Annotated in this window: 43 protein-coding genes (2 of these 43 only partly in view); 33 read left to right on the plus strand and 10 right to left on the minus strand. The window is 74.1% G+C overall.

Annotated elements, in window-relative coordinates:
* Window positions 1-885: the 5' portion of a YeeE/YedE family protein gene (locus tag AC3D3D_RS14455; RefSeq protein WP_463662494.1), read on the minus strand. 180 nt of this gene lie to the left of the window's left edge; only the first 885 of its 1,065 coding nucleotides appear in the window; the start codon lies at window positions 883-885; its stop codon lies beyond the left edge, outside the window.
* Window positions 886-1,137: 252 nt separating this feature from the next.
* Between AC3D3D_RS14455 and lepA the strand changes: the two genes are divergently transcribed.
* Genes lepA through hemW form a run of 4 tightly spaced genes read left to right on the plus strand, consistent with a single transcriptional unit; the run spans window position 1,138 to window position 5,907 of the window.
* The gene (gene lepA, locus AC3D3D_RS14460; RefSeq protein ID WP_463662493.1) at window positions 1,138-3,000 is read left to right on the plus strand and encodes a translation elongation factor 4; all 1,863 of its coding nucleotides are present in this window, start codon (window positions 1,138-1,140) and stop codon (window positions 2,998-3,000) included.
* A gap of 3 nt (window positions 3,001-3,003) precedes the next feature.
* Window positions 3,004-3,873 carry an MOSC domain-containing protein gene (locus tag AC3D3D_RS14465; protein WP_463662492.1) on the plus strand — a complete coding sequence of 290 codons (870 nt, stop codon included), beginning with the start codon at window positions 3,004-3,006 and terminating at the stop codon, window positions 3,871-3,873.
* Window positions 3,870-4,634 carry a tRNA (guanosine(46)-N7)-methyltransferase TrmB gene (gene trmB, locus AC3D3D_RS14470; RefSeq protein WP_463662491.1) on the plus strand — a complete coding sequence of 255 codons (765 nt, stop codon included), beginning with the start codon at window positions 3,870-3,872 and terminating at the stop codon, window positions 4,632-4,634. Before AC3D3D_RS14465 ends, trmB begins: the two co-directional genes overlap by 4 nt.
* A complete protein-coding gene (gene hemW / locus AC3D3D_RS14475) occupies window positions 4,627-5,907 on the plus strand; it encodes a radical SAM family heme chaperone HemW (RefSeq protein ID WP_463662490.1) in 1,281 nt (426 codons plus the stop codon). Before trmB ends, hemW begins: the two co-directional genes overlap by 8 nt.
* 228 nt (window positions 5,908-6,135) lie before the next feature.
* Here the strand turns inward: hemW and AC3D3D_RS14480 are convergent, their stop codons facing one another.
* The 3 genes from AC3D3D_RS14480 to AC3D3D_RS14490 all read right to left on the minus strand — a co-directional run bounded on the left by AC3D3D_RS14480 (window position 6,136) and on the right by AC3D3D_RS14490 (window position 10,125).
* Window positions 6,136-7,776 carry an HNH endonuclease gene (locus AC3D3D_RS14480; protein ID WP_463662489.1) on the minus strand — a complete coding sequence of 547 codons (1,641 nt, stop codon included), beginning with the start codon at window positions 7,774-7,776 and terminating at the stop codon, window positions 6,136-6,138.
* A 381-nt stretch (window positions 7,777-8,157) separates the two neighbouring features.
* Window positions 8,158-9,054: a DUF3097 family protein gene (locus AC3D3D_RS14485; RefSeq protein WP_463662488.1), complete on the minus strand. Its 897-nt coding sequence runs from the start codon at window positions 9,052-9,054 to the stop codon at window positions 8,158-8,160.
* 123 nt (window positions 9,055-9,177) lie between these two features.
* Window positions 9,178-10,125, minus strand: a complete 948-nt coding sequence (locus tag AC3D3D_RS14490) for a hypothetical protein (RefSeq protein ID WP_463662487.1) — start codon at window positions 10,123-10,125, stop codon at window positions 9,178-9,180.
* A gap of 262 nt (window positions 10,126-10,387) precedes the next feature.
* Between AC3D3D_RS14490 and hrcA the strand changes: the two genes are divergently transcribed.
* The 7 genes from hrcA (at window position 10,388) to era (ending at window position 17,607) form a co-directional block, all read left to right on the plus strand.
* Window positions 10,388-11,404 carry a heat-inducible transcriptional repressor HrcA gene (gene hrcA / locus AC3D3D_RS14495; protein WP_463662486.1) on the plus strand — a complete coding sequence of 339 codons (1,017 nt, stop codon included), beginning with the start codon at window positions 10,388-10,390 and terminating at the stop codon, window positions 11,402-11,404.
* Window positions 11,405-11,514: 110 nt separating this feature from the next.
* Window positions 11,515-12,651, plus strand: coding sequence for a molecular chaperone DnaJ (dnaJ, locus tag AC3D3D_RS14500; RefSeq protein WP_463662485.1), 1,137 nt, complete (start codon window positions 11,515-11,517; stop codon window positions 12,649-12,651).
* A 37-nt stretch (window positions 12,652-12,688) separates the two neighbouring features.
* A complete protein-coding gene (locus AC3D3D_RS14505; protein ID WP_463662484.1) occupies window positions 12,689-13,543 on the plus strand; it encodes a 16S rRNA (uracil(1498)-N(3))-methyltransferase in 855 nt (284 codons plus the stop codon).
* A 71-nt stretch (window positions 13,544-13,614) separates the two neighbouring features.
* On the plus strand, window positions 13,615-14,694 hold the full coding sequence (locus tag AC3D3D_RS14510; RefSeq protein ID WP_463662483.1) for a PhoH family protein: 1,080 nt from the start codon (window positions 13,615-13,617) through the stop codon (window positions 14,692-14,694).
* On the plus strand, window positions 14,691-15,143 hold the full coding sequence (gene ybeY, locus AC3D3D_RS14515; RefSeq protein WP_463662482.1) for an rRNA maturation RNase YbeY: 453 nt from the start codon (window positions 14,691-14,693) through the stop codon (window positions 15,141-15,143). Before AC3D3D_RS14510 ends, ybeY begins: the two co-directional genes overlap by 4 nt.
* 10 nt (window positions 15,144-15,153) lie before the next feature.
* Window positions 15,154-16,500 (plus strand): hemolysin family protein, encoded by a 1,347-nt coding sequence (locus AC3D3D_RS14520; RefSeq protein ID WP_463662481.1) that lies wholly within the window; start codon window positions 15,154-15,156, stop codon window positions 16,498-16,500.
* 93 nt (window positions 16,501-16,593) lie between these two features.
* Window positions 16,594-17,607: a GTPase Era gene (gene era, locus AC3D3D_RS14525; RefSeq protein ID WP_463662480.1), complete on the plus strand. Its 1,014-nt coding sequence runs from the start codon at window positions 16,594-16,596 to the stop codon at window positions 17,605-17,607.
* A 142-nt stretch (window positions 17,608-17,749) separates the two neighbouring features.
* Here era and AC3D3D_RS14530 read toward each other — a convergent pair whose 3' ends face one another.
* The gene (locus AC3D3D_RS14530; protein WP_463662479.1) at window positions 17,750-19,315 is read right to left on the minus strand and encodes an FGGY-family carbohydrate kinase; all 1,566 of its coding nucleotides are present in this window, start codon (window positions 19,313-19,315) and stop codon (window positions 17,750-17,752) included.
* 257 nt (window positions 19,316-19,572) lie between these two features.
* On the opposite strand from AC3D3D_RS14530, the gene AC3D3D_RS14535 reads away from it, so the two are divergent.
* On the plus strand, window positions 19,573-20,400 hold the full coding sequence (locus AC3D3D_RS14535) for an aldo/keto reductase (RefSeq protein ID WP_463662478.1): 828 nt from the start codon (window positions 19,573-19,575) through the stop codon (window positions 20,398-20,400).
* A 190-nt stretch (window positions 20,401-20,590) separates the two neighbouring features.
* Window positions 20,591-21,628 carry a zinc-dependent dehydrogenase gene (locus AC3D3D_RS14540; protein ID WP_463662477.1) on the plus strand — a complete coding sequence of 346 codons (1,038 nt, stop codon included), beginning with the start codon at window positions 20,591-20,593 and terminating at the stop codon, window positions 21,626-21,628.
* 39 nt (window positions 21,629-21,667) lie between these two features.
* On the opposite strand, the gene AC3D3D_RS14545 is transcribed toward AC3D3D_RS14540, so the two are convergent.
* A complete protein-coding gene (locus tag AC3D3D_RS14545) occupies window positions 21,668-22,483 on the minus strand; it encodes a DeoR/GlpR family DNA-binding transcription regulator (protein WP_463662476.1) in 816 nt (271 codons plus the stop codon).
* 137 nt (window positions 22,484-22,620) lie between these two features.
* Here AC3D3D_RS14545 and AC3D3D_RS14550 point away from each other — a divergent pair, with 137 nt between their 5' ends.
* The 11 genes from AC3D3D_RS14550 (at window position 22,621) to AC3D3D_RS14600 (ending at window position 45,552) form a co-directional block, all read left to right on the plus strand.
* A complete protein-coding gene (locus tag AC3D3D_RS14550) occupies window positions 22,621-24,270 on the plus strand; it encodes a glycerol-3-phosphate dehydrogenase/oxidase (RefSeq protein ID WP_463662475.1) in 1,650 nt (549 codons plus the stop codon).
* Window positions 24,267-25,778 carry an FGGY-family carbohydrate kinase gene (locus tag AC3D3D_RS14555; RefSeq protein ID WP_463662474.1) on the plus strand — a complete coding sequence of 504 codons (1,512 nt, stop codon included), beginning with the start codon at window positions 24,267-24,269 and terminating at the stop codon, window positions 25,776-25,778. Before AC3D3D_RS14550 ends, AC3D3D_RS14555 begins: the two co-directional genes overlap by 4 nt.
* A 251-nt stretch (window positions 25,779-26,029) precedes the next feature.
* Window positions 26,030-26,968 carry a PP2C family protein-serine/threonine phosphatase gene (locus AC3D3D_RS14560; protein ID WP_463662473.1) on the plus strand — a complete coding sequence of 313 codons (939 nt, stop codon included), beginning with the start codon at window positions 26,030-26,032 and terminating at the stop codon, window positions 26,966-26,968.
* Window position 26,969: 1 nt separating this feature from the next.
* Window positions 26,970-29,078: an FHA domain-containing protein gene (locus tag AC3D3D_RS14565; RefSeq protein WP_463662472.1), complete on the plus strand. Its 2,109-nt coding sequence runs from the start codon at window positions 26,970-26,972 to the stop codon at window positions 29,076-29,078.
* A complete protein-coding gene (locus AC3D3D_RS14570) occupies window positions 29,075-31,051 on the plus strand; it encodes a serine/threonine-protein kinase (protein ID WP_463662471.1) in 1,977 nt (658 codons plus the stop codon). The genes AC3D3D_RS14565 and AC3D3D_RS14570 overlap by 4 nt, the downstream gene beginning before the upstream one ends.
* Before the next feature lie 3 nt (window positions 31,052-31,054).
* Window positions 31,055-31,762 carry a hypothetical protein gene (locus tag AC3D3D_RS14575; protein ID WP_463662470.1) on the plus strand — a complete coding sequence of 236 codons (708 nt, stop codon included), beginning with the start codon at window positions 31,055-31,057 and terminating at the stop codon, window positions 31,760-31,762.
* 180 nt (window positions 31,763-31,942) lie between these two features.
* Window positions 31,943-38,500 carry an Ig-like domain-containing protein gene (locus tag AC3D3D_RS14580; RefSeq protein ID WP_463662469.1) on the plus strand — a complete coding sequence of 2,186 codons (6,558 nt, stop codon included), beginning with the start codon at window positions 31,943-31,945 and terminating at the stop codon, window positions 38,498-38,500.
* 51 nt (window positions 38,501-38,551) lie between these two features.
* Window positions 38,552-39,562 (plus strand): AAA family ATPase, encoded by a 1,011-nt coding sequence (locus AC3D3D_RS14585; RefSeq protein WP_463662468.1) that lies wholly within the window; start codon window positions 38,552-38,554, stop codon window positions 39,560-39,562.
* The gene (locus tag AC3D3D_RS14590) at window positions 39,559-40,992 is read left to right on the plus strand and encodes a DUF58 domain-containing protein (protein ID WP_463662467.1); all 1,434 of its coding nucleotides are present in this window, start codon (window positions 39,559-39,561) and stop codon (window positions 40,990-40,992) included. The genes AC3D3D_RS14585 and AC3D3D_RS14590 overlap by 4 nt, the downstream gene beginning before the upstream one ends.
* Window positions 40,989-43,511 carry a transglutaminase-like domain-containing protein gene (locus AC3D3D_RS14595; RefSeq protein WP_463662466.1) on the plus strand — a complete coding sequence of 841 codons (2,523 nt, stop codon included), beginning with the start codon at window positions 40,989-40,991 and terminating at the stop codon, window positions 43,509-43,511. The genes AC3D3D_RS14590 and AC3D3D_RS14595 overlap by 4 nt, the downstream gene beginning before the upstream one ends.
* A 76-nt stretch (window positions 43,512-43,587) precedes the next feature.
* Window positions 43,588-45,552, plus strand: coding sequence for an FHA domain-containing protein (locus AC3D3D_RS14600; RefSeq protein WP_463662465.1), 1,965 nt, complete (start codon window positions 43,588-43,590; stop codon window positions 45,550-45,552).
* Between the two features lie 7 nt (window positions 45,553-45,559).
* Here the strand turns inward: AC3D3D_RS14600 and AC3D3D_RS14605 are convergent, their stop codons facing one another.
* Window positions 45,560-47,002: a dihydrolipoyl dehydrogenase family protein gene (locus AC3D3D_RS14605; protein ID WP_488512205.1), complete on the minus strand. Its 1,443-nt coding sequence runs from the start codon at window positions 47,000-47,002 to the stop codon at window positions 45,560-45,562.
* 75 nt (window positions 47,003-47,077) lie between these two features.
* On the opposite strand from AC3D3D_RS14605, the gene AC3D3D_RS14610 reads away from it, so the two are divergent.
* Genes AC3D3D_RS14610 through AC3D3D_RS14630 form a run of 5 tightly spaced genes read left to right on the plus strand, consistent with a single transcriptional unit; the run spans window position 47,078 to window position 51,003 of the window.
* On the plus strand, window positions 47,078-48,043 hold the full coding sequence (locus tag AC3D3D_RS14610; RefSeq protein WP_463662463.1) for an ABC transporter ATP-binding protein: 966 nt from the start codon (window positions 47,078-47,080) through the stop codon (window positions 48,041-48,043).
* A complete protein-coding gene (locus AC3D3D_RS14615) occupies window positions 48,040-48,798 on the plus strand; it encodes an ABC transporter permease (RefSeq protein WP_463662462.1) in 759 nt (252 codons plus the stop codon). The genes AC3D3D_RS14610 and AC3D3D_RS14615 overlap by 4 nt, the downstream gene beginning before the upstream one ends.
* On the plus strand, window positions 48,795-49,502 hold the full coding sequence (locus AC3D3D_RS14620) for an ABC transporter permease (protein ID WP_463662461.1): 708 nt from the start codon (window positions 48,795-48,797) through the stop codon (window positions 49,500-49,502). Before AC3D3D_RS14615 ends, AC3D3D_RS14620 begins: the two co-directional genes overlap by 4 nt.
* Entirely contained in the window at window positions 49,499-50,497 is a 999-nt protein-coding gene (locus AC3D3D_RS14625) for an ABC transporter substrate-binding protein (protein WP_463662460.1), read from the plus strand. The genes AC3D3D_RS14620 and AC3D3D_RS14625 overlap by 4 nt, the downstream gene beginning before the upstream one ends.
* Window positions 50,497-51,003, plus strand: a complete 507-nt coding sequence (locus tag AC3D3D_RS14630) for a mycothiol transferase (protein WP_463662459.1) — start codon at window positions 50,497-50,499, stop codon at window positions 51,001-51,003. Before AC3D3D_RS14625 ends, AC3D3D_RS14630 begins: the two co-directional genes overlap by 1 nt.
* Window positions 51,004-51,030: 27 nt before the next feature.
* Here the strand turns inward: AC3D3D_RS14630 and AC3D3D_RS14635 are convergent, their stop codons facing one another.
* Window positions 51,031-51,840: an SGNH/GDSL hydrolase family protein gene (locus AC3D3D_RS14635; RefSeq protein ID WP_463662458.1), complete on the minus strand. Its 810-nt coding sequence runs from the start codon at window positions 51,838-51,840 to the stop codon at window positions 51,031-51,033.
* 675 nt (window positions 51,841-52,515) lie between these two features.
* On the opposite strand from AC3D3D_RS14635, the gene leuA reads away from it, so the two are divergent.
* Both leuA and AC3D3D_RS14645 read left to right on the plus strand, forming a co-directional pair.
* The gene (gene leuA / locus AC3D3D_RS14640; RefSeq protein ID WP_463662457.1) at window positions 52,516-54,285 is read left to right on the plus strand and encodes a 2-isopropylmalate synthase; all 1,770 of its coding nucleotides are present in this window, start codon (window positions 52,516-52,518) and stop codon (window positions 54,283-54,285) included.
* A 39-nt stretch (window positions 54,286-54,324) separates the two neighbouring features.
* Window positions 54,325-54,639, plus strand: coding sequence for a putative quinol monooxygenase (locus AC3D3D_RS14645; RefSeq protein WP_463662456.1), 315 nt, complete (start codon window positions 54,325-54,327; stop codon window positions 54,637-54,639).
* 290 nt (window positions 54,640-54,929) lie between these two features.
* Here the strand turns inward: AC3D3D_RS14645 and AC3D3D_RS14650 are convergent, their stop codons facing one another.
* Entirely contained in the window at window positions 54,930-55,220 is a 291-nt protein-coding gene (locus AC3D3D_RS14650; protein ID WP_463662455.1) for a hypothetical protein, read from the minus strand.
* 180 nt (window positions 55,221-55,400) lie between these two features.
* Complete coding sequence (locus AC3D3D_RS14655; protein WP_463662454.1) at window positions 55,401-55,766, minus strand: MerR family transcriptional regulator; 366 nt, start codon at window positions 55,764-55,766, stop codon at window positions 55,401-55,403.
* Between the two features lie 89 nt (window positions 55,767-55,855).
* Between AC3D3D_RS14655 and AC3D3D_RS14660 the strand changes: the two genes are divergently transcribed.
* Complete coding sequence (locus AC3D3D_RS14660; protein ID WP_463662453.1) at window positions 55,856-57,115, plus strand: MFS transporter; 1,260 nt, start codon at window positions 55,856-55,858, stop codon at window positions 57,113-57,115.
* A gap of 35 nt (window positions 57,116-57,150) precedes the next feature.
* Window positions 57,151-57,671 carry the 5' portion of a DNA repair protein RecO gene (recO, locus tag AC3D3D_RS14665; RefSeq protein ID WP_463662452.1) on the plus strand. Its footprint extends 211 nt past the window's final position, so only the first 521 of its 732 coding nucleotides appear in the window; it begins with the start codon at window positions 57,151-57,153; its stop codon lies off the right edge, out of view.

A 57,671-nucleotide genomic window follows, 5' to 3' on the forward strand; every position in this document is an offset into this window, starting at 1 on the left:
GGAGGCGCCGACGCCCATGAGCGCGCCGCCGGAGATCGAGCGGACCACGGTCGTGGCGTCGGGCACCCGCAGGCGGAACTCGCCCGAGCCCTTGGCCGCGATAAAGGCGCCGACGAGGATGCCAAGGACGAGGAAGACGCCCCAGTCGACGAGCTCGGCGTCGCCGGTGACGAGGTAGGTCACCAGGTTCGCCGACGGCGTGGTGATGCCCAGGCCCGAGGGGCGGCCCGCCATCGTGCTCAGCGGCCAGGCCACCGTGGCGATGACGCCGATGACGACCGCGGTGGCGAAGGCGTGCCAGGGCTTCTCGAACAGCACCCGGGCCAGTCCGCGTCGACGCGGGGGCAGCGAGGCCATCCGCACCTGCGGCTCGACGGCGAGGTGCCGGTAGGTCGCGTACCCCACGGCGGCGACGAGGATGCCGACCAACCACCAGGGCGAGATGCCCAGGGACTCGTGGATCGTCGTCGCGGGGATGGTCTGGGCGCGGGCGGCCTCGGTGACGTCGGCCAGGACGCCGTACTTCATGATCGCGCTGAAGCCCGCGTAGAACAGCAGCGCGAACCAGGAGCCGACGAGGCCCTCGCCCGAGCGGTAGAAGGTGCCGGTCGCGCAGCCGCCGGCGAGGACGATGGCGAAGCCGAAGATGAAGGCGCCCACGATGGTGGCGACCGGGGCGAGCTCGCCCGCGCCGAGGGAGATGACGCCCAGTGCGTCGAGGGCGAAGATCCCCACGCTCTGGACGGCGATGACGATGAGGAAGGCGGTGAGCCAGCGGGTCTTCCCGCCGATCCACACGTCGCGGAAGGCGCCGGTCACGCAGAAGCGCCCACGCTGCATGGCGAATCCGAGCGCCACGCCGATGAGCAGGCCGGTCAGGATCATGTGGTTCCCCCCTGGGTGATGGTCAGGACGTCCTGGACGCTAGGAGGGGCGGTCTGGCGGCCGCTCGGCGTTCGGGGCCGGGTCCAGGATCCGAGACCGCGGGGGTGCCGAGGGCGAGGGGGCGACGTCGTCGCCCGTCGCCTCGGCCGCGGGGGTGACCACGACCTCCCCGCCCAGGGCCGCTGCGACCCCGGCCGCGCAGGGGCCGTGTGCGACCATGTGCACAACCGTCCGACCCCGCAAAGGTGTTCAGTGCCCCCGATCCCCGACGAGTCGCGCGCCGCGACGATCCAGCCGGCCGCGACCCCGCCCGCGCAGCTGCGCAACTTCTGCATCATCGCCCACATCGACCACGGCAAGTCGACACTGGCGGACCGCATGCTCGGCATCACCGGCGTCGTCGCCGACCGGGACATGCGCGCCCAGTACCTCGACCGCATGGACATCGAGCGCGAGCGCGGCATCACCATCAAGTCCCAGGCCGTGCGCATGCCCTGGCAGGTCGGGGACACCGCCTACGGGCTCAACATGATCGACACCCCCGGGCACGTGGACTTCTCCTACGAGGTCAGCCGGTCCCTGGCCGCCTGCGAGGGCGCGGTCCTGCTCGTCGACGCCGCCCAGGGCATCGAGGCCCAGACGCTGGCGAACCTGTACATGGCGCTGGAGAACGACCTCGCCATCATCCCGGTGCTCAACAAGATCGACCTGCCCGCGGCGCAGCCGGAGAAGTTCGCCGAGGAGCTGGCCAACCTCATCGGCGGTGACCCCGAGGACTGCCTCAAGGTCTCCGGCAAGACCGGCGAGGGCGTGGTCGACCTGCTCGACGCCATCGTCCGTGACGTGCCCGCGCCGGTGGGGGAGGAGGACGCCCCGGCCCGCGCGATGATCTTCGACTCCGTCTACGACACCTACCGCGGCGTCGTGACCTACGTGCGCGTCGTCGACGGCCGGCTGGACCCGCGCGAGCGGATCGAGATGATGTCCACCGGCACCGCCCACGAGCTCCTCGAGATCGGCATCCACTCGCCCGACGCGAAGCCGACCCGTGGGCTCGGCGTCGGCGAGGTCGGTTACCTCATCACCGGCGTGAAGGATGTGCGCCAGTCGAAGGTCGGCGACACCGTCACCACCCAGACCCGGGGGGCCGAGGAGGCGCTCGGCGGGTATCGCGAGCCCCTGCCGATGGTGTTCTCGGGTCTGTACCCGGTGGACGGCTCGGACTACCCCGACCTGCGCGACGCGCTCGACAAGCTCAAGCTCAACGACGCCGCGCTGACCTACGAGCCGGAGACCTCCGTGGCGCTCGGCTTCGGGTTCCGCTGCGGCTTCCTCGGGCTGCTGCACCTGGAGATCGTCCGGGAGCGGCTCGAGCGCGAGTTCAACCTCGACCTCATCTCGACGGCGCCGAACGTCGTCTACGAGGTCACCCTCGAGAACGGCGACGAGGTTCAGGTCACGAACCCGAGCGAGTTCCCCTCGGGGGAGAAGTTCCGCCAGATCACCGAGCCGATGGTGCGGGCTACGGTGCTCACGCCCAACGACTTCGTCGGGGCGGTGATGGAGCTGTGCCAGGGCAAGCGCGGGGACCTGCTCGGGATGGACTACCTCTCCGAGGACCGCGTCGAGCTGCGCTACCGGCTCCCGCTGGCCGAGATCGTCTTCGACTTCTTCGACCAGCTCAAGTCGCGGACCAAGGGCTACGCGTCGCTCGACTACGACGAGGACGGTCATGCGCCGTCGGACCTGGTCAAGGTCGACATCCTGCTCAACCACGACCCGGTGGACGCCTTCTCCGCCGTCGTGCACAAGGACAAGGCCTACAGCTACGGCGTGGCCATGGTGGGCAAGCTCAAGGAGCTCATCCCGCGCCAGCAGTTCGAGGTGCCGATCCAGGCCGCCGTCGGCTCGCGGATCATCGCGCGCGAGACCGTGCGTGCGCTGCGCAAGGACATGCTCGCCAAGTGCTACGGCGGTGACATCTCGCGGAAGCGCAAGCTGCTCGAGAAGCAGAAGGAGGGCAAGAAGCGGATGAAGTCGATCGGACGGGTCGAGGTCCCGCAGGAGGCCTTCGTCGCGGCGCTGCAGACCGACGCGCCCACCGGGAAGAAGTAGCCGGTGGTCGCGGACGGGCGGATCACGCCGGTCCTCGCGGCCGGCGTCCCGCGCGTGGCGGCCGTGTGCGCCGTCGGGGAGCTCTTCGACGTCTCCGCGCGCGGGCTGCGCAGCGGGATCGACAAGCGGCCCCTGGACGGTCCGCTCACCGTGCTGCGGCACGGGGTGTGGGGCGACGTCCAGGGCGACCGGGAGCACCACGGTGGTCTGTTCAAGGCCGTGTACGCCTTCGCGCGCGAGACGCGTGAGGCCTGGGTCGAGCGGTTCGGCGGCGATGAGCTGGGTGGTGCCGATCTCGGTGTCGGCGCTGGTCTCGAGGCCGGCGGCGAGCTCGACGCCGACGGCGCGCTCCGCGCCGACCTTCCGCGCGAGCTCCCGCGCAGCACGACGGGCCGCGAGCTCGGCGACGGATCCTTCGGCGAGAACCTGGTCACCGAGGGCATCGACACCGACGAGGCGGTGATCGGCACCCGCTGGCGCATCGGCTCGACGCTGCTGCAGGTCACGGCGCCGCGGAACCCCTGCCGCACCTTCGCGGCCTGGACCGGCGAGGCCGACTGGACGCGTCGATTCCGCGCGGGCGGACGCTGCGGCGCCTACCTCTCCGTGCGGGAGACCGGCGTGATCGAGGCGGGGGACCGCATCGACCTCGAGGACGTCCCGGGGCACGGCGTGACCGTCGGGGACACCTTCCGCGGGATGGATGCCGGGCAGGCGCGCGCCCTCCTGGACTGGGCCGAGGAGTCACGGACGGTGCTCTACGAGTCGCTCGTGCGCGCCGCCCTCGGCGTGCTCGAGGACGCGGGCGAGGCCCGGGCCTTCCCGGCCGCGCTCCGCTCCGACGGACGCGGGGACGCGGGAGGCCGGCCGTGAGCGCCGTCCCCGCACGCCGCGACGGCGACGCCGCCCCCACACCCCACGACGTCGACGCCGCCCACACGCGCATCCGCTCCTTCACCCGACGCAGCGGCCGGCTCAAGCCGCGCCAGGAGCGGGCCTGGGAGAGCCGCGAGGGCGTCGTGCTCGACCTGCCGATGGTCTCGGCCACCGCCGTGAGCACCTTCGCGCGGCTCGACCTCGACCGCCACCTGGGCCCTGCCCGGACGGCGGGTTCGCGCCTCGTCGTCGAGATCGGGTGCGGGGCGGGCGAGCAGATCGCCCACGCCGCGCAGCAGCGGCCGGACGACCGTTTCCTCGGCCTCGAGGTGTGGGTGCCCGGCCTCGCGCGCACGCTCGCCCGCGTCCGCGACGTCGGAGCGGACAACGTCCGCCTCCTCGGGGTCGACGCCGAGCAGGCCCTGCCGATCCTCCTCGCGCCGGGCTCGGTCGACGAGCTGTGGACCTTCTTCCCCGACCCGTGGCGCAAGCCGCGCCACCGGAAGCGGCGCCTGGTCTCGCCGGGGTTCGCCGCCGTCGTCGCCGAGCTGCTCGCCCCCGGCGGGACGTGGCGGCTGGCCACGGACTGGCCGAACTACGCCGACCAGATGATCGACGTCATCCGCTCCGAGCCGGCGTTCGAGCTCACGGTCGAGCCTCGACGCTGGGAGGGGCGCACCCTCACGCGCTTCGAGCGGCGCGGCCAGACCGAGGGGCGCGCGATCACCGACCTGACGGCGGTCCGACGCCGTGGCTGACCTCCCCCTCGGCGACCCGGCCCCCGCGGACGGTCGCCTCCCGGTGAGCGCCGCGGCGGGTGCGCGGGACCGCACGCTGTCGGTGTACCTGCACGTGCCGTTCTGCGCGGTGCGCTGTGGCTATTGCGACTTCACGACCTACACCAATGCCGAGCTCGGCGGTGGTGCCTCGGCGGCCGAGTACGCGGGCAACGCCGTGGCGGAGGTCGAGCTCGCCGCCCGCGTGCTGGCGGACCCGGAGCTGGTGGCGGCGGGGATGGTCGGCCGGCCGGTCTCGACGGTGTTCCTCGGCGGCGGCACGCCCACGCGCCTGCCGGTGGCGGACCTGGCCCGGATGCTCACCGCCGTGCGGGAGACCTTCGGGCTGACCGCCGACGCCGAGGTCACCACCGAGGCGAATCCGGACTCCGTGGACGAGTCGGTCCTGGCGGGGCTGGCCGAGGCCGGCGTGACGCGGGTGTCCTTCGGGATGCAGTCCGCCGTGCCCTCGGTGCTGGCCACGCTCGACCGCACGCACGACCCGGCGCGGGTGCCCGAGGTCGTGCGCTGGGCGCGCCGGCTGGGCCTGGACGTGTCCCTCGACCTCATCTACGGCACGCCGGGGGAGACGCAGGCCGACTGGCGGGCCTCGGTCGAGGCGGCGCTCGAGATGGAGCCTGATCACGTCTCGGCCTACGCGCTCGTGGTCGAGCGCGGGACGAAGATGGGCGCCCAGGTCCGCCGCGGCGAGCTCAGCCTGCCCGACGAGGACGACCAGGCCGAGAAGTACGAGGTCGCCGACGCCCTGCTCACCGGGTCCGGCCTCGCCTGGTACGAGGTCTCCAACTGGGCGCGGGTGGAGCCGGGCGACGACCCGGCCGTCGGTGTGCTGAGGCACGCCAGCACACACAACCTCGCCTACTGGCGCGGCGGTGACTGGTGGGGCGTCGGCCCCGGTGCGCACAGCCACGTGGGCGGCGTGCGGTGGTGGAACGGCAAGCATCCGCGGGCGTACGCGGCGCGCCTCGCTGAGGGCCGCTCGCCCGCCGTCGGCAGGGAGGTGCTCGGCGCGGGGTCGCGCGAGCTGGAGCGGCTCCTGCTGGGTGTCCGGCTCGCCGAGGGTGTCCAGGTCGCCTCGCCGGACGGACTGACCCCCGACGACGCCGCCGCACGCCTGGAGGAGCTCGTCCGGCAGGGCCTGTGCGAGGCCGGACCTGCCGAACGCGGGCGCGTGCGTCTCACCCTGCGGGGCAGGCTGCTCGCGGATGCCGTCGTGCGGGAGCTGACGGACTGACACGCGCGCGCGACGTGTGGGTGCCCGACCACGGCGCGAACCGCTGACCAGCCAACCATCCAGCCGACCAGCCAGCCGCCCGGTTGTAGCTGCGACGCGTGAGCGCTCGCGCGGACATGGCGGCGCGACAACACGAGGGCACGACGAATCCAGCGGACGCGGCTCCCCATCGGCTGGCCTTGGTCGAGCGGCCGTCACCGGTCCTACCGATCACTCCGGTCGCGCCGGTCACGCCGGTGGATCGGGTGATCCTTCGGTTTCACCCCTGGGCCGCGCGGTCGACGTGCCGGGCGCGCCGCCGTCACCCGGCCGGCGCTGCTCGGTGGGTCGCTCGGCGGGCTGCACGGAGCGCTCCACCGTGGGTTGCTCGTTCCGGCTGTTGTGCGCGACGCGGTCGGCGACGCGCGCCTTGAGCTGCGCGTACCGTTCGGCCGTCATCTCGGGGCCGGGCGGCCTCCTGCGGAACGGGAAAGGTGAGCGAGGCACGCTGTACCTGTGCCCGGTCGGCGTGTAGACGTCGAGCTTCCCGTCGGGGTCGGCCGCGTGGCGCCAGCCAGGATGCTGCTTGGTGTAGTTGCAGCTCGCGCACAGCCCCGAGGCGTTGTCCGCGCTAGTGGCACCGCCCGCGGCCCAGTCGGTGCTGTGGTCGACCTGCTCCGCGGGGTTGGTGCAGTACGGGGTCCGGCACACGTCGTCCCGGATGAGGATGAGCCGGCGAAGCGTCCCGGTGAAGGCGAGCGAGCGGGACTCCATCGACGCCGCACCGCCCGTCGCGGGGTCCGTCCAGAGCCGCCGGAACCAGACCGAGCGGGCCTCGCGGACCTGCTCGCGGGCGTCGTCGGCGGGCAGCGGCCCCTGCCCGGGGATCCAGGCCGGCTCGCTGCTCCCGGCCAGTGTCTGGTCGGTCATGACGATCGTGAGGTCGACGTCGCGCGGCGCGTCCGCACGGGATCCGGTGACCCGCTCGACGAGCAGGTCCGCGGCCAGCTGACCAGGTGTGCGGCCCTCGGCCTCGCCCGCCTGCGTGAGGCTGGCGGCCTGCCGCGTGAGGCTCGCGTGGACGCGGACGGCATCGGTCATCGGCAGGTGGGCGGTGAGGTAGGCCATCGATCCCGCGGCGGGCCGGACGCTCACCCTGCGCCGACGACGATCGTGCTCACGCTTCGCCGCTGCGTGGTCGGCATCGATCGCCATAGCGAGCCGGCGAGCATGGTTCGTGACCTGGCGGTCGCCGTAGGTGGGCAGGTCGTCCTCGAGCTCCGCGTCGACCGTGCGGCGGTCCTCGGGGCTCAGCCCGATGACTTCTTTCAGGAGGAGCGTCGCGTGCCACTCGGAGACCTGGCCGGCCTCCATGAGAGCCAGGGTCCGCGGGAGCTCGGCGTCGAGCGCCTTGGCCAGGCCGAGATGCTGCGACCCCTTCGAGGGCGAGTCCCTCCGGGCGAGCGCGACCTCGGCCGCGAGCCCCTTGCCGATCTGCTCCCGAGGGACCTCCATCGCCCGCTCGAGGTCGGTCCGCATCGTCCAGAGGTCGACGGTCGCGCGGGCCTGCGCGGCGCGTGCCGCACTGATGAGCTCCTCGAGCGCGGTGATCTGATCGACGGCGTCGCTCTCCTCGTCGCGCCGCAGGCCCGCCAGCACGCCCAACAGTGCGCGCACGTCCTCGGCGTCCGTGGCCATCACGGCGGGAGTGGCGCGGCCATCCTCGGCGTCTGCGGGCATCACGGCGGGAGTGGCGCGCACGTCCACGGCGCCGACGCCTGCGGGAGTGAATCGACTGCACGTGTCCTCGGCCCCGTCGCGCGGGTCGGCGAAGGGCGAGGCGGGCGAGGGCAGGTCGGAACCGGCGTCGTCGCCGCTGCGTACCAGCATCTCGCCCCCTCGCCCCGAAGCCTGAATCGAACCTGTGTTCGATACTGCGACTATACGTGCGACCACTGACATCGGAACGGCGCGATTCCGCGGTTGTGGAGGGGTCTGCGGGGGGCGTGGTTGTGGGAATCAGGTGCGCCGTCGCCGACCCGTGGAGCAGCTGTTCGGCAGGAGGAGTGCAGTGGCTCAGGCGACAGGTGATGGCGCTGGGGCCGATGTGCGGCGGTGGAGGTGCGGCGCGGTGGAACAGCCGGGACGCGTCGGGCGAGCAGGAAGGGCCGGGCGCGAGAGGGACGCGGCGAAGTGATGGCGAAGAGGCGGTTACCCGTCACCCACCCACACGTGGGGCTCGCGCCACCGGCCGGCTCTGCAGCGTGCGGCTCACTCCTCGGGCACGCCGGTGACGAAGTCGATGAGCTCCTCGACCCGCCCGAGTAGCGCGGGGGAGAGGTCCGCGTAGGTGCGCACCGTCCCCAGGATGCGCTGCCAGCCCCGGGCGACATCGCCCTGGTCGGCGTGCGGCCAACCGAGCGCGGCGAGCGTGCCGATCTTGATGTCGGTCCCGCGCGGGACGTGCGGCCATTCGCTGAGCCCCACCCGCTCGGGTCGGACCGCCTGCCACACGTCCACGTAGGGGTGCCCGAGCACGAGCACGTGCTGGGCCGCCCCGCCGAGGCGCCGCCTCGCGTCCTCGACGAGCCGCGTCTCCTTCGACCCCGCCACGAGGTGGTCGAGCAGCACGCCCGCCCGCCGGGTCGGGCCGGGCCGGAAGGCCCGCAGGACCTCGGCCAGGTGGTCGGCGCCCTCGAGCTGCTCGACGACGACTCCCTCGACGCGCAGGTCGTCGCCCCACACGCGTTCGACGAGCTCGGCGTCGTGCCGGCCCTCGACCCAGATCCGCGCGGCGCGCGCGACCCGCGCCCGCGCACCCTCGACCTTGAGCGAGCCCGACGCCGTCAGCTGCTTCCCACCGGCCGTGCGCGCGACGTCGGGCCTGGCCTGGGCGGCGGAGGCACGCACGGGCACCAGGGTGACCGGTGCGCCGTCGATCCAGAATCCCGGGCCGAGGGTGAACGAGCGTCGCTTCCCGAGGCGGTCCTCGAGGGTGACCAGGTGCATCCCGCCGGACTTCTCGACGCGCACGATCGCGCCGACGAAGCCCGTCTCGACGTCCTCGACGACGAGGCCCTGCTCGGCCGGCACGTCACGCGTGACGGGTCGGCGGCGCGGATCGGGGCGGGGGGAGGCGAGGACGTCACGTCCGTAGCGGTCGGTCACCGGCCGAGGGTACGAGCCCGTGCCCCCGCCGCTGCGCAGGGCACGCGGGCGGCCCCGCGAGCCATCGATCTGTGACGGCGACGCGCGCAGGCCGACGCCGACTGCCCGCGAACCCCGCCGCAGCTACCCGAGCTCGATACCCACGACGGCGTGCACGAGCGCCACCGCCAGCGCCACCACCACCCCGCCGACGATCACCGGCGTGCTGCCCACCGACCACGGCAGGTTCCGGTGCGGGACCTTCTGCCAGAAGAAGGTCGACATCGGCGCGAAGACGAGCGCCGTGGCCGGCCCCACGATCGTCCACACGAGGACCTGGCCGTCGACCCCGGCGATGATCGCCACCGCCACGTACAGCGCGGCGATGCCGCCGGTGGCCACCAGCCACGCCCACACCGAGGCGCAGCGGAACGGCCCCGCCTCGGAGAACGTGCGCGTGATCTCCCCGGCCAGCAGGTAGGCGTTGAGGAACATGCCACCGAGCCCGACGACGAACGACACCACCGACACCCACAGCGGCAGCCCCCAGGCCTCGAAGGCGACGGCGGTGTCCCCGACCGGTGCGATGAGCGCGATCATGAGGTACCCGAAGGCGCACTGCATGCTGCCGAGCCCGAACCACGTGAGCAGGGCGCGCGCGTACCCCGTGGGCAGGCCACGGGACAGCGCCCAGACCAGTGCGCCGGTCACCGCCGAGAAGGCGGGGCCGGCGATGGCCACGATCGCCAGGTTCGTGTCGCTCGTGGCCGGGTGGTCGGCCATCGCGCCGAACACGGTCGCCTCGCCGACGAGCACGACGGCGGCCACCGCGTGCGCGTACTCGTGGAGCTGGATGAGCAGCACGACGGCGGTCAGCGCCACCGCCGCGGTGCGCAGCGTGATCGCCGCCGGCGACGGAGCGCCCGCCCCGCCGGCCCGCGCGCCAGTGCCATGGTGAGCGACGCCGTGCTCGCCGCTCCGCGCACCGGTACTGCGGTCGGGAGTACCGCCACGATCGCCGTCGGGCAGTCGGTCGGGTGTCGCGCGCACCGCTGCGGCGCGGTCCCTCGAGCGGTCGGAAGTCTCGGTCATGGCGGATGCCCCTGTACACCGTCGTCGGATCCGGACCCTGCGATCGGCAAGGTAGCAGCGCGGCAGCGGCCAGGGTGTCGAACCGCTCACGGCGCGCGCCCGGTGTCCGGCGTAGCATTGGCACTCACGGACGTCGAGTGCTACGACCACGTGTGCCCCCCGTCCCGTCGGCGGCCCGCGGTCCGCCCGGTGCGGGTGGGGCACGTCGGGCACGGGACGTCCGTGCGAGCGTGCCCACGACGGCGACCAGCGAGGAGGTGCCATGTCGACCGAGGACCGTCGCCTGCGCGTGCTGCAGGCCATCGTCAGCGACTACGTGCAGACCTCGGAGCCCGTGGGCTCGCGCGCGCTCGTGGAGCGCCACCGCCTCGACGTCTCGCCCGCCACCATCCGCAACGACATGGCCGCGCTCGAGGAGTCCGGCCACATCGCGCAGCCCCACACCTCGGCCGGCCGCGTGCCCACCGACAAGGGCTACCGCGCCTTCGTCGACGAGATCGCCACCCTCAAGCCCCTCTCCGGCGGGGAGCGGGCCGCCATCGAGCGGCTCCTGGGCGAGGCGGTCGACCTCGACGACGTCGTCGAGCGCACGGTGCGCCTGCTCTCCCAGATCACGCGCAACGTGGCCGTCGTCCAGTACCCCTCGATGTCGCGCACCTCGCTGCGCCACCTCGAGCTCGTGCCGATGGACGAGTTCCGGCTCCTCATCGTCATCATCACCTCCGCCGGCCGTGTCGAGCAGCGCACGGTGGAGGTGCCCGACGGCGCCGACCCGGTCGACGTCGCCGAGCTGCGCGCCCGCCTCAACCTCGCCTGCGCCGGGCTGTCGGCCGGCGCCGTCGGGCCGGCCCTCGTCGACATGGCCGAGCGCCTCGAGCCGCGCCTGCGCCCCCTGCTGGACACAGTCTCGATCGAGCTCCTGCGCGTCCTCGAGGCCGACTCCGAGGAGCGCATCGTGCTCGGCGGGACGGCCAACCTCGCCCGCGCCGGCACCGACTTCAGCCGCACCATCGGCCCCGTCCTCGAGGCCCTGGAGGAGCAGGTCGTCCTCCTGCGCCTGTTCGCCGAGATGGAGGCCGACCGCCTCACCGTCCGCATCGGCGCCGAGAACCACCACGACTCGCTGACCGAGACCTCGCTCGTCGCCGGCGCCTACGGTGCCTCCGGCGAGGTGGTCGCCCGGGTGGGTGTGCTGGGCCCGACCCGGATGGACTACCCCGGCACCATGGCGACCGTGCGGGCCGTGGCCCGCTACCTCTCCCGCTTCCTCGGCGGGTAGGCCGACGCCGCACCCACCGATCGACCGCGCCCCACCCCGGCCTGCGCCCGCGGGCCCACCCACCACCGACCACCGTCCATGTACCGATCCCGAGCAAGAGATTGCGACCTGTGAGCGACGACTACTACTCGATCCTCGGCGTGAGCCGTGACGCGAGCCCCGAAGAGATCAAGCGCGCCTACCGGAAGCGTGCCCGCCAGCTGCACCCCGACGTCGCCGGCCCCGAGGCCGGGGACCAGTTCAAGGACGTCCAGCGCGCCTACGACGTGCTGCGCGACGCCGACAAGCGCCGCCTCTACGACGCCGGCGGGGAGGACGCCCTGCGCGGCGGCGGCGCCGGTGGCGCCCAGGCCGGGTTCGGCGACTTCGCCGACATCTTCTCGCAGTTCTTCGGCGGCGCGGCCGGCGGCGGCATGCGCGGCCCCGTCCCGCGCGCCCGCCGCGGGCGCGACTCGCAGATCGTGCTCGACATCGACCTCGTCGACGCCGTGTTCGGCTCGTCGGAGGAGATCCCGGTGCAGACGGCGGTCGTGTGCGGCACCTGCAACGGCACGTGCTGCCGCCCCGGCACCTCCCCGGTCACCTGCACCACCTGCGGCGGCCAGGGCTCGGTCCAGCGCGTCACCCGCTCCTTCCTCGGGCAGATGATGGCCACCTCGGTGTGCCCCGCCTGCTCTGGCCACGGCACCGTCATCCCCGAGCCCTGCCAGGAGTGCTCCGGCGAGGGCCGCGTGCGCTCGAACCGCACCATCGCCGTCGAGGTGCCCGCGGGCGTCGGCACCGGCACCCAGCTGCGCCTCCAGGGGCAGGGCGAGGTCGGCCCCGCCGGCGGGCCGGCCGGCGACCTGTTCGTCGAGATCCGGGAGCGCCCGCATCCGGTCTTCCAGCGCGACGGCGACGACCTGCTGTGCACCCTGACCATCCCGATGACGGCCGCGGCGCTGGGCACCGTCGCCTCCATCGAGACCCTCGACGGCCCGCGGGACATCGATGTGCCACCCGGCACGCAGCCCGGCGAGCGCATCACCCTCGACGGCCTGGGCGTGGGCCGGCTGCGAGCCCGCGGCCGCCGCGGCGACCTGCACGTCGACGTCGAGGTCGTCATCCCGGCCCGCCTCGAGGAGGACCAGCGCGAGCTGCTCCGCCAGCTGGCGGTCGCCCGCGGCGAGGAGCGTCCCGAGGCGCGCCTGGCCAGCGCGGACAGCTCGATGTTCTCCCGCCTGCGCGACCGCTTCGTCGGCCGCTGAGCCCGCTGACCTCGCTGACACCGCTTCCGGAGCACCGGTGACCCGCCCCGTCTTCCTCGCGCCCGCCGGCGACCTGGCCGCGGCGACGCCGGGCGCCGAGCTCCGGCTCACCGGCGCCGAGGCGCACCACGCCGCCACGGTGCGCCGGCTGCGCGCCGGCGAGGAGGTCGACCTCGTCGACGGGGCCGGGCGGCGCGTCACCGGCTCCGTGGTCTCGGTGGCCAAGGACCTCGTCGTCGTCGCCGCGACCGCCGTGACGCAGGAGCCCGCACCGGTACCGCGCCTGGTCCTCGTCCAGGCCCTGGCCAAGGGTGGGCGCGACGAGGCGGCCGTCGAGCAGTCGACCGAGCTCGGCGTCGACGCCGTCGTGCCCTGGCAGGCCGAGCGCTGCGTGTCGCGGTGGGACGCCAAGGCCGCCAAGGGCCGCGCACGCTGGGAGTCCGTGGCGCTCGCCGCGGCCAAGCAGTCCCGTCGCGCCCGCGTGCCGGCCGTGGCGGAGCTGCGCACCACCGCCCGGCTCGTCGACGACGTCGCGGACGCCGTCGCCGGGGGAGCGGTCGTCCTCGTGCTCCACGAGAGCGCCACCGACCGGCTCGCCGACCTCGCCCCGTCGCTCGGCACGGCCGCGACGTCCGACCCGGCCGCGGTCGGGCGCGGCCCGGCGCACGCGCCGGGCGCCGCCGCACAGGCACGCGCCGACGCCGACCCTGCCTCCGCCCCACCCGAGGTGTGGTGCGTCGTCGGGCCCGAGGGCGGGATCTCCGAGACCGAGCTCGACCGCCTCACCGGCGCCGGCGCCCGCGCCGTCCTCCTCGGCCCGCACGTGCTGCGCAGCTCGACCGCCGGGCCCGCGGCGGTGGCCGCACTGAGCGTGGCCCTGCACCGCTGGTGACCTCCCTCGCTACGATGACCGCGAACCCACCCGCCGACCCCCAGGAGTCTCGAGGGCACCGTCCCCGACCCATGTCGCAGCCCACCGATCCCGCACAGCCCGCCCCCGGCAGCGCCACCCGCCACCTGACGATCCCCGACCACCTCCCGCCGATGCTGCTGCTGGGCGCCAACGACGAGGTGCTGCGCGCCGTCGAGCGCGGCTTCCCCAAGGTGGCCGTCCACGTCCGCGGCAACGCCGTCACCCTCACCGGGCCCGAGGGCGACGTGGCCACCGCCGAGCAGCTCCTCGCCGAGCTCGTCGACATCGCCGTGGCCGGGCAGCCGCTGACCGCCGACGCCGTCGACCGCGCCGCCGCCATCCTCACCTCCGGCGACACCCGGCCCGCCGACGTCCTCACCGCCGACATCCTCTCGGCGAGGGGCCGCACCATCCGCCCCAAGACGCTGGGGCAGAAGGAGTACGTCGACGCGATCGACGCCCACACGATCACCTTCGGCATCGGCCCGGCCGGCACCGGCAAGACCTACCTCGCCATGGCCAAGGCCGTGCTCGCCCTGCAGCGCAAGGAGGTCACCCGGATCATCCTCACGCGTCCCGCCGTCGAGGCCGGCGAGCGCCTCGGCTACCTGCCCGGCACGCTCACCGACAAGATCGACCCCTATCTGCGGCCGCTCTACGACGCCCTGCACGACATGCTCGAGCCGGACTCCATGCCCGGCCTCATGGCGGCCGGCACCATCGAGGTCGCCCCGCTGGCCTACATGCGCGGACGCACCCTCAACGACGCCTTCATCGTCCTCGACGAGGCGCAGAACACCACGCCCGAGCAGATCAAGATGTTCCTCACCCGCCTCGGCTTCGGCTCCAAGATCGTCGTCACCGGCGACGTCTCGCAGATCGACCTGCCCACCGGCACGCGCTCCGGGCTCAAGGTGGTCCAGGAGATCCTCGACGGCGTCGACGACATCGCCATGTGCCGCCTCAGCTCGCGCGACGTCGTGCGCCACCGCCTGGTCAGCGACATCATCGACGCCTACGAGCGCTGGGACGCCGCCACCGCCACCGAGCAGGCCCGCGAGCGCCGGACCGGCCCGCGGTCCGGCGCCCGCACCGCCACCCGACCCACCCGCCGAGGAGCGCAGCAGTGAGCATCGAGGTCAACGACGAGACCGGCAGCGGCGCCGACGTCGAGGAGCTGTCCGCCCTGGCCCGCTACGTGCTCGACGAGATGCGCGTGCACCCGCAGGCCGAGCTGTCGATCCTGCTGGTCGACGAGGACGTGATGACCGAGCTGCACGTGCGTTGGATGGACGAGCCCGGCCCCACCGACGTCCTGTCCTTCCCGATGGACGAGCTGCGGCCGGGCACCGAGGACGCCACCTCCGCCGAGGGCACCCTCGGCGACATCGTGCTGTGCCCGAGCGTGGCCGCCACGCAGGCCCGCACCGCCGGCCACTCCACCGCCGAGGAGCTCGGCCTGCTCACCGTCCACGGCATCCTCCATCTGCTCGGCTACGACCACGCCGAGCCCGAGGAGGAGAAGGAGATGTTCGAGCTCCAGCGACGTCTCCTGCTCACCTTCCTGGCCGGGCGGTGACCGGGCGTCGATGAGCGGCCATCTCGCCCACGCCCTGCTGCCTGGACCCCTCGCCGCCGCCGGGGAGGCGACGGTCCGCCCCGAGGTGCCGGTCGTGGCCATGGCCGTGGCCGCCGTCGTGCTCCTCGTCCTCGCCGCCCTGGTCACGGCCGCCGAGGCCGCGCTGCGCCAGGTCACCCGCTCGAGCGTCGCCGAGCTGGTCGGCGCGGAGCACCCGTCGGCCGCCCGCGTCGAGCGCCTCGTCGACGACCGCTCGACCGCCCTGCGCGGCCTGGCCGCGCTGCGGGTGGTCCTGCACATGCTCGTGGCCGTCGGCGTCACCGTGGCCGCGGCCGGCCTGCTCGAGGCGTGGTGGGTCGTCGCCCTGGTCGCCGCGGGTGCCTGCCTCGTGCTGCTAGTCGTCGTCGGAGCCGTCGGCCCGGGACGGATCGGTCACCGCCGCCCCGGAGCGGTCCTCGCCCGCCTGTCCCGCCCGACGTCGGCGCTCACCTCGCTCACGGCGGCCCTGGGCCGCGCCGGTGCCGCCTTCGCACCCCGCCGGGAGCCCACCGAGGAGGACCTCGCCCAGGAGTCCGCCGACGAGGTCCAGCAGTTCGTCGACCGGGTCAGCGACTCCGAGCAGCTCGAGGACAAGCAGCGCGAGCTCCTCGTCTCCGTCTTCGAGCTCGGCCACACCTACGTCCGCGAGGTCATGGTCCCGCGCACGGACATGGTCTCCATCGAGGTCGACCTCCCGCTGGCCAAGGCCCTCAACCTGTTCACCCGCTCGGGCTTCTCCCGGGTGCCGGTCCACGGCGAGACCCTCGACGACCTGCGCGGCATGCTCTACCTCAAGGACGTCATCCGGCGCTCCCACCGCCGCGGCGACGCCGAGGACCTCACCGTCGGCGACGTCATGCGCGAGCCCACCTTCGTCCCCGAGACCAAGCTGGTCGACGACCTCCTGCGCGAGATGCAGACCGGCTCGGTGCACATCGCCATGGTCGTCGACGAGTACGGCGGCATCGCCGGGCTGGTGACCATCGAGGACCTGCTCGAGGAGCTCGTCGGCGAGATGGTCGACGAGCACGACCGCGCCGAGACCGTCGTCGAGGAGCTGGGGGAGGGCGTGTGGCGCGTCCCGGCCCGCACGCCGGTCGACGACCTCGGCGAGCTCTTCGACCTCACCCTCGACGACGACGACGTCGACACCGCCGGCGGCCTGCTCGCCAAGGTGCTGGGCCGGGTGCCGCTGGCCGGCGCGACGGTCGAGGTCGACGGCGTCCTCCTCGAGGCCGAGCGGGTCGAGGGGCGACGCCGCCGCGTCTCCACGATCCTCGCCCGCCGCGCTGACCCCGAGCCCGAGCAGCAGGACTGACGCAGGCCCGCGCAAGGACCACAGACCACGGACGACCAACGACCACCGTCCCGGGACCACACGCCCGGGACCACGCAGGACGAAGGACGCGCGATGACCGACATCCCCTTCCCGGGCGAACCGGGCTCGGGCACCGAGCTCGGCGAGGACACCAACGCCCTGGCCGACCTCGACCTGGGCCACCTCGTCGACGCCGACTGGCCCGAGGACCACCGCGCGGGCTTCGTCGCCCTCGTCGGGCGGCCCAACACCGGCAAGTCGACGCTGACCAACGCCCTGGTGGGCACGAAGGTCGCCATCACCTCCGACCGGCCGCAGACCACGCGGCGTGCGGTGCGCGGCATCGTCCAGCGCACGGACGGCCAGATCGTCCTCGTGGACACCCCCGGCATGCACCGCCCGCGCACCCTGCTGGGCGAGCGGCTCAACGACGTCGTGCGCGAGACCCTGTCCGGCGTCGACGTCATCGCCCTGTGCCTGCCCGCCGACGAGGCGGTCGGGCCCGGCGACCGGCACCTGCTCGGCGAGGTCCAGGGCATGCGCGGGGACCTGCTGGCCGTGGTGACCAAGACCGACACGGTCTCCCGCGCCGCGTTGGCGGAGAAGCTGCTCGAGGTCAGCCGCCTGGCCGAGTTCGCCGAGATCGTCCCGGTCAGCTCCGTGGCCGACGAGCAGGTCGACGTCCTGTCCGACGTCCTCCTCGCCCGCATGCCGCTCTCGCCCCCGCTGTACCCGAGCGGCGCCACCGGCGACGAGGCCGTCGAGCTGACCATCGCCGAGCTCGTGCGGGAGGCCGCCCTGGAGGGGGTGCGCGACGAGCTGCCGCACTCGCTGGCCGTCCTCGTCGACGAGATGGTCGAGCGCGAGCGCGCCGAGGGGGACACGCGGCCCCCGGTCCTGGCGATCCACGTCTCGGTGGTCGTCGAGCGGGACTCGCAGAAGGCCATCGTCATCGGCCGTGGCGGCTCGCGGCTGCGCGACGTCGGCACGCGGGCGCGGGCCGGCATCGAGGAGCGGCTCGGGCGACAGGTCTTCCTCGACCTGCACGTGCGCGTGGCCAAGGACTGGCAGAAGGACCCCCGCCAGCTCGGCCGCCTCGGCTTCTGACTGAAGCGCCCCCGCACCCGGTCGGGGTGCGGGGGCGCGAGGTGGTGTGGCCGGGCCGCTCGGGAGCGCGGTCCGCGAGCCGGCGGACCGCGCTCCCGACGACGCCGGCCTCAGCCGACGCGGGCCTCAGCCGACGTGGGCCTCAGCCGACGTGGTCGACCATCTTGTGGATCGGCTCCTGCATACGCGGGTAGGTGTCGATGTAGCTGTCCAGGTAGAACTGGTACTCCTCGTGCGCCTTCATGTCCGGCTCGATGGTGTCGGCCGTGTGGACCATGGCCTCGGCGGCCGACGTGACGTCGTCGTGGAGGCCGGCGCCCGCCGCGGCGAGGATGCACGAACCCAGCGCGACGGCGTCGGGCACCTTGGTCAGGGTGATCGGCGTGCCGGTGACGTCGGCGTGCATCTGCATCCAGAACTGGCTGTTCGTGGCGCCGCCGCACGAGACGATCTCGTCGACCTTGTGGCCCGCCGCCCGCATCGTCCGCGCGATGTGCTCGGTGCCGAAGCACACGCCCTCGAGGATCGCCCGGTAGAAGTGCGCCGGACCGTGGTGCAGCGACAGGCCCCACAGGATGCCGCGGGCCCGCCCGTCGGTGTACGGCGTGCGGTTGCCCTGGAAGTACTCGTTGACGATGAGCCCCTCGGAGCCCAGCGGCACCTCGGCGGCCCGCTCGTCCATGAGCGAGTACGCCGTGCGCCCGGCCTTCTCGGCCTCGTCGACGAGGTGCTTGGCGAAGTTGTCCCGGTACCACTTGACGACCGAGCCGGTGGAGACCTGGCCGCCCTCGACGGTGTACTGGCCCGGCATCACGGAGTCGGTGTAGGCGCCGAAGAAGCCCTCGCCGGAGATCGGCTGGTCGGTCTGCCCGATGAACACGTGCGAGGAGCCGGTGATGAGGGCCATCTTGCCGGGCGCCACGACGCCGAGCCCGATCTGGCCGGCGAAGGCGTCCGCGCAGCCCTGCGCCACGGGCGTGCCCTCCTTGAGCCCGAGGTGCGCGGCCGCGGCCGAGGTGAGCCCGCCGACCGGGATGCCGAGGTCGTTGACGGTGCCCGGGATCTTGTCGAGCACGTCGGCCACGCCGATGTCCTGGTAGAAGTCGACCGGCCAGCCCCCGTTGTCGCGGTCGTAGTACATGCGCGCCGAGGCGGAGTTGATGTTGATCGTCCACTCGCCGGTGAGCTTGTAGGTGATCCAGTCCGGCGCGTCGACGAGGTAGGTGGCGTTGTTGAAGGTCTCCGGCTCGTGCTCCTTGAGCCAGGCGGTCTTGAAGGGGAACCACTCGGCGGTCGCCGGCATCGTGCCGCCACCGTTGTAGCGGCGGGCCTTCGAGCTCGAGGCGCTGGCCCGCTCGGCCTGCTCGACGGCCCGCACGTCCATCCACATGATTGCCGGCCGCATCGCGCGACCCTTGTCGTCCATCGCCAGCACGGTCATCGTCGTGGCGTCGTAGCTGATGCCGGCGATGTCGGCGCCGCTGAGCCCGGCCTTCTCCAGCGCCTGGTGGCTCGAGGTGGCGATGGCGTCCCACCAGTCGTCCTCGGTCTGCTCGGCCCAGCCCGGCCGGGGGTGCGACGTCGGGTAGGGGGTCGCCGCGAAGGCGATCGGCTCGCCGACGAGGTTGAAGATCGCGACCCGGCAGCTCTCGGTGCCGAAGTCGATGCCCATGACGAAGGGGCCGTCGGGGCGGGTGGATGCGGTCATCGTGTCTCTCCCTTGAGCGTGGCGGGCCGTGCCGGACGACGTGCGTGCCGCGACGTGCGTGCCGGGGTCCCCGAGCGTAGTCCCGCGACCCCGGAGATACACACCGCCGGGCCCACGCATGAACAAGTGGCCATGTTAAGTCAACAGCCCCACGTGTTAGGCTCGACCTCCGTCCCGGCGCGCCCGCCCGGCCGTCCCTTGGCGGCCTGCCCGGTCCCGCGCCCGTGGAGTCCCGAACGACACGAAGGGGTGAGCACGTGTCCGTGCCCCAGCTCGTCACCAGCTCCGGAATCGAGATCCCGCCCGTGGCCCTGGGCACCTGGCAGATGGACGGGGAGACCGGCCGGACCGCCGTCGCCACCGCGCTGCGGAACGGCTACCGGCTGGTCGACACCGCGCAGCGCTACCACAACGAGGACGCCGTCGGCGCCGGGGTGCGCGAGTCCGGGATCCCGCGCGAGGACGTCCTGCTCGTGTCCAAGCTGCGCGGCGGCGACCAGGAGCAGCGCCAGGTCCGCCGCTCCTTCCTCAGCTCCCTGCGCGCGCTGGGCACCGACTACCTCGACCTGTACTACATCCACTGGCCGCTGCCGATGCTCGGGCTCTACCTCGACGCCTACGAGGTGCTCATGGAGCTGCGCGCCGAGGGGCTCATCCGCGCGATCGCCGTGTCGAACTTCCTGCCCGAGCACCTCGACGCCGTCCACGAGCGCTTCGGCGAGCACCCCGAGGTCAACCAGGTCGAGCTGCACCCGGGATGGCCGCAGGACGAGATCCGCGCCTACGACGCCGAGCACGGCATCGTCACCCAGGGCTGGGGCGTGGCCGGCCGCGGCAAGGGCATCATGGACGACGGCACCCTCGAGGCGGTCGCCGCCGAGCACGGCGTCTCCGCCGTCGAGATCGCCCTGGCCTGGACCACGGGCAAGGGCGTGGGCGCCGTCGCGAAGTCGGCAGACGAGGAGCGACAGCGCAAGAACCTCGCCGCCCCCGGGATCGCGCTCACGCCCGAGGAGGTCGCCCGCATCGACGCGATGCCCGCCGTCGCGCTCGGCAAGGACCCCGCCGTCAACGAGGAGTACTGAGCGCTCCCGGCGTGCGTCCTGCGTACCGCGTCCTGCCGTCCGACGGCGCACGCCCAGCCGTCGTGCCCGACGGCGCACCCCGCGCCCGCGGGCACCTGCCCCACCCGTCCCGTCCGTCCACCCTCGTCGAGGAGCCACTCTTGAGCAGCACCGTTCACCCCTCCACCGCAGCGACGATCGGGGCACGGCGATGAGGGCCGCCGTCTTCGGCGGCCCCGGCGTCGTCGAGCTCCGCGAGGTCCCCACGCCCACCGCGCCCGAGGGGGGCCTCCTGCTGCGCACCGGCGCGAACACGGTCTGCGGCACCGACGTGCGCATCATCCGGGGCGAGAAGTCCGCCGGCATCGACGTCGGCGTCGTCCTGGGCCACGAGATCGCCGGCGAGGTCGCCGAGGTCGGCGCCGGCCTGACCGGCTACGCCGAGGGCGACCGGGTCGGCATCATGCCCACCGTCCCGTGCGGCCGCTGCGCCTACTGCCGGGCCGGCCGGGAGAACCTGTGCACGGACTCGGCGATCTTCGGCTACCGGCTCGACGGCGGCCTGGCCGAGTACGTCGCCGTCCCCGCGGAGGCCATCACCCGCGGCGGCGTGTACGTCGTGCCCGGCGAGGTCCCCTTCTCCTCGATCGCGCTCGCCGAGCCGCTCGGCTGCGTCCTGGGCGGCTACGAGTCCTACGGCGTGGCGGTGGGGGAGACCGTGGTCGTCCTCGGCGCCGGACCCATCGGGCTCCTGCACGCCCAGGTGGCCCGGCGTGCCGGCGCGGGCCAGGTCATCGTCTCCGACCCCTCGGCCGCCCGCCGCGACGTCGCCGCCCGGCTCGGTGCCACCCACGTGGTCGACCCGACCGAGCAGGACCTCGGCGAGGTCGTGCGCTCGCTGACCGACGGGCTCGGCGCGGAAGTCGCCGTCGTCGCCATCGGCATCCCGGCGCTGTTCGCCCAGGCCCTGACCGTGGTGCGCAAGCGGGGCCGCGTCAACGCCTTCGCCGGCTTCCCCAAGGGCGGCACCGCCGAGATCGACCCCAACCTCGTGCACTACGGCGAGATCACCGTCACCGGTGCGTCGAACTCCCGGCGCGTGGACCACGAGCGTGCCCTGGGGCTCATCGCCTCCGGCGAGATCGACGTCGCCTCCCTGGTCACGCACCACTTCGACCTCGACGACGCCGTGGCCGCCATCGAGTTCTCCGCCGGCGGCGAGGGGATCAAGGTCTCCGTCGCCCCCTGACCGAGCAGGGCCGGGCCCTCTCCGGGGCCCGGCCCCGGTTCAGTCCCGCCGGCCGGAGCCCGTTCCGCTGTCGGTGGACACGACGGCGACCTCGACGTCGGCCTCCCGCAGCCGCGCCAGGTGCTCGGCGGAGGCGGCGCCGTCGACGACGACGAGGTCGAAGTCGGACACCTCGGCGACCCGGTGGGTGGCCCCGGGCCCGAACTTCGAGGCGTCGGTGACGAGCACCGCCCGCGCCGCGGAGGCCAGCATGGCCCGCTTGACGTCGGCGTTCTCCTCCAGCGGGTGGTAGAGCACCCCGTCCGCCAGGGCGGTGGTCGACATGAAGCACACGTCGGCGCGCAGCGAGCGCAGGGTGGACAGCGTCGTCGAGCCGTACAGCGAGTCCAGCTCGGGTCGGTAGCGGCCGCCGGTGACGAACAGCCGCACCGACCGCAGGCCCGCGGCCTCCCGGGCGACCGCCTGGGAGTGCGTGACGATGGTGACCGGGCCACGGTCGTCGAGCAGGGGGACCATCCCCAGCAGCGTCGTCGAGTCGTCGATCATGATCGTCGACCCGGGGTGGACCTCCTCGACCGCGCGCCGGGCCAGGGCCTGCTTCGTGGCCGCGTTGAGCGTGCTGCGGAACGAGGCCGAGGCCTCCGACATCGACGTCGCGCGGGCGGTGACCGTCCCACGCGTGCGGGTGACGATCCCGCTGCGCTCCAGCTCGGCCAGGTCCCGGTAGACGGTCATCGTCGACACCCCGAACCGCTCGGCCATCTCGTCCACGGACAGCGTCCCGCGCTCGAGCACGAGCTCGGCCATCGTCGCGAGCCGGTGCTGGCGGTCGCGCGGGGCGGGGGTGGGCGTCATGGCGTCATGCTCGCACAGTCATCATGCGCACCCACGTCGTTTCACGCTATTGTCTGTTGAACAAACACTCTGGAGTGTGAGTTCGAGAAGCGCGCCGGCGGTCCGCCGCCGGCCCGACGATGACGAGGTGGTCGGTCTTGTCCGAGGTCATGGAGCAGCGACGCGCGCGGCTGGGGGCGACGACGGCGGGGTTCGACGTCGTCGTCGTCGGCGCCGGCGTCAACGGTGCGGGGATCGCGTGGGACGCCGCGCTGCGCGGGCTGCGCGTGCTGGTGGTGGACAAGGGGGACATCGGCTCGGGGACCTCGTCCTGGTCCTCGAAGATGATCCACGGCGGGCTGAAGTACCTCGAGAAGTACGACGTGCCGCTCGTGCGCGAGTCGCTGCGCGAGCGCGAGTGGCTGCTCCAGGCCGCCCCGCACCTCGTGCGCGAGCTGCGCTTCCTCCTGCCCTTCTACGAGCGCAACGTCCACTCGCGGGCCGTGCTCACCCTCGGGATGGTCGCCTACGACGTCCTGTCCTTCGACAAGTCCGTGCGCCGCTTCCAGCTCTTCTCCCGGGACCGGCTGCTCGCCCGCGAGCCCGGCATCGACCCCGAGGGCCTGCAGGGCGGCGCCGCGTACTCCGACGCCCAGGTCGCCCACGCCGAGCGCCTCTCGGTCGAGATCGCCCTGGCCGCCGAGGCCGCCGGCGCCACCGTGCTCACCCACACGCGGGCCGTGCGCGTGGGGCGCGGCGGCGGCCGGGTGACCTCGGTGACCCTGCGCGACGAGATCGACGGCGGTGAGGTCGTCGTCCCCACCCGCTCGGTGGTCAACGCCGCCGGTCCGTGGATCGACGAGGTCTGGCGCGAGGACGACCTCGACCTGCCCCGGATGAACGGCGGGACCAAGGGCACCCACCTCGTCCTCGACCCGTTCCCCGGCGCCCCGAGCGAGGCCTTCTACTACGAGGCCGTCACCGACGGCCGGCCGATGATGGTCATCCCCTGGGACGGCCGCTACCTCATCGGCTCGACCGACCTGCGCTTCACCGGCGACCTCGACATGGCCTCGGCCACCCAGGACGAGTACGACTACATCCTGCGCGAGACCAACCGGATCCTGCCCGGCGCGAACCTCACCATGGCCGACGTGCGCTACTCCTACACCGGGGTGCGCCCGCTGCCGTACGCCGACGAGGACTCCGACGTCTCGGACATCACCCGGCGCCACGACATCCGGCACCACGAGGGCGTCGCGGACGGCCTCTACACGCTCGTCGGCGGCAAGCTCACCACGTTCCGGCAGGTCGGCCAGGACGTCGGCGACATCCTCGCCCGCCGCTTCGGCTCGACGCGCCGCAGCGTCACCCGGCGCCTCGCCCTGCCCGGCGGCGGCGACCGCAACCTGGCCCGGCTGCGCGGGCGCGTCGCGGGCGTCGGCATCGAGCCCGACCTGGCCGCGCGGCTCGTCGACCGATACGGCACGCGCGCCGTCGACGCCGCCACCTTCATCCGCTCGACGCCGGCGCGCAGCGAGGTCCTCGAGCCCACCTACGGGCTCACCGCCGGTGAGGTCGAGTGGGGGGTGCGCCACGAGCACGCCTATCGACTCTCCGACGTCCTTGCCCGCCGCACGATGATCGGCCTGGAGAACGACCTCGGCCGCTCCGCCGTCGAGCCCGTCGCCGACGTGTGCGCCTCGCTCCTGGGCTGGTCCCCGGAGCGCCGCGCCGAGGAGATCGCCGCCTACGAGCGGTACCTGACCCGCTTCATCCCCCACGAGAACGAGAGTGAGCTGTCATGACGACGACGTCGACGCAGGTGGTCATCGGTGTGGACATCGGCCTGACCGGGATGAAGGCCGTCGCCTTCACCCTCGACGGCACGGCGCTGGAGACCGCCGTCGAGTCCAGCCCGAGCTCGATGCCCCACCCGCACTGGGTCGAGCGGGACGAGCGCGAGTTCTGGGCCCTGTTCGGCCGCATGATGCGTCGGCTGACCTCCGCCCTCGACGAGCGCGGGGCGGAGCCGGTGGCGATCGGTGTCAGCGCGCACGGCGACGGCGTCTGGCTCGTCGACGACACCCTGACCCCCGTGCGTCCGGGCATCCTCTCGCTCGACTCGCGGGCGCAGAGCACCGCCGCGACGCTCATGGCCGAGCGCCGCGAGGACCTGCTGCGGGTCACCGGCCAGGGCGTCGTCCCGGCCTCGACCGGCGCCGTGCTGCGCTGGCTGGCGGACAACGAGCCCGAGACGGTCGAGCGCGCCACGTGGTTCATGTCCGCCAAGGACTTCCTGCGGATGCGCCTGACCGACACCGTCGGCACCGACCTGACCGAGGCCTCGACCGCCTTCACCCACGTCGACACCCAGGACTACGCCGACGAGGCCTTTGACGCCTACGGCCTGGCCGAGCTGCGCCCCAAGGCGCCGCCGATTTCGATGCCGGGCGACGTCGTCGGGGAGGTCACCTACCTCGCTCACCTGCACACCGGGCTGCCCGCGGGGTTGCCGGTGGTCGCGGGCCTGCACGACGTCGACGCCGCCGCCGTCGGTGCCGGCGCCGTGCGTCCCGGCCAGATGGCGGTCATGGCCGGCACGTGGTCGATCAACGAGGTCATCTCCGACCACCCCGTCATCGACGAGCGGTGGATGAGCCGCGCCTTCGTCGAGCGCGGCCGGTGGATGAACATGTCCATCTCGCCGACGAGCTCGTCGAACCTCGAGTGGTTCGTCACCAACCTGTGCTCCGCCGACGTCGACGCCGCCCGCCGCGCGGGGGAGAGCCCGTACGCGTTCGTCGACCGGGAGGTCGAGGCCGTGGCGGACACCGACGAGCCCGTCACCTTCCTGCCCTTCCTCTACGGCAGCCCCTTCCCGCACGACGCCTCCGCCGGCTTCTCCGGGCTGCGCGCCTGGCACACCCGCGGCCACGTGCTCCGTGCCCTGTACGAGGGCATCGCCTTCAACCACCGCATCCACATCGACGGCCTGCTCGACGGCTTCGACGTCGAGGAGGTGCGGGTGACCGGCGGCGTGACGAGCTCGGGCTTCTGGCCGCAGATGCTGGCGGACACCCTGCGCCGTCCGATCGTCATCCCCACCGCCAAGGAGGTCGGGGCGCTCGGCACGGCCATGGTCGCCGCGGCGGGTACCGGGCAGTTCGCGTCCCTGGACGAGGCCGCGGCGGCGATGGAGGCCGACCAGCGCGTCGTCGAGCCCGGCGACGGCCAGGAGCGTGCGCAGGAGCGCTACGAGTCCTTCCGCAGCCTCATCGGCGCGCACGAGCCCTGGTGGGCCGCCCGCGCCTGAGCGCAGGACGCATCTGGCCGGCCCCGCCGTCGCACGGACGACGACGGGGCCGGCCTGCGCACGGGCAGGTTCTGCCTGTGCGGCTCGTCCCGCGCCCGCGGCACACCTCGCCCGGCTCGCACGGGCACCTCGCGCGGCGGACATGGAACGCCTCGCCCCGTGCACATGGGCACCTCGCCCCGTCCGTGGGACCGGCGCGGCGGCGTGGGCCGGTAGGTTGGTCCTCGCAGACGGCCCGGGAGAGGTGAGCAGTGCAGGTCCAGTGGGGTTCCGCCTCCGACGCCGGGGGTCGGCGCAAGATGAACGAGGACGCCGCCTTCGCGCGCCATCCGGTGTTCGTCGTCGCCGACGGCATGGGCGGGCACGCCCGCGGGGAGATGGCCTCGCGCACCGTCGTCGCCGCCTTCGCCTCCCTCGCCGACCAGGAGGGCTCCATCACCGCGGCCGACGTCACCGCCGCGGTCCGCGCCGGGGCCGAGCAGATCCGCCTGACCATGGAGGAGGAGGCCCGCCAGGCGGGCCTGCCCCTCGAACCCGCCGAGGCCATGGCCGGCGCCACCGTCGCCGGCGTCGTGCTCACCCACTCCGACGGCGAGCCCTACTGGCTCGTCCTCAACGTCGGCGACTCACGCGTCTACCGGTTCGCGCGCGACCAGCTCACGCAGATCTCGGTCGACCACAGCCTCGTCCAGGAGCTCGTCGAGGCCGGCGAGATCGACCAGGCCGCCGCGCGCACGCACCCCCGGCGCAACGTCATCACCCGGGCCGTGGGCACCGGGCTCGACGTCGAGGTCGACTACTGGATGCTGCACGTGGGCGCCGACGACCGCCTCCTGGTGTGCACCGACGGGCTGTTCGGCGAGCTCGACGAGGACGAGATCGCCGAGGTGCTGCGCACCCGCATGCACCCCACGGACGCCGCCGAGGAGCTCGTCGAGCGGGCCGTGAGCGACGGCGCGCGTGACAACATCACGGTCGTGGTCGTCGACGTCGACAACGAGGACGCGGTCGGCACGACCGCCGCGGGCCCCGGTCACGGGCGCGCGGAGGTCGTCCCGCCCCCGGCGGACGCGTCCGACGACGCCGACCCCGCCACCGCCGCCACCCCCGACGCCGGCCGCACGGCCGGCATCCCCGTCCCTTCCCCGGCGCCGACCATGGCGCCCTCGACCGCGAGCACGGAGAGCTGACATGCACGAGTACGTCCCTGGCCGTTGGACCGCCGTCGTCGGTGAGAGCGCCGTCGCCCTGCTGGACCCCGCGCTCGGGCTCGAGGACGCGCGCCGCATGTGGGAGGGCGACCGGGACGGCTCCCGGCTCAGCCGCTGGATCGAGCTGCTCGCCGGTCGCGGCATCACGTCTCTGCCGCCCTTCGCGCTCGTCGAGGCCCGCGAGGAGGGCCTGTTCGTCATCGTCCGCGGCGACCTGCGGGTGCGCGCGGGCGAGCGCACCATCTCCGGTCGCGGCTACTCCACCTGGTACGAGGACCTCGTCGCCGGGGCCGACGAGTTCGAGATCAGCGCCCCCGACGCGGACGCCGACGGTGAGCACCTGCCCGTGACCACCGGCATCGTCCACGCCTCCCGCGTGGCCTCCCGGGCCGCGGCGGGCGAGGAGCACGCCGGGCTGACCGTCGCCGACTCCGACGCCGCAGTCACCGAGGTTGCCGGTGCCGGGTCGGACGCCGACGGGTCGCACGGCGACGCGGCAGGCGGCGACGCGACCGACGGCAGCCAGGTGGCGACGGTCGCCGCCGGGGCCGCCCTCGTGGGCGCCGCCGGGGCGACGGTCGCGCAGGCGGCGGGCGCCGACGAGGGCTCCGACGTCGGGGACGACGCGATGGCCACCGTGCAGGACGCCGGGACCGGCGCGGCCCGCCCTACCGAGGTCGAGGCTGATGGCGCGGAGGCCGCCGCGTCGCAGGACGCGCCGGCCGAGGAGCAGGCCGACGCCGAGGCCGCGGCCGACGAGCTCGCCGAGGCGCACGCGGTCGAGGCCGGCGGTGCGGCCGACGAGCAGGCGGACGCCGAGCTGGCCGGCGACGGGATGACCGAGGCACGGGCGGGCGACGGCGCCGTCGAGCCTGTCGAGGCCTCGACCGAGGCCGAGCCCGCCGCCGTCGAGGAGGGCGCGGCCACCCTGGCCGGCGAGGACGCCTTCACCGCCGCGGAGCAGGCCGACGAGCAGCACTCCGACGAGCAGCCTGGTACGCAGGACGGACCCGTCGACGAGGGGTCGGCCGGCGCGGACGCCGAGGAGCTCGGCGGACCGCTCGACCCGCCGATGGACGACATCGCCGCCCACGAGCAGAGCGAGGACGTCGACGCGCACGCCGACGCGCCCGGCCAGGGCCACGAGGCCGACATGGCCGAGGCGCTCGCGGCGGAGGACGACATGGCGATGACCGCCGACCCCGTCGACGACGAGGGCGCCGACGCCGGCGAGGACGGGCTCATCGAGGCCGTGCCGTGGCAGGACGGCGCGCAGGCCGAGGGCACCGGCGACGAGCACGACATCGTCGACGACGTCCCCGACTTCGAGCACGGCCACACCGAGGTCTACGACGCGGAGGCCGACGAGGTCGCCCCGCTCGAGGCCGACGGCGCCGACGCGGCCCAGGAGCAGGCGGCCCACGCTGAGCCCGGCGGGCCCGCTGCGGACGACCAGGCGTACGGCGGGTACCCGGCGCCGGGGCAGCCGGTCGGGGACCAGCCCGACGGCGAGCAGCCCTACGACGACCAGGCCCACGGCTACGGCGAGCAGCCGTACGGGGACCAGGGCCAGGGCTACGGCGCGCAGCCCTACGGCGACCAGGGGTACGGCGACCAGGGGTACGGCGGCCATCACGACGGCGCCGACCACGACGGGCACACCGAGATGTCGGGCCCGGACCACGACGGCGCCACGAGCATGGCCGGTATGCCGGTCGGGGACTACGGCGACGGCGCGCTCCTCCTCGTCCTCGCCGACGGGACGGCCGTCCCCGTCGACCGGCCCGTCCTGCTCGGCCGCGCCCCCGACGCCGCCCGCTTCAGCGGCGACGACGAGCCGCGCATCGTCCAGGTGCGCAGCCCCGAGCGCGACGTCTCGGCGACCCACGTCGAGGTCCGCCCGGCCGGCGAGAGCGTCGTCGTCACCGACATGGACTCCACGAACGGCACCGTCATCGTGCTGCCCGACCAGCCGGCCTTCCGGCTGCACCCGCGCACCGGCGTGCCCGTGCCGCCCGGCGCCTACGTCGAGCTCGGTACCGATGCAGGCTTCCACGTCGAGGTGGCCGGGCAGGCAGCCGAGCAGTGAGCCCCAAGCGTCCCGCGGGCGACCCGCCCGAGCTGCACGGCTACGAGTTCGTCCGGCTCGTCGGCTCGGGCGGCTTCGCCGACGTCTTCCTGTACGCGCAGAACCTGCCCAAGCGCAACGTCGCCGTCAAGGTGATGACCGAGGAGGCCGCCGAGGGGCAGGCCCGGGAGCAGTTCACCGCCGAGGCCAACCTCATGGCCCAGCTCTCCTCGCACTCCTCGATCGTCTCGATCTACCACGCGGGCACCTCGCCGGACGGCCGACCCTTCCTCGTCATGCAGTACTGCCCGCTGCCCAACCTGGCCGAGCGCACCCGGCGCCGCCCGCTGGGCGTGGCGGAGTCCGTGGGCATCGGCGTCCGGCTCTCCGGCGCGCTCGAGACCGCCCACCGCGCCGGCATCGTCCACCGCGACATCAAGCCGGCCAACGTGCTCACCACCGAGTACGGCCGCCCCGCGCTGACCGACTTCGGCATCGCCGGCCTGCTCTCGGCCACCCTCACCGAGACCGCCGGCCTGTCGATCCCGTGGGCGCCGCCGGAGGCCATCGACGGCCAGGTCACCGGCGTCGAGGGCGACGTCTACTCCCTGGGCGCGACGATCTTCACCCTCCTCGTGGGGCGCTCGCCGTTCACCCGCCCGGGCGGGCCGAACACGCGGCTCGACTACACCACCCGCATCCGCCGCGACCCGGTCCCGCGCATCGAGCGCGAGGACCTGCCGGACTCGCTGCAGCGCGTGCTCGACAAGGCGATGGCGAAGCAGCCCTCGCAGCGCTACTCCAGCGCGGCCGACCTCGGCCGGGCACTCCAGATGGTCGAGCAGGAGATGCGCCTGCCGATGACCGAGATCGAGATGCCCGACACGTCGTGGCTCGCGCCCGACCCGCAGGACCGCCGCAAGGCGCCGAGCGCGGCCGCCCGGGAGGCGGCCCGCCGCTCCGGCGACGGCTCGGACGGCTCGGGCGACTCCTCGGACTCCGCCCGGTCCTCCTCCGCCGGCTCCTCGCGCCCCGGCGGGAGCGGCGGCGCCCGCTCGGCCGGGTCGGCGTCCGGCTCCGCGGCGTCCGGCTCCGCGGCGTCGGGCTCGTCTGCCCCCGGCTCCTCGGCCCCCGGAGCGGCCGCGGCCGCCGTCGGGGCTGCCGGTGCCGCGGGCGCCGCGGCCGGGGCGGCCGCGACGTCGCGCACGTCCGGGGCGACGACGCCGGCCCAGGCGCCGCCCCCTGACCCCGGCTCGCGGATCAGCCCGCCCGCCGGGCAGCCCGCCGCCGCCCAGCAGGGCGCCGTGGGCCAGCACCGCGACCCCGCCCAGGGCCACGACCAGGGCACGCGGGTCAACGCCGTCCGGCAGGCCCCGCAGGGCACCCAGCCGATGGGCTTCCACGCCCAGCCGATGGCGTCCTCCCCGGACAACGCCGGCTCGTCCGCCTGGGACCACGGCGGCCGCGAGGCGTCCTTCCCCGGCGCGGGCAGCCCGCCGTCGGCGGTCGCCTCCCCGGCGCCGAACCCGCCCGCCCCTCAGGCCGGCGGTGCGGGCCGGCGCCGCGTCTCCTCCGCCGTGGTCATCACCGGCGTGGTCTGCGTGATGGCCGTGGTCATCGCCCTGATCTGGGCCTTCGGCACGCTGACCAGCGACGCCTCGGGCACCGGCGGGGGAGGGGGGACCCACACCGCGGCCGAGGAGGGCGCGCAGACCATCGCCGTGCCCGACCAGGTCCCCTCCCCGGTGGACCTCACCGGGACCCGCTCGGGGCAGCAGGTGGAGTTCACCTGGGGGGTGCCCGACGAGCTCGAGGGGCAGGACGTGTCCTTCGTCTGGCAGCGGACGGGTGACGGTTCCGCCCTCCAGCCCGTCGAGGAGGCCGTAGTCTCCCTCCAGGAGCCGGATGAGGTGTGCATCGAGGTGAAGATCCGGCTCACCAACGGTCGGACGTCGAACGAGCCGGCGACGACGTGCGTCGAAGAGGAGGCATGACCCATGGGTATCCAGGTGGAGTTCTGCGGCGACTGGTTCCCGGTCGACGACGAGGAGCCTTTCGTCATCGGCCGTGAGGGCCCGCTGGAGCTCGACGACAACCCGTACCTGCACCGGAGGTTCCTCACCATCGCCCAGTCGGGCGGCCTGTGGTGGGTCTCCAACGTCGGGACCCGCCTGACGGCGACCGTGGCCGACCCGGACGGCAACACCCAGGCCTGGCTCTCGCCCGGGGCCCGGCTGCCGCTGGTCTACGCCCGGACCACGCTCATGTTCACCGCCGGCCCCACCACCTACGAGGTGCTGGTGGCCAACGACGACCCGGCGTACTTCCCCACGCGCCCCGAGGACGAGATGGAGGTGGGGGAGACGACCATCGGACCGGTCTCGCTCACGCCCTCCCAGCGTCTGCTCGTGCTCGCCCTGGCCGAGCCGGTCCTCGCGGGCCGCGGCACGACGACGTCGATCCCCACCTCCGCGGAGGCCGCGAACCGGCTGGGCTGGACGCTGACCCGGTTCAACCGCAAGCTCGACAACGTCTGCGACAAGCTCGCCCGCTACGGCGTGCGCGGCCTGCGCGGCGGCCAGGGCAAGCTGGCCGTCAACCGGCGCGCCCGTCTCGTCGAGCACGCCGTGGCCTCGCGCCTGGTCACGGTCGACGAGCTCGAGCTGCTCGACGCACCACAGGAGGCGGAGGCCGCCGCGGAGTGATCCCGGCACCGACCGTTCACCTCGCGTTCGACGCGCGGATACATCCGCACGCATCGAGGTGGGCAGGTTCACCGGTCACCCGTCGGCACAGCGTTACCGGACGCGCGAGCCGCGGCTAGTCTTCGCTGGGGACATCCGCGTGCACCCCCGCGCGCGGGCGCAAGGGCAGGAGGACCCGGTATGGCGTGGTGGCGTCGCGGTCGCTCCGACGCCGGGTCGGCCACCTCGGGCGAGCCGCCCGAGCCCGGCGAGACGATGCCCGCCGAGTCCGAGCACGAGCCCGACCGCCCCGCCCGGCCCCGCCGCCGCGACCGCCGCTCCGCGAGCGCCGGCGCCGCCACCGCCGGCGCGGCCACCGTCGGGGCCGCCGCGTCTCCTGCCGGATCCGCCGCGGCCGGGTCCGCGGCGCGCTCCTCGTCCGCCGGCCCCTCCTCGGCCCGCGGGGGGAGCGACGCGGCCCGTGAGGGCACCGACGCCGCCGCCCGCCGGGACGAGCGCCGCCGCCGGCGCCGCCGCTCCGTGGCCGCCGGCACCGCACTGGCGGTGGCCTCGACCGGCCTCGTCGTCGCCGCGCTGGCCTACGACGGCGAACCGGTCGCCGACATCGAGCTGCACGACGGCGGGGTGTGGGTGACCAACTCCGACGAGCTGCTCGTGGGGCGCGTCAACTACCCCGTCCAGGAGCTCGACGGCTCCGTGACCGCGGCCTCCTCCGACGTCGACGTCCTCCAGGAGGGCAGCACGGTCCTCGTCGTCGACCACGGCGCCGCCCTGCTGCAGACCCTCGACCCCGCCACCGTGTCCACCGGCAGCGGCGCGGTCACCCTCCCGCGCGGCGCCGACCTCGGCCTGGGCGGCCAGCAGGTCGGCATGCTCGAGAGCGGCTCCGGCGCGCTGCGCTCCGTGCCCGTCGACCAGGTCGGCGTCCTCGGCGACGCCGACGCCGCGCCCCAGGCCTACGTCGGGGCCGACGGGCACCTCGCGGTCGGCACCGACGGCGCCGTGCACGGCATGTCCGTCGACGACGGCACCGTCGTCACCATACCCGCCGGCGCCGAGCCGCCCGCCGCCGGCGCCGCCGAGTCGGCCAGCGAGGCCGCCTCCGACGAGCCCGCACCCGAGCCCGAGGAGGAGACCACCGCCGAGGCGCTGGCCACCATCGACCTCGGCACCGACCCCGAGCTGCTGGCCGAGGCCGAGAGCGTCGGGCTGACCGCCGTCGGCGAGACCCCGGTGGCCGCGATGGTCACCGAGGACCACGAGCGTCTCCTCGTGCTGCGCGGGGACGCCGAGCCGCTCGACCTGTCCGGCTACGACCTCGACATCACCGAGATGGCGATCCAGCAGCCCTCCGACCGCGGGCAGGACGTCGCCCTGGCTACCCGCGACGCCCTCGTGCTCGTGCCCCTGGACGGCGGCGAGCCGACGATCATCCGCTCCGAGCTCGCCGGCGACCCGGCCGAGCCGATCGTCGTCGGGGACTGCGCCCACGGCGCCTGGGCCGGCGGCCAGTCCGGCTCCTACCTCGTCCAGTGCGGCGACGGCGGACCCGTCGACGCCGACGTCCCGCTGCAGGGCAGCGAGCACGAGCTCGCGCTGCGCACCAACCACGACCTCGTCGTCCTCAACGACACCCTCACCGGCACCGTCTACCTCCCGCAGGAGGACATGATGCTGGTGGACAACTGGGACGACACCACCCCGCCGGAGGGGGAGTCCGAGGAGGAGACCGAGTCCACCGACGACCGGCTCGAGGACCAGCCGCTCGACCGCCAGGAGGAGAACCGGCCCCCGCGCGCCGTCGACGACGCCGTGGGCGTGCGCCCGGGCTCGGTCACCATCCTCGAGGTCCTGGCCAACGACACCGACCCCGACGGCGACCTCCTCACCGTCTCCGGCTTCGGCGAGCTGCCCGAGGACATGGGCGTGCTGTCCTCGATCATGGGCGGGCGCGCCCTCCAGGTCGCCGTCCCCGAGACCGCGTCGGGCCAGGTCTCGGTGCCCTACGAGATCACCGACGGGCGCGAGAACGGCGAGGCCGAGGGCACCATCACGCTGCGCGTGGTCCCGCCCACGGAGAACAACCCGCCGGAGGTGCGCGAGGACCGCGACCCGCGCCTCGACATCGCCCTGGGCGGCACCGGCCAGCTCGACGTCCTGTCCTCGATGGTGGACCCCGAGGGCGACGAGATGCTCCTGTCCGCGGCGTCGACCGACTCCGACGACGTCGTCCACTTCACCCCCGACGGCTCGCTGACCTTCGTCGACACCGGCACGAGCTCGGGGCTGAAGGAGGTCACGGTCACCGTCTCGGACGGCACCGACGCCACCGAGGTGGTCATCCCCGTCGAGGTGCACGACGCCGAGAACCTCCCGCCGCGGGCGGTCAACGACTACATCTCGCTGAGCGTGGACGAGGAGGCCGTGCTCGACGTCCTGGCCAACGACATCGACCCCGAGGGCGAGCCGCTGCGGCTGGGCTCGGTCACGCCCGCCGACATCGCCGACGTGCGCCCCGACTACGACACCGGGCAGGTCCACCTCACCGGCCTGGCCCCGGGGACGAACTACCTCGAGTACGTCGTCGCCGACTCCGGCGGCCAGGACACCACCGGGCTCGTGCGGGTCGACGTCGTCGAGCCCGAGGACGCCCCGCCGGTCGCCGTGCGCGACACCGCCCTGCTGCCGGCCGGCGGCTCGGTGCTCGTCGACGTCCTGGCCAACGACGAGGACCCCGCCGGCGGGCTGCTCGCCGTCCAGCAGATCGAGCTGCCCCCGGACTCACCGCTGGTCGTCTCGGTGCTCGAGCACCGCATGCTGCGCATCACCTCGACCCAGACCACGGCCGGCCCGCAGCGCCTGACCTACACCGTCTCCAACGGCTCGGCCACCGCCACCGGCGAGGTCGTCGTGCTGCCGATCATGTCCGACGTCGCCCCGCAGCCGCCGGTGGCGGAGCCCGACGTCGTCGACGTGCGCGCCGGGGACTACGTGACCATCCCCGTCCTGCAGAACGACTCCCACCCGCAGGGCCTGGAGTACGAGCTCGACGCCGAGCTCTCCGAGGTGCCCGACCGCTCCCGCGGCCACTTCTTCACCTCCGGGCAGGTCGTGCGCTTCCGCGCGCCGGAGACGCCGCAGACCGTCAACGCCGTCTACTCGGTGACCGACGAGAACGGCAACTCCGCCTCGGCGCTCGTGACCGTGCGCGTCCAGGCCGCCTCGGAGTCCAACTCGGCGCCGCTGCCCGAGCCCGTGGAGACCCGCGCCTTCGGGGGCGAGCGGATCCGCATCCAGGTCCCGATGTACGGCATCGACCCCGACGGCGACTCCGTCCAGCTCCTCGGCGCCGGCACCGCCCCGCAGCTGGGCCGCATCGTCGAGGTCGGCCCCGGCTACCTCGACTACGAGGCCTACGGCCAGTCCTCGGGCACGGACACGTTCACCTACTCCGTGCGCGACCGCCTCGGCGCCGTCGGCTCGGCCCAGGTGCGCGTCGCGGTCGTCCCGCCGCCGATGTCGAACTCGCGCCCCCAGGCCCAGGACGACTCCGTCCAGCTGCGCCCCGGCCGCACCGTCGACGTCGACGTCCTGGCCAACGACAACGACCCCGACGGCGACCCGCTCTACCTCGCCGACGACCCCGACGGCGGACCCTTCGACGAGCTGCCCGAGCTCGCCCCGGAGGCCACCGAGCAGAGCCGCATCCGGGTGAGCACGCCCGACGAGCCGGGCCAGTTCTCCCTCATCTACCGGGTCTCGGACCGGCGCGGCGGCATCGACTCCGGCGTCGCCTCGATCGACGTCACGCCCGACGCACCGCTCATCGCCCCGATGGCCCGCGACGACCTCGTCGCGCCGGCCGACATCATCGGCCACGACATCGTCACCGTCCCGGTCCTGGCCAACGACGAGGACCCCGACGGCACCGCCGAGGCGCTCACGGTCGAGCTCGTCGACCCGCCCGAGGGCGCCCGCGTCTCCGGGAACAACGTCCAGGTGCCCGTCCTGCCCACCCGGCAGGTGCTCACCTACCAGGTCACCGACCCCGACGGTCTCGAGGGCTTCGCGTTCATCGACGTGCCGGGCTCGGAGGACACCGGGCCGGTGCTGCGCACCGACGACCAGCCGATCGAGGTGCACTCGGGCGAGCGCATCGAGATCGACACCGACGACTACGTCGTGGCCCCCTCGGGGCGGGACATCCGCCTCACCGACGAGTCCCAGGTGACGGCGACCAGCTCCGACGGCTCGAGCCCCGTCGTCGACGCGACGACGCTGCAGTTCACCTCGGCGCCGGACTACCACGGGCCGGCCTCGATCACCTTCGAGGTCACCGACGGCGAGACCGCCCAGGACGGGCTCAGCTCCCGGCTCACCCTGCCGATCACGGTCGTGCCCGACGGCGTCAACATCCCCCCGACCTTCCGCGGCGGCGAGATCGAGGTCGTCCCGGGCGAGGACCCGGCCAGCATCAACCTGCGCTCGGCGATGGACGACCCGGAGGACTTCTCGGCGCTGCGCCTGGAGGTGGTCGAGGACGGTGTCCCCGACGGGCTCACCGCCTCGGTCGAGGGTCACGAGCTCACCGTCGAGGCCGACGTCGACCTCGTCCCGGGCCAGACCCTCGACCTGCCGATGACGGTCTCCGACCCGGTCAACGACCCGGTCCCCGGCGTCGTCCGGGTCCAGGTCACCGCCTCGGACCGGGACCTGCCCTCGGTGCCCGACGTCGACCTCGGCGAGGTCGAGCAGGGCGAGGCCGAGGTGGTCGACATCCTGGCCGGCGCCTTCAACCCCTACGCCGAGGACGGCGAGCCGCTGACGATCGTCTCGGCCGCCGCCGAGCAGGGCATCGCCCAGGTCGAGCACTCCCTGACCGACGTCACCGTCACCCCGGCCGAGGACTTCGTCGGCCCGCTGACCGTGCGGGTCACCGTCGAGGACGCCACCGGGCTGCCCACGCGGCAGGCCGAGGCGCGGATCACGATGAACGTCGTCGGCGCCCCCGGGACCCCCGCTCCGCCGCGCGTCCAGGAGGTCCAGGACGGCGCGGTCGTGCTCACCTGGGCCGCCCCGGTGGCCAACGGCTCGCCGATCACGGGGTACACCGTGGACACCGCCGGGCACCGGCAGGAGTGCGCCACGACGACCTGCACGATCAGCGGCCTGACCAACGGCCAGGAATACACGTTCACCGTCATCGCCACCAACGAGGTCGGCGACTCGGAGCCCTCGGCGCCGTCCGGTCCCGCGATCCCCGACGTGCGCCCCGAGCGGCCTGAGCCGCCGGCCGTCGAGCGCGGCGACGGGCAGGTCCAGCTCTCCTGGGACACCCCGGTCTCGCGGGGCACCCCGGTCGAGCGCTACGACGTCCAGGTCACCCCGGCCACCGGCGGCGGCCAGGTCTCGGCCACCGGTACGAGCCACACCTGGTCCGGCCTGAACAACGGCACCTCCTACACGTTCCGGGTGCGGGCCCACAACGGCGCCGACGAGCCCTCGGAGTGGTCGGCCTGGTCGGAGTCGGTCGTCCCGGCCGGCCCGCCGTCGGCGCCCGGCACGCCCGAGGTGCAGCGCGTCGAGTCCCCGATCACCGCCCAGATCAGCGGCAGCTTCGACGCCGCGGACGCCAACGGCTCGCCGGTCACGGGCTACGAGGTCGTCATCTACCAGGACGGCTCCGAGTTCTCCCGGTTCACCACGCAGTCGACCTCCTTCACCCAGGACGCGCCCGAGGGGCACGACTACTCGGTGGCCGTGACCGCGACCAACGACGTCGGGCAGGGCTCGCCGAGCCCCCGCTCGAACACCGTGCGCACCTACCTGCAGCCCACCGCGCCGGGCACGCCGACGGCGACGGCGACCGGCCAGGACCGGACCGTCACGCTCGACTACGCCGCCGCCGACCCGCGCGGGGACGAGATCCAGCGCTACGAGTACTCCGTCAACGGCGGCGGCTGGCAGACCCTGAGGGGCGACCGGGTCGGGGGCCTGACCAACGGCAGCAGCTACACCTTCCGCGTGCGCGCCTGCAACAGCTACTGCGGCGAGCCCTCGGCCGCCTCGGCGGCGGCGATCCCGTACGGGCCGATGGGCGACCCGACGATCACCGTCCGGGCGAACACCCCCTCGCAGTACGGCACGCCGGCCACCGTCGACGTCAGCTGGTCGGTGCCGGACGGCAACGGCCGACCGATCGCCGAGGCGCGGGTCGATGTCACCGGCCAGGGCCGCGTCAACGGCCTCCAGCAGGAGGCCATGAGCATCGACCCGGCCGGGTGGAGCACGACCTACGAGGCGACGATCACGGTCGTGCGCGACGACGGGTCCAGCACGACCGTCACCGCGTCGGACTCCGCCCGTACCGGGGCCGAGCCGGCGCGCCCCGAGCGGTCGGTGACGATCCTGCGCGACCGCGACGCCCGCGGCGAGCCCGGCACCCCGGCCTGCCTGCCGGACAACGACGACTGCGCCTTCCTCGACTTCCGCTTCTCCGGGTTCGAGCACTGGGGGGACGAGGCGCCGTACACGATCAACTGGTACGACGACGACGGCAGCTACGGGCTCATCCGGGAGACCGACACCTGGGACAACCCGGCGTCGTGGACCCCGTCGCAGGACTCCGGTCGCCACGACTCGCAGCGCTACCAGGGCAACCCGGTCACGCTCACGCTCGAGATCGAGAACAGTGACGGCGAGGTCGTCGCTCGCGACACCCACCGCATCGTGCCCTGACCGCCCCGCCCGCACCCCACCCGCACGACCCCGCACCGCCGAGAGGACCACATGACCGCCGCCCCCGTGCTCGAGCAGCTCACCGAGGACCAGGCCGCCTGGTACGCGAGCACCTTCGACCGCATCGTCGACAACGTCGGCAAGGCGGTCGTGGGCAAGACGGGTGTCATCCGCCTCGTCGTCACCGCCCTGCTCGCCGGCGGGCACGTGCTCCTCGAGGACTACCCGGGCACCGGCAAGACCCAGCTGGCCCGCTCGCTCGCGCAGACCCTGCGCGCCACCAGCTCGCGCATCCAGTTCACGCCCGATCTGCTGCCCTCGGACGTGACCGGCGTGTCGATCTACGACCAGGACAAGAAGTCCTTCGAGTTCCACCCGGGCCCGATCTTCGCCAACATCGTCCTGGCCGACGAGATCAACCGCGCCTCGCCCAAGACCCAGTCCGCGCTCCTGGAGGTCATGGAGGAGGGGCGGGTCACCGCCGAGGGCCGCACCCACGACGTCGGCAACCCCTTCATTGTCCTGGCCACCCAGAACCCCATCGAGCAGGCCGGCACCTACGCCCTGCCCGAGGCCCAGCTCGACCGCTTCCTCATCAAGACCTCCGTGGGCTACCCCGACCACGACTCCACCGTCGCCATCCTCTCCGGCTCCTCGGTCCGCGACCGCGCCGGCGAGCTGCGGGCCGTCGTCACCGCCGAGGTCGTCACCGAGATGGTGCGCATGTCCGGTCGCGTGCACGTCGACGCCGCCATCGCCGACTACGTCTCCCGCCTGGTCACCGCCACGCGCACCGCCGCCGGCGTCGAGGTCGGCGTCTCCGTGCGCGGCGCCCTGGCGCTCGTGCGCTGCGCGAAGACCTGGGCCGCCTCCCAGGGGCGCAGCTACGTGCTGCCCGACGACGTGCGCGAGCTGGCCGAGCCGGTGCTCGGCCACCGCATGGTGATGGAGGCCGAGGCCCAGTTCGACGGCGCCACCGCGGCCGGCGCCCTGGGCACCGTGCTGGAGGAGGTCGAGCCGCCCGCCCACCGTCACCTCGACGGCGACCAGCACGCCCGGTGAGCGAGCGCCACCCCGAGGTGCCGGCGGCGGTCGAGTCCCACGCGGTCGTCCACGGCCCGCGCTCGGCCGACCGGGCCGCCTCCGCCTCCTCCCCGCACACCGGCTCGCCACCCACCGGACCCTCGCCCGGGTCCGCCCACTCGCCGTACTCGATCGGCTCGGTCACCGGCGGCTCGACGACCGGGCGCTGGCGCACGTCCGCGCGCTCCCGGGTCGGGGCGATCCCGGGCCTGACCACCGCCCTCGAGCGCACCATCGGCCCGCGCCGCGAGGTCGCCCGGGTCCTCGGTGGCGTCTCCGTGCTCGGCTGGACCGCGCTCGGCCTCGGGATCCTCGGCGTCGTCGTCGCGCTCGTGCTCGGCTGGGGCGAGGCCATGGCCGGGGGAGCGGCGCTGCTGGTGATGTTCGCCGTCGCCGTGGCCTTCACCGTGGGGCGGCAGAGCTATGCCGTCGAGCTGCGCCTGTCCGACCGGCGCGTCACCGTCGGTGACCGGGCCCTGGCCGGCGTCATCGTGCGCAACACCGGCACCCGCTCGACCCCGGCCGCCCGCCTGGAGGTCCCCGTCGGCCCCGGGCAGGTCGCCATCCCGCTGCCCGGCCTGTCCGCCGGGGACTCCGTCGAGGAGCTCATCGCCGTGCCCACCCAGCGCCGTTCGGTGGTCGACATCGGGCCGGCCCGCACCGTGCGTGGCGACCCGCTGGGCCTGCTGCGCTCGGCCCGCACGTGGACCGAGGTGCTGGAGATGTTCGTCCACCCGCGCACCGTGCGCCTCGCCCCGGCCTCGGCCGGGCTGCTGCACGACCTCGAGGGGCGCCCCACCGCCGAGCTGACCGAGTCCGACCTGTCGTTCCACGCGCTGCGCGAGTACACCCCCGGCGACGACCGGCGCTACATCCACTGGCGCACCTCCGCGCGCACCGGCAAGCTCATGGTCCGCCAGTTCGAGGAGTCGCGCCGCAGCCACGTCGTCGTCGCGCTGACGACCTCGGCGAGCGACTACGACGAGCCCGACGAGTTCGAGACGGTCGTGTCCACCGTGGGGTCGCTGGGCCTGCAGGCGATCACCGAGGACAAGGAGCTCACCGTGCTCACCACCGCGCGGCAGATCCCCTCGGTCTCCCCGCGCTCCCTGCTCGACGCCCTCACGCGACTGACGCTGACGCCCTCGCGCACCGAGGTGGTCGACATGGCCCGCGAGATCGCCCTCTCGCACGCCCGCGCCACCCTCGCCGTGCTCGTGTGCGGCTCACCGGTGCCGCTGCGGGACATCCGGGCCGCCGGCTCGGTCCTGCCGGTGGGCATGCGGGCGCTCGCCGTGCGCGCCGACCCGTTCGTCGAGCCGAGCGTCGCCGCCGTCGGCCCGGTCACCGTCGTCACCGTGCCACACCTGGACGAGCTCACCCGCGGACTGCACATGGCGGCGCTGTGACCTCCACGGACGCCCTCGAGGAGGGCCGGCGCACCAGGCTCGCCAGCGAGGCCCTCCAGTACCGGGCCGACGCACCCACCCGGGCCGCGCTGCGCCGTCGTGCCCGGATGCGGGTGTGGGACCTCGTCGTCCTGCCGCTGCTCATGCTGCTCGCCCTGGCGCCCCTGTGGCCGGCCTACGGGGTGGCGCGCCTGGCGGTCGTCGTCGTCCTCGCCGTGGCCGCAGGCACGGGCCTCGCCCTGCTGGGGGCCCGGCGGCGCTGGGGGGGCCTCGTCTGCCTGCTCGGCCTGGTCGTCGCCCTCGTCGTGCTCAGCGGCACCGCCGCGCCGATCGAGGCGCTGTGGGGCTGGCTGCCCACCCCGGCGAGCGTGGGCGCCGTCGGGCAGGGGGTGATCACCGCCTGGAAGGACCTGGTGACGATCCTCGCCCCGGTCGGGGCGACGGGCGCCGTGCTCACCGTCCCGCTGCTGCTCGGGCTGCTCGGTTCCTTCCTCACCCTGACGATCGCCGAGCGCACGAAGAGGCCGACCCTGGCCGCCCTCGTGCCGCTGGTGATCCTGCCCGGCACGGTGCTGCTGGGCACCAGCGCCACCACCCTGGCCGTCCCGGTCGGCCTGGCCTTCACCGCCGTGGCGCTCGTGTGGGCCTCCCGGCGCTCCTCGCGCCTGCACACCGACCGGCCCGTGGCCACCGCCGCCCTGCTCACCGCCGCCCTGGTCGTCGGCGGCACCGCCGCGGGGCTGTGGCAGGACACCGACCGGCGCACCGTCATCCGCGACCACGTCGCCCCGCCGCCCGACCTGCGCGACTACCCCAGCCCGCTGGCCGGCTTCCGCGCCTACCTCAAGGACCACCTCACCGACACGGTCCTCACCGTCGACGGGCTCGAGGCCGGCGAGCTGCTGCGCGTGGCGGCGATGGACTCCTACGACGGGACCGCCTTCACGGTGGCCCCCGGGGCCGAGAGCGGGACCGGCGAGTTCCAGCGCATCGGTGCCGCCGTCGACGCCGAGGTCACCGGCGCCGTCGACGTCGACGTGACGGTCGGGGAGTACCGCGACGTGTGGGTGCCGGTGGCCGGGGAGATCGCCGACATCACCTTCACCTCCGAGCGGGCCACCGACCTGTCGCGGTCGCTGTACGTCAACCCGGTCGCCGGGGTGGGGCTCGTCGAGGCGGGGCTGCGCCCCGGGGACACCTACACGCTGTCGGCCGCGCCCGTCGAGCGCCCGGCCGTCGGCGACCTCGAGGCCGCCCCGGTCGCCGACGACGCCCTGCCGCCGGTCACCGTCCCGGACTCCATCGCCACCGAGGCCTCGGTGCTGGCCGCCGACGCCACCACCACCCTCGCCCGCATCCAGGCCGTCGAGTCCGGCCTGCGCCAGGGCTACTTCAGCCACGGCCTCGAGGGCGACACCCCCTCGCTCGCCGGGCACGGCGCCGCCCGCCTGGACGCCATGCTCACCGGGCCGGCGATGGTCGGCGACCAGGAGCAGTACGCGGCGCTCATGGCGCTCATGCTGCGCTCGATGCAGATCCCCGCCCGGGTCGTCATCGGCTTCGAGGTGCCCGAGTCGACCGGCCCCGCCCAGCTCGTCGGCGAGGACATCACCGCCTGGGTGGAGGTGCCCTTCGAGCAGTACGGGTGGGTGCCGTTCTTCCCCACGCCCGACGAGGACCGCATCTGGCAGGAGCAGAACCTCGAGCCCCAGGAGCAGCCGCAGCCGCAGGTCCTCCAGCCTCCGCCGCCCGTGCTCGAGCCGCCGGAGGCGCCCCCGGCCGCCCGGCAGGACGTCGACGTGCGCGAGGAGCCCGAGGACCGCGAGGCCCAGCTGTCGATCGTGTGGGTGATCGTCGCCGCCGTCGGTGGTGGGCTGCTGCTCCTCCTGCTCCTGCCGATCCTCGTCATCCTCGCGATGAAGGCGAGCCGACGGCGCCGGCGCCGCACCCGCGGCACGACCACGCACCGCGTGGCCGGCGGCTGGTCCGAGGTCGTCGACGTCACCACCGACCTCGGCGCGCTCGTGCCCGCCGGGGCCACCCGGTCCCTGCAGGCCTCCGCCGTCACCACCACCCTCGGCGCCGCCCCGTCCTCCTCCGCCTCTTCCTCGACGAGTGAGCACTTTTCTGCTCGGCGAGCCTCCACGGGTGAGCACTTTTCTGCTCGTGGGGCTGGGTCCGCTGGCTCGGCCGGGTCCGGCACGGTCGGTGCAGGCACGGCGGACGACGGCGAGCAGGGTGCCGGCACCGAGGGACGCGAGGTCGACCCGATCGACCTCAGCGGCGTCGACCTGCGCCGCCTCGCCCGCCGCGCCGACGAGCAGGCATTCGGCCACCGCATCCCCGACGAGCAGGACACCGAGAAGCTCTGGACCGAGGTCGACGAGGCCATCGAGGCGATGCGCAGGTCGGCCGGGCGGCGGCGCTGGTGGCGCTCGCGCCTGTCGACGCGCTCGCTGCGGCGACGCCGGGGTGGCCGTCGACGCCGGGGCGGTGGCCACGGCCGCGGGCGGCGCTGAGTGCCGGTGACCACACGGGTGGCCGTACCCCCGTCCCGACGCGTGCCCGGGGCGTGGACCGGTGCACACTGACCCCATGCCAGGTTCGACCTCCACCGTGCGCCGTGCTGCCCACCCGAGCGCGATCCGGCGCGACTGGGCCACCTTCAGCTCGGTGCTCATGCAGCGACAGACGGCGCTGCGCGACCTGTACCCCGCGGCGACGTCGGTGCAGCGGGCGCTCGGCAGCGTCCTCGCGCTCGCCCTGGCGGTCCTCGGCAGCCTCATGCTCGAGCCCGGGATCGCGCAGGAGCCCTGGGGGCCGCTGCAGGCGCCGGCGGCGCTCGCGGTCGGGATCGTTCTCGTCGTCGGCGGAGCCGTGCTCGCCGTCTTGCTCATGCGGGCGGGCAACCCGGCGGTCGCGGGCACGCTGGCCTGGGCGGTGCTGCCGACAGTCGTCACCGAGGACGGGCGCCGCCAGCACCGCGCCGGCCCGCTGACGGCCCGCCAGCACCAGGCGGTCGAGGAGGCCGGCCGGCTGCTCACCGCCGGCCCGCTGCGGCTGCGGCAGGTGGCCGCCGGCCTGGCGATCCTCGCCGCGGTGGTGGCCACCGTGCTCGCCGTCGGGGCCGTGATCGAGCAGACCCGCGCCTACGCCAACGACGCGACCCTGGGGGCCATGGTCGGCGCCCTCGTGCGCCTGGTGGCCTGCTGGTGGCTGGCGGTCGCCGCCGGCCTGGGGGCCTGGCGGCTCACCGTCGCCCGCAACGGCGGTCTCGGTGTGGGTGGACAGGCGGCCCGGGTGTGGACGCTGCGCCGCGCGGGCGTCGACGTCGTCGACGGCCCGGCGCCCGCGGCTGGCGGCCAGGAGGAGAAGGAGACCTGGGCGGACGAGGGCATGGCCTCGCTGCCGCCCGCCACCGGCAACGAGGGGCACGGTGACCGCCGCAGCGACGGCGGCTACGGCGAACGGCCCGGCCACGGCGGGTACGGCGGCCCGGGCGGACACGACGGTGCCGGTGGGTACGACGGTGCCGGCGGATACGGGGGGCCCGGTGGCTACGGCGGGCCCGAGGGCCAGGGCGGTGCCGGCGCTTACGGAGGGCCGGACGGTCAGGGCGGACCGGGCGGCTACGGCGGCCCGGGCGAGGCCTGGGCCGGCCACGGGCCCGGACCCGATGGGTACGGACCCGACGGGTACGGACCCGACGGGTACGGCCCGCAGCCCGGCGCCCAGGGGCCGGGCCAGAGCGGCCATGACGGCTACGGCCAGCCTCCGAACGGTTACGACCAGCCGCCTGCCGGCTTCGGCCCGCCGCACGGACAGGGCCACGCCCCGGCCGGCTACGGCCAGCCGCACGGTCAGGCCCACGCCCCGGCCGGCTACGGCCAGCCTCCGACCGGCTACGGACCCCCGCCGGGATATGGGCAGCCGGGCCACGGCCCGGTCCAGGGCGCCCACCAGGGCTATCCCGGCGGGTTCGACCCCGGCGCGGGCACGCCCCCCGGGGCGGCGAGCCCGGAGATGTCCGCCGGCCCGGGCGAGGCCTGGGGCCCGAGCCCCGACGGCGTCCCGCACCCCGACCCGACCGCCCTGCGTCCGGCTCCCGAGGGAGCGCACGCAAGCCCGCGCACCACCGGCACGCCCGCGGCGTTCGGCTCCCACGCCGCGCCGTCGTGGCGGGAGACCGGGGAGTGGGAGGAGGTGCCTGACGTCCGCGTCGGCGGCTACCTCCTCGACGGCGGCATCACGCTCGTGGGCCGCGACCCCGAGCCGCGCGGCGGCGAGCTCGTCGACAACCTCATGGTCGTGCCCGACCGCTCGATGTCGAAGACCCATCTCTCGGTCCGCCTGACGGCCGCCAGCCTGCACGTCATCGACCGGGCCTCGACCAACGGCACCTTCCTCGTCGCCGCCGACGGCTCGGTCAGCCGCCTCGAGCCGTGGAACGAGGTCGAGGTGCCCGACGGGGCCGCGCTGCGCGTGGGCGACTCGCTGCTCGAGTGGGACGACCCGTGGTCCGAGGACGAGGACGACGCCGGGCAGACCATCCTGCGCTGAGGCGCGCTCACCAGGCCTCGAGGAGCCGCAGCCACACCTCACTCATCGTCGGGTAGGCCGGCACCGCGTGCCAGAGCCGGTCCAGCGGCACCTCCGCGACGACGGCGATGCTCGCCGCGTGCAGCAGCTCGGCGACGTCGGGGCCCACGAACGTCATCCCGACGATGACCTCGCGCTCCTCGTCGACGACCATGCGGACCTGGCCCGCGTAGTCGTCCGCGTGCAGCGCAGCACCCGCGACCGCGCCGAGGTCCTGATCGACGACGCGTACGCGGATCCCGGCCGCCTCGGCCTCGGCGGCCGTGCGACCCACGGCGGCGACCTGCGGGTCGGTGAACACCACCTGCGTGGTGGCGACCCGGTCCGCTGTCGCGGCGTGCAGCCCCCAGGGCGCGTCCTCGACCTCCTCGCCGGCCGCCCGGTGCGCGATCGCGCTCCCGGCCGCCCGCGCCTGGTACTTGCCCTGATGCGTGAGCGGGCTGCGCCCGTTGGCGTCCCCGACGGCGTAGAGCCACCCGATCGGCGCGCCGTCCGGACCCAGCGCGCGCAGGGTCTCGTCGACGTCGACCCAGTCCTCGCCCAGACCGACGACGTCGAGCCCGAGGCCCGGCTGCGGCTCGCGGCCGGTGGCGACGAGGATCTCCGCGGCGGTGACGACCGTGCCGTCGTCGCAGGTGACCTCCACCCCCGCCCCGGTGCGCCGGACGGCGGTGACGGACACGCCGGTGCACACGTCGACACCGCGTCGGGCGAGCGACTCGCGCACGAGCGGGCCCGCGAACGGCTCGAGGGAACCGAGGAGCTCGCGGCGGGCGAGCACAGTGACCGCCGTCCCCAGGTCGTCGAAGGCCCCGGCGAGCTCGCTCGCGACGACCCCGCCGCCGATGACGACGAGGCTCTCGGGCACCTCGGTGACGGCGACCGCCTCCCGGTTCGTCCACGGCCGCGCCTCCCGCAGCCCGGGCACGTCCGGTACCCGGGGGCGCGACCCCGTGCACACCGCGACGGCGTGGCGCGCGGTCAGCACCCGCTCACCGCCGTCGGGACGGGTGACCGTGACCTCGCGGACGCCGCTCAGGCGCCCGCGGCCGCGCACGAGGTCGATCCCGGCGCCCGCCAGCCAGTCGACCTGACCGGCGTCGTCCCAGCCGCTGGTGAAGGACGTCCGCCGCCGCAGCACGGCCGCGGCGTCGAGCCCCGTCGTCACGGACTGCCGCGCGCCGTCGACCGACAGGGCGGCGCGGCGCGCCTCCCCGCTGCGCAGGAGGGCCTTCGAGGGCATGCACGCGTAGTAGGAGCACTCGCCGCCGACGAGGTGCTCCTCGACGACGACGGCTCTCAGGCCGTCCTGGACGGCGTGGTCGGCGACGTTCTCGCCGACCGGCCCGGCGCCGATGACGACGACGTCGTAGGTGTCGGGCCCCGCCGGACCGGGCTGTGCGGACATCATGACCTCGCTTCGTCGGGCGTGCGGGCCTCTCGGACCCTACGCTGGCCGGATGCGCTGTGCACCCGGTGGCCCCGCGTGATCGAGTTCGACGCGGTCGCCAAGACCTTCCCCGACGGCACCCAGGCGGTCGCGGGGCTCGACCTTGTCATCCGCCCGCGGGAGGTCACCGTCCTCGTCGGCTCCTCCGGCTCCGGCAAGACGACGATCCTGCGGATGATCAACCGGATGGTCGAGCCCACGGCCGGCACCGTGTCGATCGACGGGACGGACGTCGCGACCCGCCCGCCCGTGCCGCTGCGGCGCAGCATCGGCTACGTCATGCAGAGCGCCGGCCTGCTGCCGCATCGACGGGTGGTCGACAACGTCGCCACCGTGCTGCGGCTGACCGGGAGCGGCCGGGCGGAGGCGAACGCCCGGGGGCTGGAGCTCATGGACACCGTCGGGCTCGACCGCTCGCTCGCCCGCCGGTACCCCGCCCAGCTCTCCGGCGGCCAGCAGCAGCGCGTCGGCGTCGCCCGGGCGCTCGCGAGCGACCCGAACATCCTCCTCATGGACGAGCCGTTCGGCGCCGTCGACCCCATCGTCCGCACCGAGCTGCAGGACGAGCTGCTGCGCATCCAGCGCGACCACGCCCGGACGATCGTCTTCGTCACCCACGACATCGACGAGGCCTTCCGCATCGGCGACCGCGTCGTCCTCCTCGCGGCCGGCGGCCGGGTCGTGCAGGACGGCACCCCCGCCGACCTGCTCGCCGCGCCGGCGGACGACTTCGTCGCCAGCTTCATCGGCGCGGAGCGCGGCCGGCGCACCCTGCACGTCGAGCACCGGGCCGGGCGACGGATCCTCGTCGACGGCGAGGGGCGCCCCGCGGGTGTGCTGGCCGACGACCCGGACGGCTCCCGCCGTGCCGGCGCGAAGGCCGATGCCGAGCTCGGCGCCGGGGCCGACGCCGACGGCGGGGCCGAGGCCGGTGCAGAGGCCGACGCCCCGGCCGCGGCCCTCGAGTCCGGGGCCCTCGACGACGGGCACACGCACCGATGACCTGGACCCTCGACAACCGCGAGCTCATCCTCGACCTGGCCCGGCAGCACGCGCTGCTGTGCCTGGTCCCGATCGTGGCCGGGTTCCTGCTCGCCCTGCCGCCCGGCATCCTGGCCTGGCGCTACCGCTCGGTGCGTGGGATCGTGCTCGCCGTCGTCGGCCTGCTCTACACCATCCCCTCGCTCGCCCTGTTCGTCCTGCTCCCGCCGGTGCTCGGCATCGGGTTCCTCAGCGAGCTCAACGTCGTCATCGCCATGACGATCTACGCGGTGGCGCTCATGACGCGCTCCGTCACCGAGGCCCTCGACGCCGTCGACCCGGACGTGCGATCCGCCGCGACCGCGCAGGGCTTCTCCGGGCCGGAGTGCTTCCTCGCCGTCGACCTGCCGCTGGCGGGACCGGTGCTGCTGGCCGGCCTGCGGGTCGTGGCCGTGAGCACGGTGAGCATGGTGACCGTCGGCGTCCTCGTCGGCATCCCCAGCCTCGGGTACCTGTTCATGGACGGTCTGCAGCGGGGCATCGTCGCCGAGATCGTCTCCGGGATCGTCGCGACCGTGGTGGTCGCGCTCCTGTTCGACGTCGCGCTCCAGCTTCTGGGCCGCCTGCTCATGCCGTGGCGCGGGGCGACGGAGGTACGCCGCCGGCACACCCTGACAGCGCGCCTGCGCCTGCGCCCGCCGAACCGCGAGGCGGTCGAGCCTGCGGGCGAACAGGCGGGCGAACCGTTGGGCGAGCCGGCAGGGGGCGCCCGGTGAACCTCTTCGCCGACGCCTTCGCCTGGCTCACCTCGCCCGAGCAGTGGTCGGGGACCGGCTCGCTGCCCGAACGCTTCGGCGAGCACCTGGTCTACACGCTGCTCGCGCTGGGCATCTGCGCGGTCGTCGCCGTCCCGCTGGGCTACCTCGTCGGGCACACCGGGCACGGGCGGCAGCTCGTCGTCGGACTGGCCGGCGCCGGCCGGGCGCTGCCCTCGCTCGGGCTGCTCACCGCCCTCACCCTGCTCGTCGGGGTGGGGGACGCGCTGCTGGCGGCGACCGTCGTCCTCGTCGTCCTCGGCATCCCCTCGGTCCTCGCGGGCGCGTACGCGGGGGTGGAGAACGTCGACGACGCCGTCACCGACTCCGCCCGGGCACAGGGGATGACGCACTGGCAGGTCCTCCTGCGCGTCGAGGCGCCGCTCGGCCTGCCGCTGCTCGTCGGCGGGCTGCGCAGCGCCGCCCTGCAGATCGTCGCCACCGCCGTCCTCGCCGCCTACGTCGGCCTCGGCGGTCTGGGGATCTACATCCAGCGCGGCATCGCGCTGCAGCGCTACGACGAGATGCTCGGCGCCGCGATCGCCGTCGTCGTCCTCGCGCTGCTCGTGGACGCCGTCTTCGCCGTCCTCGCCCGTATGGCCTCGCGTGTGAGCGGCGCGCGGGGCAGACTCGAGGGGTCACCATCGACGGAAGGACGCACATGACGCGTCGTCATGCCCACCGTGCCGCGGTCCTCGCCACCCTGGCCGCCCTCACCCTCGCCGCGTGCGGCTCCGAGGACCCGTTCGACGAGGGGGAGGACGAACCGACGGACCAGGACACCGGCGCGGAGCCCGGTCCCGAGAGCGGATCGGAGTCCGGGTCGGAGTCCGGTTCCGGAGGTGCCTCGACGGGCGAGAGCGTCGTCGTCGGCTCCCAGGCCTACTACTCGAACGAGATCATCGCCGAGATCTACGCCCAGGTGCTCGAGGAGGCGGGGTTCGACGTCGAGCGGCAGTTCCAGATCGGCCAGCGCGACGTCTACCTGCGGGCCATGGAGGGCGGCGAGGTCGACGTCCTGCCCGAGTACACGGGCAACCTCCTCCAGTTCTACGCCCCCGACACCGAGGCCCGCTCCGGCGAGGACGTCGCCGCGGAGCTCGACGCCGCCCTGCCCGAGGGGCTCGCCGTCCTGGAGTACGCCGAGGCGGAGGACGCCGACTCCTACAACGTGACGACCGAGTTCTCGCAGGAGCACGGCATCACGAGCCTCGCGGACCTCGCCGGGTACGACGGGGACATCGTCATCGGCGGGAACGCCGAGCTCGAGAGCCGTCCCTACGGCCCGGACGGACTGTCCGAGTTCTACGGCGTCGAGGTCGACTTCCTCGCGATCGGCGACAGCGGGGGGCCGCTGACGAAGGGGGCCATCCTCGACGGCACCATCACGATGGGCGACATCTACACGGCGGACCCGGACCTGGCGTCCGGCGACTTCGTCACCCTCGAGGACCCGGAGGACATGATCCTCGCCCAGAACGTCGTGCCGCTCGTGCCGGCCGACCTCGCCGAGGACCTGGCCGGCGTGCTGGACCCGGTCAGCGCCGAGCTGGGCACGGACGACCTCATCGAGCTCAACGCACGCAGCCAGGACGAGCAGCTCGACGCGGCGACGATCGCGTCGGACTGGCTCGCCGAGAACGACCTGGGAGGTAGCTGATGGCCACGGTGCGCGACCTGCTCCACGACGGATTCTCGCGGGTGTCCGAGTCGGTGCACCTGGTGGGCGAGGGGCTCACCAGGGAGCAGCTCGACGCCCGGCTCGACCCGGACGCCAACTCGATCGGCTGGCTCCTGTGGCACCTCACGCGGGTCCAGGACGACCACCTGGCCGGGGCGTTCGGCGTCGAGGAGCTGTGGACGAGCGAGGGCTGGCAGGAGAGGTTCGACCTCGACGTCGAGGGGATCGGCTACAGGCACACGTCGGCTGAGGTGGCCGCCGTGACGGGCTTCGACGCCGACCTGCTGCTGGCGTACTTCGACGCCGTGCACGCGCGCACCCTCGAGCTCGTGTCCGCCGTGACGGAGGAGGACCTCGACCGGGTGGTCGACGAGAGCTGGGACCCGCCGACGACGATGGGCGTGCGGTTGATCAGCGTCGTCGACGACTGCCTCGAGCACGCCGGTCAGGCGGCGTTCGTCCGCGGCATCCTCGAGCGGCGGTAGCCGTTAGGCGGTAGGCGGCGGCCCGGCTCAGACGGCGACCAGGTCGCGGCCCAGGCGGCCGTGCGAGACGAGGGCGTCGGCCACGCCCTGCCAGATCGCGTCCGCCCACACCTCGTAGCCGGCGGCGTTGGGGTGGAACAGGTCCTCGGCCATGTGGGTGAACACGATGCCCGGCCACAGCGGGCGGGTCGCCGCGTGCAGCGGTGCCAGGTGCAGGTCGTGGGAGTCCGCGACCTCGCGGATCACCGTGTTCGCCCGCCGCACCCACATCTCGTGCGGGCCGTAGCCGTAGCTGGGCACCTCGACGAGCACGCTGCCGTGCGGCAGGGCGTCCGCGATCGCCGTCGTGCGCTCGGCGAACCCCGGCACGGTGACCTCGCGGTGCGCGACGTCGTTGGCCCCGATCTCGCAGATGAGGAGGTCCGGTGCGCGGTCGAGGCGCTCGAGGAGCGGCAGCTGCTCGGCGATGAGCGTCGTCGTCGTCGCCCCGGAGACCGACAGGTTCGTGGTGACCACCGCGCGGTCGAGCGCCTCGGCGAGCCGGCGCTCGACCCGCGCCACCCAGCCGTTGCCGGGGTCGGGCACGCCGACGCCCTGGGCGGCGGAGTCGCCGACGACCACGAGGTGGAAGGCCTCGGGCACCGAGGCGGGGTCGAGGTCGTCGGAGCGCTGGCGCCAGTACTCGCGGTGCACGGGGACCTGGCGGCTGACGATGTCGCGGCGGCCGAGGTAGGCGGCCGTCGCACCGGCGGTGGCCACGCAGCAGGCGGCCACCGCGCCGGCCACGACGGCGACCGGGTTCACCCGCGAGCGCGCGGGGGAGGAGGGGGCAGGCATGCGGGCCAGGCTATGGCCAGGCCCGGGCGGGTGGCCAGGGGACCGGGACCTAGGTGCGCGCCGCCGCGACCGCCGGGGTGGCGCGCACGGCGTCCCGGACGGCTCCCGCCCAGACCTCGTACCCGCGTGCGTGGGGATGGAACCAGTCCGCGACGACGTACCCGAGGATGCGTACCGGCCACAGCCCGGCCGAGGCGCGGTGCAGACGGGCGAGGACGTGCCCGTGGCGCGCCGCGGACGACGTCGTTCGACCCGATCACGCACAGGACGGGGTCGGCGTCCTGCGCCGCCGAGTCGCCGAGCACCACGAGGTGGAAGGCGTCGTCGTCGGGGATGGACGTACGGGTGGACGTACGGGCGGACCACCAGGCGCGGTGGCTCTCGACCTGTCGGCGGGTACGGAGAGATCCGCACGCGAGGACGCACGCTCCGGTGCCCGCCGCCACGAGTGCGGCGAGCCCGGCCACCACGCCGGGGGAGACTCGCACCGGGCCACGGTATCGCCGGACCGTGTCGCCGGACGATGCCGCGACCACCTCCGTGGGCGGAGTAGGGTGGTTCCCGTGCGTATCGGGCTCCTGCTCCTTAGCTGCCGCGGCGAGGCCTCCTGAGGCCGGCTCCTCGTCGCGGGAGACGTCGTGCTGGCCGCACGTGACCACGACCAGGAGACAGACGATGAAGACCCGCGGCACCACCAACCACCAGCGCCCCTCCGGCATGCCGGTGAGCAAGTACCGGCCCTTCGCCGAGACCAACCCCGTCCGCCTCGAGGGACGGACCTGGCCCGACCAGCAGGTCACCGTCGCCCCGCGCTGGCTCTCGACCGACCTGCGCGACGGCAACCAGGCCCTCATCGAGCCGATGACCCCCGAGCGCAAGCGCGAGATGTTCGACCTGCTCGTGCGGATGGGCTACAAGGAGATCGAGATCGGCTTCCCGGCCGCCTCGCAGACCGACTTCGACTTCGTGCGCTCGCTGGTCGAGGGCGACGCCGTGCCCGAGGACGTCACCGTCTCGGTCCTCACGCAGTCCCGCCCCGAGCTCATCCACCGCACCGTGGAGTCCCTCGTCGGCTTCCCGCGGGCCACGGTGCACCTGTACAACGCGACCGCCCCGGTCTTCCGCGACGTCGTCTTCCGCACCGGCCGCGAGGGCACCCGCGACCTGGCCGTGGACGGCACCCGCGAGGTGATGGCGCACGCCGAGAAGGTCCTCGGCGACGAGACCGTCTTCGGCTACCAGTACAGCCCGGAGATCTTCGTCGACACCGAGCTGGAGTTCGCCCTCGAGGTCTGCGAGGCCGTCATGGGCGCGTGGCAGCCCGAGGACGGCCGCGAGATCGTCCTCAACCTGCCCGCGACCGTCGAGCGCGCCACCCCCAACGTCTACGCCGACCAGATCGAGTGGATGAGCCGGAACCTGTCGCACCGCGAGCACGTGGCGCTGTCGGTGCACCCGCACAACGACCGTGGCTCCGGCGTCGCGGCGGCCGAGCTGGCCATGCTCGCCGGCGCCGACCGCGTCGAGGGCTGCCTGTTCGGCCAGGGGGAGCGCACCGGCAACGTCGACCTGGTGACCCTGGCGATGAACCTGTACTCGCAGGGCGTGGACCCGATGATCGACCTGTCCGACATCGACGAGGTGCGACGCACCGTCGAGCACTGCACGCAGATGGACGTGCACGCCCGCCACCCTTACGGCGGCGACCTCGTCTACACCTCTTTCTCCGGCTCCCACCAGGACGCCATCAAGAAGGGCTTCGCCGTCCGTGACGCCAAGGTCGCCGAGGCGGGTGGCGACGATGCCGCCGTCGTGTGGGACCTGCCCTACCTGCCGGTGGACCCCAAGGACGTCGGGCGCACGTACGAGGCCGTCGTGCGGGTCAACTCGCAGTCCGGCAAGGGCGGCATCGCCTACCTGCTGCACTCCACCCGCAGCCTCGACCTGCCGCGCCGCCTGCAGATCGAGCTGGCCGGCATCGTGCAGAAGCACACCGACGCGTACGGCGGGGAGATCGACGCCGAGCGCCTCTGGTCGATCTTCGTCGACGAGTACCTGCCCTACACGGTGGCCGAGGGCCTCGCGCCTTGGGGGCGGTACACGCTCAGGAGCACGTCGCTGACGTCGCACGGCGAGGGCGGGGACGCCGACCTCACGGTCGTCCTGGACGACGACGGCGAGGAGCTCCTGCTCTCGGGCCGCGGCAACGGTCCCATCGACGCCTTCGTGCACGCGCTGCGCACGATCGACGTCGAGGTCGAGGTCCTCGACTACGCCGAGCACGCCCTGTCCGCCGGCGGCGACGCGATGGCGGCGGCCTACCTCGAGGTCGAGACGGGAGGCCAGGTGGTGTGGGGCGTGGGGGTCGACCCCTCGACGATGACCTCCTCCTTCCAGGCGATCATCTCCGCGGTCAACCGGTCGGCGCGCGGAGCTGCGCAGTAGCGGAGACCGGGCGGTCGGCCGACGGGGGAGCGTGACGGCGTGAGCGGAACGGAACGGTCGCGTGAGACGGCGCAGGTGCGCCTGAGCGGCCTGCTGGTGTGTGCGTCCGCGGCTGAGGCGGAACTCGTGGAGCGGTATCTGCCCCGGCACGTGGAGCTCACCCGGTCCGAGCCGGCCTGCCTCTCGTTCGACGTGACCCCCACGAGCGATCCACTCGTCTGGCAGGTCGAAGAGCTCTTCGCCGACGAGGCCGGGTTCGCCGATCATCAGGAGCGAGCGGCCGCGAGCGAGTGGGGCCGTGCGACGGCGCACATCGAACGCCGCTACACCGTCGAACGGACAGAGCCTCGCTGAGCGTGCTCGTCGGGCAGCGGCTGGTCGGGTAATGCGCTCCGGCGGGATGACCGGGTGGGCCGGTGTGGGTAGCGGGCCAGGTCTGCTCCTTTCGGGCGGCTACGCCTTTCCTGCTGGCTGGGCCGCCCTGCTGATCCGACCCGCCCCTTCCTGATCGGCGGGTCCCACCTCCTGCGCCCGAACAGACGTTCGAGCATGTTGATGGTGTCGCCGCTGTGGACAGCTGCCCTGAGTCGGCTGTCGATGCCGAGCCCGGCCCCGTTCCGCCCGAGGTGGTCCTGGCATGCCCGCTACCTGGCGCTGATCCGGTCGAGGAGGGTGTCGGCGCCAGGCCCGAGACGGATCGTGACGTTGCCGGCGGAGACCACGAGGGTGTGGGCTCGAACGATCCGCCCGTCTCCATGCTCCGCGCGGCGCACGCATCGGCAGAGCTGAGCGAGGTCGACCGGCACGCGGTCGGTGGCACACGCGCCCACGAGTCGGTGGATGCCATCGATCAGGTGCAGCGGCGGCCCACCGCGGTGCGGTCCGGCGTGCTTGCGGCCGTGGCGTCCGACGGTCTGTGGGCGCTCGACGGTCACCACACGATGAAGGCCTGGGTGCGCGATCGCACCGACGACGGACGGCTGCCACGTGGCGGGATGGCTGGACCCGGTATCGGGCGAGGTCGTGCACATGGCGCTCAACGCGCACATGGGCGCACGTTCCGTGGACGACTACCGCACGCCGGGCGGGCGCCCGGGGCTGACCGGCACGGGAGGCTACGCCGGGCCGTCCTGGACCTGGTCGAGGAACTCGCTGATCGTGGCCCGGCTCCGGGCCAGGCAGGCGATGCGCCCGTCGATCTCGGTGAGCTCGGCGGCGAGCTCCTCGGCGACGTCGCGGCTGCAGGTCGCCGCCATGTCGCTCGCGCCGAGCCGTTCGAGCTCCATGACGACGCGCACCAGCCGCGTGGGCATGCCGGACCGGACGAGTACGGCGACCTGCACGACTCGCTCGACGTCGTCCTCGGAGTAGCGGCGGTACCCGTTCGGCGACCGCTCGGCCGACAGCAGGCCCTGCTGCTCGTAGTAGCGGAGCAGGCGCGGGGAGACGCCGCTCCGGTCGGCGAGCTCACCGATCTTCATCGCGGTGCCTCCCGGGCAGCCGGGGCGAGCGCCGTCGTGCGTGCGCCATCCTTGACATTGACATCAGTGTCAAATTTTAGCGTGTCGCCATGACCTCGCACCAGGTGCCCCGCACCCTCGGAAATCCTCCTGCGCGCACGCCCGGCGGTGAGCGCCTGCCCTGGGTGGCGCTGGGCTCGATGAGTTTCACCGTCCTCGTCGTGGTCAGCGCGGAGATGCTGCCCACGGCCGTGCTCCCGCAGCTGGCGGCCGACCTCGACGTCTCCCTCGCCAGCGTGGGCATGCTCGTCTCGGCGTGGGCCGCGACGGTGGTCCTCGCCACCGTCCCGCTGTCGAGCCTGACCGCGCGCCTCGACCGCCGCGCGCTCATCGTGGGCTCGCTCGTCGTGGTCGCCCTCGCGACGCTGGTGACGGGCTCGGCGCGCTCCTACGGCCTCGTCCTGGGCTCCCGTCTCGTCGCGGCCGGAGCGACCGGCCTGCTCTGGTCCACGATCAATGCCCACGCTGCCTCGATCGTGCCGGAGCACCGGATCGCCCGCGCGACGTCGGTCGTGCTCGCCGGTGGCACCGTCGGCACGGTCGCGGCCATTCCGCTGGGCAGCGCCGTCGCGGGCTCCCTGGGGTGGCGGGCCCCGTTCATCGGGCTCGGCGCGCTTGCGCTGGTCGCTGCGCTCGTCGTGGCGCTCGCGCTCCGACCGGTTCCGGGTGCGGCCGAGGGCGATGCCGCTCCGGCACCGGAGGTCGGGGCGTCGCGGGCCGGCGCCCCGCGGCCGCGCGGGGACGACGGCTCGCGTCCGCGACTCTGGCCCGTCCTGGCCACGGGTGGCCTTGGCGGCCTCGTGCTCGTCGCCCACTTCGTCCCCTTCACCTTCGTCGCCGAGCTCCTCGCGGGCAGCCCCGTCCCGCTTCCGGTGCTTCTCGTGCTCTTCGGCGTCGCGGGCGCCGGGGGAGTCGCGATCGTCGGTGCCGTGAGCGACCGCCACGCGCGATCGACGCCGGTGGCCTGGGCGCTCGCCATGGTGACGGCGCTCGCGAGCCTGGTCCTCCTCGGACGGGGCGGAGCGGGCGACGTCGCCCTGGTCCTGTGGTGGGGCACGGTGCTCGGGGCGGGCGGTCCCGCGATCCAGTCCTCTGTCATGCGCCTGGCCGGGAGCGCGCACCGGCGCACCGCGGGCACCGTCATGCCGGTCGCCATGAACCTGGGCATCGCCGTGGGGGCGGCGCTGGGCAGCGGTGCCGTCGACCGATGGGACGTCGGCGCGCTGCCTCTGCTCGGCGTCGTGCCGGCGGCGCTGGCGGTGCTCGGTCTTCTCGCCGTCGCGCGCGGCCTGGGCGACCCGCGTCGGTGACGCGCCGATGTCGGCGCAGGGGAGACAATGGTCGGGTGAGGCTCTACCGGGACGAGGCGGTGGTCCTGCGCTCCCACGACCTGTCGGAGGCGGACCGCATCGTCACCATGCTCAGTCGCGGGCACGGCCTCGTCCGGGCGGTCGCCAAGGGGGTGCGCCGGTCGAGCTCTCGCTTCGGCGCGCGCCTGGAGCCCTTCACGGTCATCGACGTCCAGCTGCACTCCGGCCGCAACCTGGACACGGTCACGCAGGTCGAGACGATCGCCCCCTACGGCCGTGCGCTCGCCGCCGACTACTCCCTCTACACGTCGGCGACGGCGATGGTCGAGACCGCGAACCAGCTCACCCAGGCGGAGGAGGGGCCCGCGCCGCAGCAGTACCTCCTGCTCATCGGAGCCCTGCACGCCATGAGCACCCGCCGCCACGCCGCCACGCTCGTGCTCGACTCCTACCTCCTGCGGGCGCTCGCCGTGGCCGGCTGGGCGCCGAGCTGCTACGACTGTGCCCAGTGCGGCGCGGAGGGGCCCCACCGCGCCTGGTCGACCCACATGGGTGG

The organism is Georgenia sp. X1117 (assembly GCF_057784635.1).

Excerpts from the sequence above, each read along its gene's own strand:
- AC3D3D_RS14480 (WP_463662489.1), bottom strand. The coding sequence starts at position 7,776 with ATGCTGGTACGCAGCGGCGACGACGCCGGTTCCGACCTGCCCTCGCCC.
- AC3D3D_RS14490 (WP_463662487.1), bottom strand. The coding sequence starts at position 10,125 with ATGACCGAGACTTCCGACCGCTCGAGGGACCGCGCCGCAGCGGTGCGC.
- hrcA (WP_463662486.1), top strand. The coding sequence starts at position 10,388 with ATGTCGACCGAGGACCGTCGCCTGCGCGTGCTGCAGGCCATCGTCAGC.
- AC3D3D_RS14510 (WP_463662483.1), top strand. The coding sequence starts at position 13,615 with ATGTCGCAGCCCACCGATCCCGCACAGCCCGCCCCCGGCAGCGCCACC.
- AC3D3D_RS14520 (WP_463662481.1), top strand. The coding sequence starts at position 15,154 with ATGAGCGGCCATCTCGCCCACGCCCTGCTGCCTGGACCCCTCGCCGCC.
- era (WP_463662480.1), top strand. The coding sequence starts at position 16,594 with ATGACCGACATCCCCTTCCCGGGCGAACCGGGCTCGGGCACCGAGCTC.
- AC3D3D_RS14530 (WP_463662479.1), bottom strand. The coding sequence starts at position 19,315 with ATGACCGCATCCACCCGCCCCGACGGCCCCTTCGTCATGGGCATCGAC.
- AC3D3D_RS14540 (WP_463662477.1), top strand. The coding sequence starts at position 20,591 with ATGAGGGCCGCCGTCTTCGGCGGCCCCGGCGTCGTCGAGCTCCGCGAG.
- AC3D3D_RS14545 (WP_463662476.1), bottom strand. The coding sequence starts at position 22,483 with ATGACGCCCACCCCCGCCCCGCGCGACCGCCAGCACCGGCTCGCGACG.
- AC3D3D_RS14555 (WP_463662474.1), top strand. The coding sequence starts at position 24,267 with ATGACGACGACGTCGACGCAGGTGGTCATCGGTGTGGACATCGGCCTG.
- AC3D3D_RS14565 (WP_463662472.1), top strand. The coding sequence starts at position 26,970 with ATGCACGAGTACGTCCCTGGCCGTTGGACCGCCGTCGTCGGTGAGAGC.
- AC3D3D_RS14575 (WP_463662470.1), top strand. The coding sequence starts at position 31,055 with ATGGGTATCCAGGTGGAGTTCTGCGGCGACTGGTTCCCGGTCGACGAC.
- AC3D3D_RS14580 (WP_463662469.1), top strand. The coding sequence starts at position 31,943 with ATGGCGTGGTGGCGTCGCGGTCGCTCCGACGCCGGGTCGGCCACCTCG.
- AC3D3D_RS14585 (WP_463662468.1), top strand. The coding sequence starts at position 38,552 with ATGACCGCCGCCCCCGTGCTCGAGCAGCTCACCGAGGACCAGGCCGCC.
- AC3D3D_RS14600 (WP_463662465.1), top strand. The coding sequence starts at position 43,588 with ATGCCAGGTTCGACCTCCACCGTGCGCCGTGCTGCCCACCCGAGCGCG.
- AC3D3D_RS14605 (WP_488512205.1), bottom strand. The coding sequence starts at position 47,002 with ATGATGTCCGCACAGCCCGGTCCGGCGGGGCCCGACACCTACGACGTC.
- AC3D3D_RS14615 (WP_463662462.1), top strand. The coding sequence starts at position 48,040 with ATGACCTGGACCCTCGACAACCGCGAGCTCATCCTCGACCTGGCCCGG.
- AC3D3D_RS14625 (WP_463662460.1), top strand. The coding sequence starts at position 49,499 with ATGACGCGTCGTCATGCCCACCGTGCCGCGGTCCTCGCCACCCTGGCC.
- AC3D3D_RS14630 (WP_463662459.1), top strand. The coding sequence starts at position 50,497 with ATGGCCACGGTGCGCGACCTGCTCCACGACGGATTCTCGCGGGTGTCC.
- AC3D3D_RS14635 (WP_463662458.1), bottom strand. The coding sequence starts at position 51,840 with ATGCCTGCCCCCTCCTCCCCCGCGCGCTCGCGGGTGAACCCGGTCGCC.
- leuA (WP_463662457.1), top strand. The coding sequence starts at position 52,516 with ATGAAGACCCGCGGCACCACCAACCACCAGCGCCCCTCCGGCATGCCG.
- AC3D3D_RS14655 (WP_463662454.1), bottom strand. The coding sequence starts at position 55,766 with ATGAAGATCGGTGAGCTCGCCGACCGGAGCGGCGTCTCCCCGCGCCTG.
- AC3D3D_RS14660 (WP_463662453.1), top strand. The coding sequence starts at position 55,856 with ATGACCTCGCACCAGGTGCCCCGCACCCTCGGAAATCCTCCTGCGCGC.